The organism is Xanthomonas sp. 3307, assembly GCF_014199735.1.
Classification (GTDB): domain Bacteria; phylum Pseudomonadota; class Gammaproteobacteria; order Xanthomonadales; family Xanthomonadaceae; genus Xanthomonas_A; species Xanthomonas_A rydalmerensis.
The window spans coordinates 1-56,053 of record NZ_JACHOG010000005.1; the positions used below are offsets into that span (position 1 = coordinate 1).

The window sequence follows — 56,053 nt, forward strand, 5'->3', positions numbered from 1 at the left end:
AGCCGATCTACGATGCAAGCTCTAAGCTTCAGGAGCGACTGGACTTCCCACACCTCCTCCGATGATCAGTCGGAAGACATGACGCCTGTTTAGGGACGACAGGTCCAGATACAAGGAGCGGCTTCAGCCGCGACGAGGCGTTACCGATAACGCCCTGTCGCGGCTGAAGCCGCTCCTGCGAATGGCATTCCTTGGTTACTGGCGATGCCCGCAAGCTGCAACCGCCGCCAGGGCGACTCAACCGCTGTTGGGCTTGAGCAGTTGCAGCACGGCTTCGCGGTGGCCCGGCGGCGCGTTGCGATAGCGTGCCAATAGCGCACGCTCCTGCGCATCCTGGGCCAGCAAGGGATAGTCGGAGGGCAGGTCCTGCACGCGCTTGCCCGGGCCCACGCCGCACACCAGTTCGTCGAGCGAGCGATTCAGCACGTTGCGCAGCGTCGGCAGCAGGCGAAAGCTCGGCGTTTCGCGGTCGTTCTCCCAGGCCGACACCGATGACTTGGTCACGTCCAGCGCGAAGCCCAACTGTTCCTGGGTGAGCCCGGCGGCTTTTCTGGCTTCGCGCAAACGGTCGCCGAAGCTATTCATCGCGGTGGGCCTCGGGGGACGGCGGGCCTACCAAGATATGGAGCATCCGTCGGCTTGTCGTACAGCCACGCTTGACTCCAATTGTTCGGAGATTCAATACTTGCGCGGTGTGGAATGTACGGACGCGCGAGGATGCGCATGCAGGACATGGACGTTGTGGACACGAGGGTGTCGGCGCCGCGGTGCGCCGCCGCCCCGCGCTTGCCGATCGCGGCACGACGCGGCGCCTGCCGGTGCGTGGGGGAGGGCGCATGGCCACCTACGAGGTGAGACTCCGGCGCATCGCGCAACTGGAGCCGTCCTTGCAGGTGCTGGTGCATGCCGCCAATGCCTACCTGGCCGCGCGTGCGGCCGAACGCCACAACCCGGGCTACCGTGCCTACAAGGTGGCGGTGTGGGTGAAGGGCGTGCGCGTGGACATCGGTCCGTTGCGTCCGCCGCAGCGCTGAGCGTCGCGGCCTGCGCGCAGCCAACAAAAAACCCGCCGAAGCGGGTTTTGAGATCTTTCTCGACCTGTCGGTCGTGGTGCCCAGGAGAGGACTCGAACCTCCACGGTTTTACCCGCTAGTACCTGAAACTAGTGCGTCTACCAATTCCGCCACCTGGGCAACTCAGAACGAGAATTGTGCGTGTGGCGGCGGATGCTGTCAAGCGTTTTGCGACAGCGGCGTTGCACCGCCGTCGCGTGCGATCGATCGCGACCTCAGTAGCCCACGTTGAAGCGCAGGCCCTGGTTGATCGCGCAGCGATAGCCGAGGGTGCTGCCGGTCTGCTGGTAGCTGGGCAGGGCGAACACGAACATGGTGAAGTCCACGGTGTTGTCCGGATGCACCTGGTAGCGCAGGAACTGCTGGATCGGCTTGCCGTCGCGGCCGACGGTGACATGGTCGTCGGCGAAGGACAGGGTGCCGTCGGCGGTGACGCGGTAGGCGCCGATGCGCAGGCCGCCGCGGGTCTGGCTGGGCGTGGCGCCGCCGGAGGTGGGCGTGCACTGGCTCAGGTCGATCGCCACGGCGACCGAGGCGCCGCTGTCGAGGGCGCGCTGGATCTGGGTGAGCGAGCCGAGCGTGGCGTCGTCGGCAGTGGCAGTGGCGGCGGAAGCGCTGCTGGCGCTGGCGAACAGGGCGGCGGCGAGCAGGGAGGCGGACAGGCTGTGCATGGGGGATGCTCCGGAGCGTGGGGGAGGGCGACGGATTGCCGGATGCAAACTAGCGAGGCGCCGATCCGGGTCAACCGACAAAATCGCGAACTTCCGGCGCCGTCACGGCGCATCTTCGAAGCCGGTCGGTTTGTGACCGCGCTGTGTCGGAATCGGCATTGCGCATGCGGTTTTCCGCCGAATTCGCGGGACGCCGAAGCGTGCGCACGTGCACAGCTGCGCAGCAGCCGGTGTTTGCGTGGTGCCGCCGCATCCAGCGGTCGGATCGCGTCATCGATGCCGTCGATCGCGACCCGGTGCGAAATAGGCGTTGACAAGGCCGCGGCGGCACCGCAGAATTCGCGGCCTTCAGCGCCCAGGTGGCGGAATTGGTAGACGCACTAGTTTCAGGTACTAGCGGGTAAAACCGTGGAGGTTCGAGTCCTCTCCTGGGCACCACAGGCAACATCGCGAGAGCGCTGAACTCTCGCACCGACCGGCCCGCTGACGCGGGCTTCGTCGTTTCTGGGGCGTGCATTCGCCGCCGGCGCGCGACCCGGTTCGGGTGGGGGCCACCCGCATGGGAGTACCATGCACGGATGACAACTCGCAAAAGCAAGTCCGGCAAGCCCGGCACATCCGCGTCCAGCGACGCGCCCACCCCCGATACGCCGAAGAAATCGCGTCTGCCCGCCTGGATGCCCAGCTTCCTGCGCCGCGGCCCCAAGCCGCCGCTGCAACCGCTGCACCCGCCGTCGCCACCGCCGGCGGCCGCACCCGATGCCGCCGCCCCGATCCAGGACCCCTATGCCGCACGCGAGGCCGAGCGCTATGCGCAGCCGATCGCCAGTCGCGAGGCGATCCTGCAATTGCTCGAACGCTGCGATGGCCCGCAGACCCTGGACGAACTGGCCGACCAGCTCGGCCTGACCGAGCCGACGCGCAAGGAAGCGCTGAGCAAGCGCCTGGGCGCGATGCTGCGCGAAGCACAGCTGGTGCAGAACCGCCGCGGCGGCTACGCGCCGCTGCAGCAGACCAACCTGATCCCCGGCGTGGTGATCGCCAATCCGGACGGCTTCGGCTTCCTGCGTCCTGACGAAGGCGGCGACGATCTGTTCCTGCCGCCGTACGAGATGCGCAAGGTGCTGCATGGCGACCGTGCGCTGGCCAACGTCACCGGCATCGACCGCCGCGGCCGCCGCGAGGGCAGCATCGCGCGCGTACTCGAGCGCGGCCTGACCCGCCTGATCGGCCGCTTCAGCCTGGAAGCCGGCATCGCCTTCGTGGTGCCGGACGACAAGCGCATCCAGCGCAACGTGCAGATCCCCACCGACGCCGTCGGCGAGGCCCGCGACGGGCAACTGGTGGTGTGCGAACTCACCTCTGCGCCGGACGCGCGGCGCCCGCCGATCGGCAAGATCATCGCGGTGCTTGGCGACAAGCTGACCCCGTCGCTGCTGGTGGAAGCGGCGATCCACGGCCACGAGCTGCCCTACGAATTCCCGCAGGCCGTGCTGGACGAAGCCGCGGCGGTGCCGCTGACGGTGGAGCCTGCCGCGACCAAGGGCCGCGTGGACCTGCGGCAGACGCCGCTGGTGACCATCGACGGTGCCGACGCCAAGGACTTCGACGACGCGGTGTTCTGCGAGCCCAACGCCGACGGTTTCCGCCTGGTGGTGGCGATCGCCGACGTGTCGCACTACGTGCGTCCGGGTACGCCGCTGGATACCGAGGCGGTCAAGCGTGCGACTTCGGTGTACTTCCCGGGCTTCGTGGTGCCGATGCTGCCGGAGACGCTGTCCAACGGTATCTGCTCGCTCAACCCCAAGGTCGACCGCATGTGCTTCGTCTGCGACATGCAGATCGATCGCCAGGGCGAGGTGGCCGGCGCACGTTTCTACGAGGCGGTGATGAACTCGCATGCGCGGCTCACCTACGAGCAGGTGTGGCAGGCGGTGGGCGAGAAGGACGCGCAGGTGCGCAAGGACGTGGCGGCGGTGCTGCCGCAGCTGGAGCGGCTGCATCAGCTGTACCAGATCCTGGCCAAAGCGCGTGCGCGCCGCGGCGCGATCGAGTTCGAGACCTCCGAAGTGCGTTTCGTGCTCGACAACACCGGCGAGGTGACACAGGCCGGCATGCTGGTGCGCAACGACGCGCACAAGCTGATCGAGGAATGCATGATCGCCGCCAACGTGGCCGCGGCGCGCTACTTGCTGGAGACGCACATTCCGGCGCCGTTCCGCGTGCACGAGCGCCCGCCGGAATCCAAGTACGCCGACCTGCTGGAGTTCCTCAAGGAGTTCAAGCTGAGCCTGCCGGCGTGGAGCAAGGTGGTGCCGGGCGACTACACCAAGCTGCTGAAGAAGGTGCGCGAGCGCCCGGACGCGGCGCTGCTGGAATCGGTGCTGCTGCGCAGCCAGAGCATGGCGGTGTACTCGCCCGACAACGCCGGCCACTTCGGCCTGGCGCTGGAGGCCTACGCGCATTTCACCTCGCCGATCCGCCGCTATCCGGACCTGCTGGTGCACCGCGCGATCAAGTACGCGCTGACCCGCGGCGCGCCGGACAAGTACCTGTACGCGCCGCGCGAGATGGCGGCATTGGCGCTGCAGTGCTCCGAGCGCGAGCGCCGCGCCGACGAGGCCGAGCGCGAGGTCGACGAGCGCTACCGCGCCGCGTGGATGGAGAAGCACGTCGGCGGGCAGTTCGATGGCGTGGTCAGCGGCGTGACCAGCTTCGGCCTGTTCGTCGAGCTGGACCAGTCCAAGGTCAACGGCCTGATCCACGTGACCCAGTTGCCGCAGGACTATTACCAGTTCGACGCGACCCGCAAGACCCTGACCGGCGAGCGCCGCGGGCGCGAGTTCCGCTTGGGCGACCGCGTGCGCATCGTGGTGCTGAAGGCGAGCATGGAAGAGCGCAAGATCGACTTCCGGCTGGTCGAGGAAGGTTCATCGGCACACGACGATTTGCCGCCGCCACCACCACGCGGGCAACCGGCCAAGCGCAAGAAAAAGAAGTACTGACGGCGTGCGTCGCGGCGGTCGTGGCGACCGCCGCTGCGCCGCCCCGCATGCACGGGAGGAGCGGCGATGGAGCAGGAGCAGTACAGCGGCGGGTGCCAGTGCGGCGCGGTACGTTTTCGCGTCCGTGGACAGCTGCACGATGCCTCGATCTGCCACTGCCGGATGTGCCAGAAGGCGTTCGGTGCCTACTACGCGCCGCTGGTCTCCACCCGCGGTGCGGAACTGATCTGGACCCGCGGCGCGCCAAAGCGTTTCGCTTCGTCGAACCTGGTGCAGCGCGGCTTCTGCGCCGAGTGCGGCACGCCGCTCACCTACGAAGCGCCGGATGGCATCGCGGTGGCCGCAGGTGCCTTCGATCGGCCGGAGGCCCTGCCGCCGACCATCCAGTACGGCATCGAAGCCAAGCTGCCGTTCGTGGATGCGCTGCATCGGCTGCCGGCGACCCGCACCGAGGGCGATCTGGCGGCCGCGCCGTTCCTGGCCGATGTCGTGTCGCGCCAGCATCCGGACCACGACACCGAGCGCTGGCCGGGCTGAGCCGCTATCGGCGGCGCTTGGGATCCCTGCGTTCTAGAACCATCGATCGCGAAAGGCGGGAGGGCAGGAGGTTCAGGCCGCCTGCAGTCGGGACTGAAGTCCTTCACACAAGGCTGCGCTGCGTCCGGCGCTGCGTCGGTAGTCTTGCCGCCGCGATATGCATGCCCGGCATTGCGGGAAGTGGGACATCGCGGGCAAGCCGCTTCTGCCAATCCCCAATCCCCAATCCCGGCCCCCAGGTGTGACGCCAGCGGCCACAACCCCTACCATGCCCGCTTTCCTTTCGCGTAGTCCCGCCTCATGAGCAAGCAGAACCAGTGGATCGTCGGCGTCAACGCCGTGGCGTCGTCGATCGAGAACGACGCGGACAACGTGCGCGAGGTGCTGGTGGAGGCGGGCAGCAAGAATCCGCGCCTGCAGGAGATCGAGGAGAACGCGCGGCGCAAGGGCATCGACGTGCGGCGGGTGAACACCCAGGCGCTGGACGGCGTCGGCGGCTCGGTACGGCACCAGGGCGTGGCCGCGCGCTACGCCGCGGCGCGCACCTGGGCCGAGAGCGAACTGGAAGGTCTGGTCAGCGCCGCCGAGGGCCGCGCACTGCTGCTGGTGCTGGACGGCGTGCAGGACCCGCACAACCTCGGCGCCTGCCTGCGCAGCGCCGCGGCGGCAGGGGTGACCGCGGTGGTGATTCCCAAGGACAAGTCGGCGCCGGTCAACGCCACCGTGCGCAAGACCTCGGCCGGCGCCGCCGACCGCCTGCCGATCGTGGCGGTGACCAACCTGGCGCGCTGCCTGCGCGAGCTGCAGAAGCAGGGCGTGTGGATCTACGGCCTGGCCGGCGAGGCCGAGACCTCGCTGTACGCGCAGGACCTGCGTGGCAATGTGGCACTGGTGTTGGGTGGCGAGTCCGATGGCCTGCGCCGGCTGACCCGCGAGCACTGCGACGGCCTGGTGCGCATCCCGATGCCGGGCGAGATCGAGAGCCTCAACGTCTCGGTCGCCGCGGGCGTGACCCTGTTCGAGGCGGTCCGTCAGCGCATGGGCTGAGCGCGGCGCCGCCGCGGCCAGCCTACGACGCCACTGGCGCTCCCTCATCGGGAGCAAAGCCCCTCTCCCGCCGGGAGAGGGGTTGGGGTGAGGGTACGAGGCGAAGCCCTCGTGTATCAGGCCGACGCAAGGCTTCGCCCGTACCCTCATCCGCCCCCTGCGGGGGCACCTTCTCCCGGCGGGAGAAGGGAGCGCGGGGCGCCAGGAGCCCGAAGCCCCTCTCCCGCCGGGAGAGGGGTTGGGGTGAGGGTACGGGGCGAAGCCCTCGCGTATCAGGCCGACGCAAGGCTTCGCCCGTACCCTCATCCGCCCCTTCGGGGCACCTTCTCCCGGTGGGAGAAGGAACGCTCTGCTATCGAGCCCCGTCGGCGATGCCCTCTGCAACCCGCCCCGGCTTAACCGCCACGCAATCTTCACGCGTCCTTTTTCCTGTGTCTGCTACCGCCTCCACCCGCAGCGCCGCTTTTTTGCCTACCATGGGCGCTCGTCCCGTGTTCCGCTCCGGTAATGAGTCTGTGTCGCCCCCGTCCTTTTGACTCTGGCACCCCGCGCCAGGGTCCTGTCGCGCCCCGCCTGCGTCGGATCGGGTCGGCACAGTGAACGTTGCCAGGGGGAGGGGGAACGCGGCGCTCGCACGCGACCGCGGGTGCGTTTGGGCGCGCGCATGGTCGGTGCTGCTGGTCCTGCTGCTGGCGCTGGGCGTGGCCTGGCGCGCCGTCGCCGCCGACGGCGCGGCGAATGGGGTGCCGCCGCTACGCGACTACGCGATCGATTCCTGGACTTCGCGCAACGGCTTGCCGCACAACTCCCTGCGCGATCTGGCGCAGACCCCGGACGGCCGCCTGTGGTTCGCCACCTGGGAAGGGCTGGTGCGCTACAACGGCCTGGACTTCACCGTCATCGACCGCAGTACCCGCCCGGGCCTGCCCGACAACGGCGTGGGCTCGCTGTATGTGGACCGTGCCGGCGCGCTGTGGCTCAGCGATTCGCGCGGCAATCTCGGCCGCCACGATGCGGCCGGCCACTGGCGCTTCTGGCGGCAGCCGCCGGGCTGGCCGCATGCGCTGATCCACGCCATGACCCAGGACCGCGACGGCCGCATGTGGCTGCTGTTCGAGGGCAATGGTCTGGGCTGCCTGTGGCCGGACGGTCGCTTCGATTACCAACCGGCGCCGCGCGATCTGCCGTTGGCGGCGAGCTTTCCGCAGCTTGCCGCCGACGATCAGGGGCGGCTCTGGATCGGCAGTCTCGACGGCCTGCTGTACCGCGACCCGCAGGGTGTGCTGCGGCGCGCGCCGGCCGCCTTCGGTCTGCCGGGGCTGGCCTGGCCGTATCGCGCGCCGGACGGCTCGCTGTGGCTGGTGGCCGGGGAGAATCTGTATCGGTTGCAGGGCGAGCACGCGGTGCTGGTGCAGCACCTGCCGGGCTATGGGCATTTCACCTCGATGCTGCTCGACCGCGACGGCGCGATCTGGCTGGGCACCGAGAACCAGGGGTTGCTGCGGATCAGCGCGCACGGCATCGAGCGCATGCTGCCGGGCGACGTGCTGCCCAACGGGCGCATCGTCAGCCTGCTGCAGGATGCCGAGGGTAGTATCTGGATCGGCGCCAATGGCGGCCTGTTCCGCCTGCGCGAGACCCTGTTCGCCGGCTACACCCGCCGCGACGGGCTCAGCGGCGACTACGTGCGCGCGTTGCTGGAGACCCCGGATGGCGCGCTGTGGATCGGCAGCGCCGCCGGCCTGGACCGGATGGCACCGGACGGACGGATCGCCCCGGTCGCACTGCGCGACGCGCCATCGGTGCTGAGCCTGGCGCGCGGCCTCGACGGCGACCTGTGGATGGGCACCTATGCCGACGGCGTGTACCGCCTGCGCGACGGCCGCGTCGTGCGCCACTACGGAACGCGCGAGGGATTGCCCAACGGGCAGGTGCGCGCGCTCAGCGTCGATGCGGCCGGCACGGTCTGGGTCGCCACGCGCAGCGGGGTGATGCGCATCGACGGCGACCGGCTGTCCGCGCCGGACGTGCCCGGCCTGCCGCATGGCCTGATCACGGCCCTGGCCAGCGTCGATGGGGCGCTGTGGATCGGCTCGGTCGAAGGCGTGTCGGTGCTGCGCGACGGCCGGGTGCGGCAGTTGGCGCTGGAGCCGCTGGGCGGCGCGCGCACCGTGTTCGGATTCCAGGCGCTGGGCCGCGACATGTGGATCTCCACCGACCGCGGCCTGCACCGCGACCGCGACGGCCAGTTGGCGCGCGTCGGACTGGAGCAGGGCATGCCAGTGGATGCGGTGTTCCAACTGGTCCGCGATCGCCTCGGCAACGTCTGGATCAGCAGCAACCGCGGCGTGTTGCGCACCACGGTGGCGGCGCTGAACGCAGTCGCCGACGGCCGCCAGGCACGATTGCAGGTGAACCGCTACGACGAGATCGACGGCATGTCCAACGCCCAGGGCAACGGCAGTTCCGGGCCGTCGATGATCCTGCGCCACGACGGCACGGTGTGGCTGGTCACCGCCGGCGGCGTCAGCACGGTCGATCCGCGACGCCTTGCCCGCTTCCGCGATCGCGTGCCGCCGCCGGCGGCGATCGAGAGCGTGCTGCTGGATGGCCAGCCCTTTCCCTGGCAGAACAAGACGGAGCTGCCTGGTGCCAAGCGCATCAGCGTGTCCTATGTCGGCTTGAGCTATCTGCTGCCCGAGCGCATCCGCTACCGCACCCGGCTCGACGGCCTGGACAGCGGTTGGATCGACCGCGGCAACCAGCGCAGCGTGGAGTTCATCGGCCTGCCGCCGGGCGACTACACGCTGCACGTGGCCGCGGCGCACCCGGACGGCGCCTGGAGCACCCGCGAGGCGGTCTGGCACTTCAGCGTGGCGCCGCTGTGGTGGCAGCGGCACAGCGTGCAGGCGGCGGCCGTGGCGCTGTTGGTGCTGACGCTGGTGCTGCTGTACCGCTACATGATCGCGCGCTACAAGCGTCGCGCGCTGCGCCTGGAAAGGCTGGTGGAGCGGCGCACCAGCGCGCTGCGGCTGCAGACCGAGCGCCTGCTGCAGGCCGATGCCGAGAAGAGCCAGTTGCTGGCGGAACTGCAGCGCCAGGCCACCGCCTTCGAGCGCCTGGCGCACGAGGATGCGCTGACCGGCCTGCCGAACCGGCGTCACTTCGACGAGGTGCTGGTGCACAGCATGCAGCGTGCGCAACGCAGCGGCGCGCCGCTGTGCCTGCTGGTGATGGACATCGACCGCTTCAAACAGATCAACGACGGCTATTCGCATGCCACCGGCGATGCGGTGCTGCGCGAGGTCGGGCAGCTGCTGCTGAGCGCCTGCCGCGCCTCCGACCTGCCGGCGCGCCTGGGCGGCGAAGAGTTCGCGGTGCTGCTCGGCGACACGCCGCTGGCCGATGCCGAGCGCCTGGCCACGCGCCTACGCGACCTGTTCCATGCGCGCCTGCAGTGGGCGCCCGAAGCGCCCGCGCTGCGCGTCACCTTCAGCGGTGGTCTGGTCGCGCTACGCCCGGACGAGACGCCGAGCCAGTGGCTGGAACGCGCCGATGGGGCCCTGTACCGCGCCAAGGGCATGGGGCGCGATCGGGTGTGCGTGGGCTGAGCACGCGTCCGGGCATGCGGCTGGGCGCTGTCGTTCTAGGGTGTTGTCGTTCTGCTTTGTAGTGTGCATCGCAGGCGCGCGGTTCAGCGTGTGGCGTGGTGGTCCAGCATCTCCAGCGCCATCTGCGCTGCCTCGCGGATGTCTGGCTGTTCCGACCGCAACGACAGGGCCAGCCCCTCGCGCAAGGTCGGATCCGCAAAGGCGGCGGCCAACTGCGTGACCCAGTAGCGGCTACCGTCAGGTAGCGCCGGATCGTCCAGCGCCTCCCGGATCGCGGCGATGGCGTCTGCGCGGTCGCAGGCGAGGAACACGTCCTCGACCAGCGGGTAGACGCCCCAGCCATCGCCGTTGCCGAAGGAGCGCAGGAACAGCGGCAACGCGGCGTGCTCGGGAGCGGTGAGAAACAGCCGTCTCGCCGCGTCGTAGGCGTCGATCAGCTCCTGGGTGAGCTGGTCGTCGTCGGGCATCGGTTGATGCGCGCGCAGGAAGGACAGGGCGTCGGTCGTGTTCACTGGGTGGATCGTTCGCGGGGCACGTCCGCCATGATGCGCCTTGTCTTGTGGAAGAACAGGGTCTTTGTACGTGCACGCATCGCTGATGCCGATGCGCGGACGCGCTGGATGCCGGCGAGCGAGCGCAGGATCAGCGCGCAGGCAGGTGGCGCGATACCTTCGCGGTCAGCAGCTGCACCAGCGCCGGATCCATGTAGGCGAAGTCGTCGGGGATGTTCAGGCAGACGATGCGTGCGCGGCCGAGGTGGCGCTTGAACCGGCGCGACAGCTTGGCGCGGTGCGTCGGTTCCATGACGAAGACGATGTCCGCCCACTCCAGCAATTCCGGGGTGACCGGGGTGTCCGCGTCGTGGTCGATGCCGGCCGAGGCGGTCTCCACGCCGGGCCAGGTGGCGAACACCTGTTCCGCGGTGGGGCTGCGCAACCGATTGCGGCTGCAGACGAATAGCACGTTGCGGGTCATGCGGCGCGCTGCCGGCGTGCGTGCGGCGCTATCACCAGCCGTTCGGGCGCAATGCCGCCGGGCCAACACGACGGCGTCGCGCGTGTGCCGCGCAAGGCGCGACGCGGCTCATGGCGCCGCGGCGACCGGCGGGGCCGGCCAGGCATTGGCGATCTTGCAGAACAGGCGCGCGGTCTGCTCGGTGTCGTAGACCGCGCTGTGCGCGTCGGCGGCGTTCCAGTCGAAACCGGCGGCCTGCACCGCGCGCGCCAGCACGGTCTGGCCGTAGGCAATACCGGCCAGGGTGACGGTGTCGAACACGCTGAAAGGGTGGAACGGATTGCGCTTGTGGCCGCAGCGGGCGACCGTGGCATTGAGGAAGTTGAGGTCGAAATGGGCGTTGTGGCCGACCAGGATGGCGCGCTGGCAACCGTACTTCTTCACTGCCGCGCGCACCGGCGCGAACACGTGGTCCAGCGCCTCGCGTTCGGGCTTGGCGAAGCGGAACGGATGGTCAAGGACGATGCCGGTGACCTCCAGCGACTTGGGATCGATCAGGGTGCCGGGCGCCGGCACCACGTGCGCGCTGGCGGTGACGCCGGGATACAGCTGGCCGAAATCGTCCATCTCGATCGGCACCACCGCGATCTCCAGCAGCGCGTGCTTGTTCCAGTCGAAACCGCCGGTTTCCACGTCCACCACCACCGGCAGATAGCCGCGGAAACGCCGCGACATCGGGGTGATGACCAGGGGTTGCGAGGGGCTGTCGACCGAATCGTTCATCGGCCAAGGTTAGCAGAGCGCGGCCGCCGGCCGCCGCGGCGTCATCCCGGCATGCGCGTGCCGAGCACGCTGCCCTGCGCGCGCAGCCGTTCCAGCAGTGCCGCACCTTCGTGCAGCAGGGCGGCCGGCGCCAGGCCGTGGGTGGCGGCCAGGTCCAGCAGCAGCGCTCGTCCGCTGCGCGTGCCGGGCTGCAGCGCCGCCAGCACGGCGTAGGCCAGCGGCGCCAGTTCGGCGAAGCGCACCTGCCCGTCGGCCTCGCGCCGCGCCAGCAGGCAGGTCGGCTGCGCCGGCGCCGCGTCCGGCTGCCAGGCCGGGCCGATGCGCTGCACCGGCCAGCGGTAGCGCAGCAGGCGCAGCCAGGGCGACAGCAGCGGGATGCCGTCGAGCAGGTCGCCGTGCGGATCGTGCGGCGGCAGCGCGGCGTCGTCGATCTGCACCTGCAGTTCCACGGTTTCGTAGTCCGCCAGTTCGGCCAGCCACGGACGCTCCGGATCGGGTGCGCGCTGCTCCAGGAACGCCACCAGTTCGCCGCCCAGGCGCGGGAACAGCGGCGTGCGGGCGCGGTGCTCGGCGCAGAACGCGCGTAGCAGTGCCGTCCAGTCGGTGTCGCCGAGGGTGGCGCGCAGCACCGGGAACTGGCCGCCCAGCAAGTGCGCCAGGTTGTCGAAGAACAGGGCGCGGTACACCGCCAGGCGCTGCGGTGGGATGTCGGCCGGCGGCGGGTATCGCTGCGGATCGCGCAAATGCCGGGTCAGGGCGAACTGCTGCGCGCGCAGGGTCTCGCTCATGCGCTGGGCGCCTGCGCCTGCGCGCTGCGGATGCGCTGCACTTCGTCCAGCAGTTCTCCCAGCGGCGGGAACTGGCCGTCGCGCTCGAGCACGGTCGGACGCACGCCGTGCAGGCGATAGGCGGCGGCGAGCAGGGTCCACACCGGATCGGTCACCGGCGCGGCGTGGGTATCGATCTTCAGGCCGCTGGCGGCGTCGTCGCGGTGACCGGCGACGTGGTACGAGGCGATGCGTGCGCTGGGCATGGCGGCGAGAAAGGCCAGCGCGTCGTCGCCGTGGTTGCTGGCGTTGACGTGCACGTTGTTGACGTCCAGCAGCAGGTCGCAGTCGGCCTCGTCCAGCACCGCGGCCACGAAGGCGGCTTCGCTCATCGCCTGGCCGGGCGCGGCGTAGTAGGAGACGTTCTCCACCGCGATGCGCCGGCCAAGCGCGTCCTGCACCTGGGCGATGCGTGCGCCGACATGGCGCACCGCTTCGTCGGTGAACGGCAGCGGCAGCAGTTCGTAGAGTTGGCCGTCGTCGGCGCTGTAGCTGAGGTGTTCGCTGTACAACGCGACCCGGTGCCGGTCGAGGAAGTGCCGGGTCTGCAGCAGCAGGGTGGTGTCCAGCGCGGCCACGCCACCGAGCGACAGCGACAGGCCGTGGCAGCTGAGCGGATGCCGCGCGCTCAGCGTCTGCAGCAGTTCCCCGGGACGGCCGCCGACGCCGATCCAGTTGTCCGGCGCGCATTCGAGGAAATCGAACGCATCGGTTGGTGCTTGCAGCAGTTCCGGCAGCAAGCCGCGACGCAGCCCGAGGCCGGCGCTGGCCGCAGCAAGGGGGCTCGGTTCAGAGGCTGCCACCGCATTTGCCCTCGCCGCACTTGCCTTCGGCCATGGCCTTGTCGTCGTGCTTGGCCTGGGGCGTGGCGGCGCCAGCGGCCGCCTCGGGCTTGGCCGGCGTCGCCGCCGGGGCGTGCGCGCCGCAACTGCCGTCGCCGGCCTTGGCGCCGCAGCCGCCTTCGCTGGCCTTGGCCGGATCGGCGGCCTGCCTGGCCTGCGCCGGTGGCGCGGGCGTTGCCGGCGCGGTCGCCTCGGTGCTTTGCGGCGGGGTGACGGCAGCCTGCGCGCCGAGCGCATAGCCCTGGGCGAGATCGGTCATGGCCAGGGCGGAGGCGGACAGGCCGATGCCGCCGAGCAGGACCGCACCGGCGAGGGCAGGGGACGGGCGGGGCGATCTGGACATGGGCAGGCTCCTGGCGATGGGATGACACCAGCCGCGGCGGCCGGCGCTGGGCCAAGCCTACCCGCTGCGGCTCGCCCGCGGCAAAGCGCATTGCACATGCGGTCGCTGCGCCGCGCACGCTGTCCGTGCTGGCGCGCGCGGCGCAGTCGCGCCTCAGCGTGCTGCAGTCGCTGCAGGTGGGACGGAGGGCACGGGCTGCCAGCCGCCTCCCAGTGCCCTGAACGCCGCCACGGCGGCATGCGCCGCGTCGGCCTGCGCTTGGGCTCTCGCGTCCGATGCCTGCAGCAGCGTCGCGTCGGCCTGCAGCACCTCGATCAGGCTCGCGGTCCCGTGCTGATACGCCGCGAACGAGGACTGCCTGGCACGGGACAGCGCAGCTTCGCCTTGCGTCAACCTCGCGCTCTGTTCGCCTCGGTTGAGCACGGCAGACAAGGCGTTCTCGACGTCCTCGGTCGCGCGCAAAACGGCCTGGCGGTAGGCGGCCAGCGCTTCCGCATCCTGCCCCTTGGCGAGCGCGATCTGCGCGTTGATGCGGCCGAAGTCGAACAGCCGCCAGCGCAGGCCCAACACGGCCGACGCCTGGTTCGCGCCGCCGTCGAACAGATGGCCGGCGGAAATCGCCGTGGCGCTTCCCAGCAGGCCGCTGAGCGAAAACGTGGGGTAGTACGCCGCGATCGCCGCACCGATGCGCGCATTGCTCGCCGCGAGCCGGCGTTCGGCCACGATCAGGTCCGGGCGTCGCTGCAGCAGATCGGCGGGCGAGCCCATGTCGGCGATCCGTGGCGGCGAGGGAATCGGCGCGAGCGCGCTGAGTTCGCCGCGATGCGTTCCCGGCGGAACGGCCAGCATCACATCCAGTGCGTTCATGGCGGCTTCGAGGCCGGTCTGCAGCGCGGGAACGGTCGCTTGCACGCCTGCCAGCGCGCCTTCTGCCTGCCGGAGCTGGTAATCGGCGGCCAGTCCCTTGTCGTACAGGCGCTGCACTTTCGCCACCAGGTCGCGCTGGATCTGTACCTGTCGCTCGGCGATCGCCAGGCGGGTCTGCAAGCCACGGATGGCGATGTAGAGGTCCGCGGTCTGCGCCGCCACGGCCAGCCGCGTTGCCGCGGCACCGGCATGCGCGGCCTGGTAATCGGCCAGCGCCGCCTCGCGGCCGCGGCGCAGGCCGCCGAACAGGTCGATCTCCCAGCTTGCGCCAAGGTTGGCCTCCTCCGCATTGCCCCAGCGATCGAAACCCGGCGTGGCCGCAAGGACCTGACCGAGTGGGGTCTGGACCGATTGATAGGCACGCGCGGCCGAGCCGCTGATCTGCGCCGACGGCAGCAACGTCGCCGTGGTGGCACCCAGCGCGGCGCGTGCCTGGGCAACACGGGCCGCGGCCTGGGCCATGTCGAGGTTCTGGTCGATCGCCAGCCCGACGAAGTGGGTCAGCAAGGGATCGTCGAAGCCCTGCCACCACGTCGCCAGATCGGCAGCCGGCGCGCCATCGCCGCGGTCCGTTGCCGCCTTGCCCAGGTAGCGAGCAGGCACCGGCGCATCGGGTCGGTGATAGTCCGGGCCGACAGCGCAACCTGCCAGCACGCTGGCGCAGAGGAGCGGGGCGAGAGAGCGGCGGGGCAGCATGCGGGGCCTTGGGCTTGGCAGGTCGTGACCATATTATTAAATGGTCACTCGTTGTCAAGCTGGAGCGGCTTACGTAAGCTTCGAAAATGAGCAAAGCACACACGTCTGCGCCGCAACTGCGGGGACCTTCGGACCATGACGTCCGCGATCAGATCGTCGAGGCGGCGACCGACTATTTCGGCCGTTACGGTTACGGCAAGACCACCGTGTCCGAGCTGGCCAAGGCGATCGGGTTTTCCAAGGCCTACATCTACAAGTTCTTCGATTCCAAGCAGGCGATCGGCGAGGTCATCTGCTCCAATCGTCTGAGCGCGATCATGGTGGCGGTCGACGCCGCCGTCGCCGATGTTCCCGCGGCGGCGGAGCGTCTGCGCCGGATGTTCAAGGCGCTTGCGGAAGCCGGCAGCCACCTGTTCTTCCAGGAGCGCAAGCTCTACGACCTCGCCGCCACCTCCGCCAGCGAGTCGTGGCCGGCGGTCGGCGCCTACGAGGCCCATCTGAAGGCGCTGGTGCTGCAGATCGTGCGCGATGGCCGCGAAGCGGGGGAATTCGAACGCAAGACCCCGCTGGACGAGGCGGTCAACGCCATCTATCTGGTCATGCGCCCATACGTCAATCCGCTGTTGCTGCAGCACAACCTGGACAACGTCGCGGATGCGACGACGCAGTTGTCCAGCCTGATCCTGCGGAGCCTGGCGCCTTAGCTGAGTCTCTGTGACTATTGACTAATTTGGTCACAAGTAAAAGAATGGGGGCGCCAGTTCTTCCTCATAAGGGTTCCCATGCGTCGGCGCCGGTTCGCTTTACCTGTCGTCTGTCTGTTCCCGCTTGTCCTGACCGCATGCGGTAACGATCACTCCGCCGATCCGCGCACCGAGGCGCCGCATGTCCGTGTCGCGGTGGTGCACGCGGCCGCGGCGTCCTCGCAGTCGTTCTCCGGCGTGGTGGCGGCGCGAATCCAGAGCGACCTGGGGTTCCGCGTGCCCGGCAAGGTGCTGGAACGCCTGGTCGATACCGGACAGAACGTCAGGCGTGGGCAGCCGCTGATGCGCATGGATCCGGTCGATCTCGGCCTGCAGGCACGTGCACAGCAGGAGGCGGTGGCGGCAGCGAAAGCGCGCGCCGGGCAGACGGCCGAGGACGAGGCGCGTTATCGCGACCTGGTCGCCGAGGGCGCCGTTTCCGCCTCCGCCTACGCGCAGATCAAGGCCGCCGCCGACGCGGCACAGGCGCAGCTGAAGGCCGCCGAGGCGCAGGCCGACGTCGCCAGGAACGCGTCCGCTTACGCGCTGCTGCTGGCCGATGCGGATGGTGTGGTGGTCGAGACGCTCGCCGAGCCCGGCCAGGTGGTCAGTGCCGGGCAACCGGTCGTGCGTCTGGCGCGGGCGGGCCAGCGCGAAGCCCTCGTGCATCTGCCCGAGACGTTGCGGCCGACCCTCGGGTCGATCGCGCAGGCGACCCTGTACGGCGGCGACCGGCAGGCGGCAGTACCGGCGACCCTGCGCCAGCTGTCGGATGCATCGGATCCAGCGACGCGGACGTACGAAGCCCGCTACGTGCTCGGCGGAGCGCTCGCCCAGGCGCCGCTCGGGGCCACGGTCACCGTGCACCTCGCCGGCCGCGACGATGCTTCGCAGGCCCTGCAGGTGCCGATCGGCGCGTTGTTCGACGCCGGCAAGGGTCCGGGTGTCTGGGTGATCGAGGGCACGCCGGCAAGGACGGCCTGGCGACCCGTGCAGGTCCTCGGCATGGCGGACGACACCGTGCAGGTGGCGGGCAAGCTCAGGGCCGGCGATCGGGTGGTGGCGCTGGGCGCGCATCTCCTGCATGCCAGCGAGATCGTCAGGCCGATCGAGCAGGCCACGGCGGTCGCGGTCGGAGCGCGTCCATGAGCGAGGGGCGTTTCAACCTGTCCGCGCTCGCGGTCCGCGAGCGCTCGATCACCCTGTTCCTGATCTTCCTGATTTCCGTGGCGGGGATCGTCGCGTTCCTCCAGCTCGGGCGCGCGGAAGACCCGCCGTTCACGATCAAGCAGATGACGGTCGTCACCGCCTGGCCGGGCGCGACCGCGCAGGAGATGCAGGACCAGGTCGCCGAGCCGCTGGAAAAGCGCCTGCAGGAACTGCGCTGGTACGACCGGGCGGACACCTATACGCGTCCGGGATTGGCGGTCACGATGCTGTCGCTGCTCGACAGAACGCCGCCGTCGCAAGTCCAGGAGCAGTTCTACCAGGCGCGCAAGAAGCTGGGGGACGAGGCCGGGAAGTTGCCGGCCGGGGTCATCGGGCCGATGCTCAACGACGAGTATGCGGACGTGACCTTCGCGTTGTTTGCGCTCAAGGCCAAGGGCGAACCGCAGCGCCTGCTGGTGCGCGATGCCGAGGCGCTGCGCCAGCAGTTGCTGCACGTGCCCGGGGTGAAGAAGGTCAACATCATCGGCGAGCAGCCCGAGCGCATCTTCGTGTCGTTCTCGCACGACCGCCTGGCGACGCTGGGGGTCACGCCGCAGGAGATCTTCGCTGCGCTGAACGGCCAGAACGCGTTGACGCCGGCCGGTTCCATCGAGACCCAGGGGCCGCAGGTGGTGGTTCGCCTCGACGGTGCGCTCGACACGCTGGACAAGATCCGCCGCACGCCCATCGTGGCGCAGGGCCGCACATTGAAGCTGTCGGACGTGGCGACGGTCGAGCGTGGCTACGAAGATCCGGCCACTTTCCTGGTGCGCAACAACGGTGAGCCGGCGCTGTTGCTGGGCGTGGTGATGCGCGACGACTGGAACGGGCTCGACCTGGGCAAGGCGCTGGAAGCGGAGGTCGGCCGCATCAATGCGGCACTGCCGCTGGGCATGCGCCTGGACAAGGTGACCGATCAGGCGGTGAACATCCGCGCGGCGGTCGACGAGTTCATGGTCAAGTTCTTCGTCGCGCTGCTGGTGGTGATGGTGGTGTGCTTCCTCAGCATGGGCTGGCGCGTCGGCGTCGTGGTCGCGGCAGCGGTGCCGCTGACCCTGGCGGCGGTGTTCGTCATCATGGCGGCCACCGGCAAGAACTTCGACCGCATCACGCTCGGCTCGTTGATCCTGGCGCTGGGCCTGCTGGTCGACGATGCCATCATCGCCATCGAAATGATGGTGGTGAAGATGGAGGAGGGCTACAGCCGCATCAAGGCCTCCGCCTACGCCTGGAGCCACACGGCCGCGCCCATGCTGTCCGGCACGCTGGTCACCGCCATCGGCTTCATGCCCAATGGGTTCGCGCGCTCCACCGCGGGCGAATACACCGGCAACATGTTCTGGATCGTCGGCATCGCGCTGATCGTGTCCTGGGTGGTGGCGGTGGCATTCACTCCCTACCTCGGCGTGAAGCTGCTGCCGGAGATCCAGAAGATCGAGGGCGGGCATGCCGCCATCTACGACACCCCTCGCTACAACCGTTTCCGCCAGGTGCTCGGCCGCGTCATTGCCCGCAAGTGGCTGGTGGCCGGCGCGGTGCTTGGAACGTTCGTGCTGGCGGTGGTCGGCATGGGCCTGGTCAAGAAGCAGTTCTTCCCGACCTCCGACCGGCCGGAAGTGCTGGTCGAAGTGCAGGTGCCCTACGGCACATCCATCGCGCAGACCAGCGCCGCGACGGCGAAGGTCGAAGCGTGGCTGGCGCGACAGAAGGAAGCCAGGATCGTGACGGCCTACATCGGCCAGGGTGCCCCGCGGTTCTTCCTGGCGATGGCGCCGGAACTGCCCGATCCCTCGTTCGCCAAGGTCGTGGCGCTGGCCGGCGACGACAAGGAACGGGAAGCCCTCAAGGTCAGGCTGCGCCGCGCCGTGGCCGACGGCTTGGTGCCCGAAGCGCGGGTGCGCGTCACCCAGATCGTGTTCGGCCCACCGTCGCCGTTTCCGGTGGCCTATCGGGTGATGGGACCCGACCCGGACACGCTGCGTGCGATCGCGCATCGCGTCGAAGGCGTGATGCGCGCCAGTCCGATGCTGCGCACGGTCAACACCGATTGGGGCACGCGCGTGCCGACCCTGCACTTCACGCTCGATCAGGAGCGCCTGCAGGCGATCGGCCTGACCTCCAATTCGGTCGCCGTGCAACTGCAGTTCCTGCTCAGCGGAGTGCCGTTGACGGAGGTGCGCGAGGATATCCGGTCGGTGCAGGTGGTCGGCCGTGCGGCGGGCGACATCCGCCTGGATCCTGCGAAGATCGGCGGCTTCACCCTGGTCGGTTCGGCAGGGCAACGCATCCCGCTGTCGCAGGTGGGCCAGGTCGAGGTGCGGATGGAGGATCCAATCCTGCGCCGCCGCGACCGCACCCCGGCCATCACCGTGCGTGGCGACATCGCCGACGGGCTGCAACCCCCGGACGTGTCCACCGCGGTCCTGAAACAGTTGCAGCCGATCGTCGCGGCGCTTCCGTCCGGGTATCGGGTCGAACAGGCCGGCTCCATCGAGGAATCGGCCAAGGCCACGACGGCGATGCTGCCGTTGTTCCCGATCATGATTGCGCTGACCCTGCTCATCATCATTCTGCAGGTGCGCTCGATCGCGGCCATGGTCATGGTGTTCGCCACCAGCCCGCTGGGCTTGATCGGCGTGGTGCCGACCTTGCTGCTGTTCCAGCAGCCGTTCGGCATCAACGCGCTGGTCGGGCTGATCGCGCTGTCGGGCATTCTGATGCGCAACACCTTGATCCTGATCGGGCAGATCCATCACAACGAACGCGACGGCTTGAGTCCGTTCGATGCCGTGGTCGAGGCCACCGTGCAGCGCGCGCGGCCGGTGATCCTGACGGCACTGGCGGCGGTGCTGGCCTTCATCCCGCTGACCCATTCCGTGTTCTGGGGGACGCTGGCCTACACCCTGATCGGCGGCACGCTGGCCGGCACGGTGCTGACGCTGGTGTTCCTGCCGGCCATGTACGCCATCTGGTTCAAGATCAAGCCAGCGCCTGTGCAACAGCGCTGACCGTCGCCCTCTATCGCCACAGGAAAGGAACTGCCATGTCGAATTCCACGGTCGTTGTCGTGACCGGCGTTTCATCGGGCATCGGGCGCGCCGCCGCCATGGCCTTCGCCGAGCGGGGGTGCCGCGTGTTCGGAACCGTACGCGATCTCGAAAAAGCCCAGGCGTTGCCGGGAGTCGTGCTCGTGCAAATGGATGTGCGCGACGACGCCTCCGTGCAACGGGCGATCGGCAACGTCGTCGCGCAAGCCGGCACGATCGATGTGCTGGTCAATAGTGCCGGCGTGACCTTGATCGGTGCGCTGGAGGAAACATCGGTGGTCGAGGCCCAGGCCGTGTTCGAGACCAACCTGTTCGGCCTGTTGCGCACGATCCAGGCGGTGCTGCCGCACATGCGCGAGCGGCGGTCCGGCCGGATCGTCAACGTCAGCTCGGTGCTGGGCTTTCTGCCCGCGCCCTACATGGCGGTCTATGCGGCCTCCAAGCATGCGGTGGAGGGGTTGTCCGAAACCCTGGATCACGAAGTTCGCCGCTTCGGCGTCCGTGTGTCCTTGGTCGAGCCGTCCTTCACCAGGACCAACCTGGAGCTCAACGGCCCCCAGGCCGTGGCCAGCATCCCGGCCTACGGCGAGGAACGTGCGACGGTGTCGAAGGCCATCCGGCAAAAGGTGCAGGACGCGCCGGCGCCGGACGGCGTCGTCGACGCGATTCTCGACGCCGCCCTGGGCACATGGAAGATGCGCCACACGCCCCGCGGCGAGGCTGCGCTTCTGGCCAAGCTGCGCCGCTTCCTGCCCGCAGGTCCGCTCGGGAAAGGGCTCAGGCGGACCTTCGGGCTGCGCTGACGCGTCCATCGCGCCTGCAGCAGGCGGCGCGGCTGGCGCAAACGCGGGCCGGCGGCAGACGGCCGCCATTCGCGATGCCGTCGATCGCTGTCACGTCCAGAGGCGAGCCGCCCGCGTGCGTAGCGGCAGGACGGAGGCGCCATGCGCCACGGCCGTGCCATGGCCTCATGCCATGCTGCAATGAAGAAGCTCCGCGACGCGCACGGAGCCGGGGAAAGGCGAGGGCGGCGACCGGCGCGCGGCCGGTCCGCCCGCGACGCTTCAGATGCCGCTGGTGGAACTGGTTTCGTCGCGCTTGTCGCGCGGCGGCAGCGGCTGGTCGCCGTGCACCAGGAACCACACGTTCTCGGCGATGTTGGTGGCGTGGTCGCCGATCCGCTCCAGGTTCTTGGCCATGAACAGCAGGTGCGTGCACGGGGTGATATTGCGCGGATCTTCCATCATGTAGGTCAGCAGCTCGCGGAACAGCGCGGTGTACTGCGCATCGAGCTGCGCGTCGCCCTGGCGCACCAGCAGCGCGGCGTCGGCGTCGTTGTGCTGGTAGGCGGCCAGCGCCGCGCGCACCTGTTCGGCGGCGAGCTTGCCGAGCTGGCGCAGGCCCAGGGTCTGCGGCATCGGCGGCGACATGTTCAGCGCGATCGAGCGCTTGGCGACGTTGGCGGCGTAGTCGCCGATGCGTTCGACGTCGGCGGGAATGCGCAGGCCGGCCAGGATCTCGCGCAGGTCGCGCGCCATCGGCCCGCGCAGCGCCAGGCGCATCACGTCATGGCTGATGGAGTGCTCGAGCGCGTCGATCGCTTCGTCGTTGACGACGATGCGCAGCGCGGCGTTGTCGTCGCGGCGTTCGACCACGTCCAGCGCCGCTTCCAACTGCGCCACCGCGGTTTCGCCCATGCGCACGATCTCGGCGGCGAGGCGATGCTGTTCTTCGTCGTAGCTCTTCACGATGTGCTCGTTGGGCTGAGTGTTCATGTCGTAGGTCCAATAGATGCGTTGGTGTCGCCGCGGCCATGCCTGGCGCTGCGGTGCTGGCGTCGCCGGACGCCCGCCCGAAGGGCGGCGGGCGCGGCCGCTGCGGCGAGGCAGCGGCGGCCGCGGCTCAGCCGAAACGGCCGGTGATGTAGTCTTCGGTCTGCTGCTTGTTCGGCTGCGAGAAGATGATCTCGGTGCGGTCGTGCTCGATCAGGTCGCCCAGGTACATGAAGGCGGTGTAGTCGGACACGCGCGCGGCCTGCTGCATGTTGTGGGTGACGATGACGATGGTGTAGTCGGTCTTCAGCTCTTCCACCAGCTGCTCGATGCGGCTGGTCGAGATCGGGTCCAGCGCCGAGGTCGGCTCGTCGAGCAGCAGCACGTCCGGACGCAGCGCCACCGCGCGGGCGATGCACAGGCGCTGCTGCTGGCCGCCGGACAGGCCCAGCGCGCTCTGCCCGAGCTTGTCCTTGACCTCGTCCCACAGCGCGCCCTGGCGCAGCGCGTGCTCGACGCGGTTGGCCATGTCCGCCTTGGACAGCTTCTCGTGGTGGCGGATGCCGTAGGCGACGTTCTCGAAGATGGTCATCGGGAACGGCACCGGCTTCTGGAACACCATGCCGACCTTGCTGCGCAGGCGGTTCATCGGGTACTTCGGCGACAGGATGTTCTCGCCGTCCAGCATCACTTCGCCGCGTGCCTCCAGCTTCGGGTACAGCGCATAGATGCGGTTGAAGATGCGCAGCAGGGTGGACTTGCCGCAGCCGGACGGGCCGATCAGCGCGGTGACGCGCTTCTCCGGCACTTCCAGGTTGATGCTCTTCAGCGCGTGGTACTTGTCGTAGTAGAAGTCCAGGCCGCGCGCGGCGATCTTGACCGGCGACGGCGCCAGTGCGGTGTGCCCGTGGGGCATGGCGATGCGATGCATCGGTGCGGCGTTGTGGTGATCGTTCATGGCCGGGTCCATAGGGGGCTCAATCGTTGGATGTCTTGTAGCGCCGCAGAATGCCGCGGGCGCCGAGGCTGACCAGCAGCACGAACACGGTCAGCACCAGGGCGCCCGACCAGGCCAATTGCTGCCAGGTGGGGTAGGGGCTGCCGGCGAAGGAGTTCATCACCACCGGGACGCTCGCCATCGGCTGCATGATGTTGTTGTTCCAGTACTGGTTGCCGAACGCGGTGAACAGCAGCGGCGCGGTCTCGCCGCTGATGCGCGCCAGCGCCAGCAGCACGCCGGTGACGATGCCGGCCGAAGCGCTGCGGTACAGCACCTGGATGGTCACCTTCCATTGCGGAATGCCCAAGGACAGGGCCGCTTCGCGCATCTGCGCCGGCACCAGGCGCAGCATCTCGTCGGTGGTGCGCACCACCACCGGCAGCACGATGAAAGCCAGCGACAGCGCACCGGCCATGGCCGAAAAGCGCCCGCCGGTCTGCATCACGTACAGCGTGTACACGAACAGGCCGAGCACGATCGACGGCGCCGAGAGCAGGATGTCGTTGACGAAGCGCACCACCTGGCCGGTCTTGCGCGCGTTGCCGTATTCGGCCAGCCAGGTGCCGGCGGCCACGCCCAGCGGGGTACCGATCAGCAGCGCCAGGCCGCACATCACCGCGCTGCCGAAGAACGCGTTGGCCAGGCCGCCTTCTTCGCCCGGCGGCGGGGTCATGCGGGTGAACAGGTCCAGGTTGATGCCGGAGATGCCCTTGGCCAGCAGGGTCCACAGGATCCAGCCCAGGAACACCAGCCCGAACAGCGCGGTGAGGCAGGACAGCAGCAGCGCGAACACGTTGATCACGCGGCGGCGGTTGTACAGGCGGTGGGCGACGTCGGCGGCCATCTCAGTTGCCCTCCTTGCGCGACAGTTGCGCCAGCATCAGGCGGGCGATCGCCAGTACGATGAAGGTCACGATGAACAGCACGAAGCCCAGCAGCAGCAGCGCCGAGCGGTAGGTCTCGGTGGCTTCGCCGAAGTCGTTGGCGATCAGCGCGGCGATGGTGGTGCCCGGCTCCAGCAGCGAGGGCGACAGCCGCACCGTGTTGCCGACCACGAACGCCACCGCCATGGTCTCGCCGAGCGCGCGGCCCAGGCCCAGGAAGATGCCGCCGATCACCGCCGAGCGGGTGTAGGGCAGCACGATGTCCCAGCTCACTTCCCACTTGGTCGAGCCCAGCGCGTAGGCCGATTCCTTCAGCCGCGTCGGCACAGTCAGGAACACCTCGCGCATCACCGAGGAGATGAACGGGATCACCATGATCGCCAGCACGAAACCGGCGGTGAGCAGGCCGATGCCCAGCGGCGGCCCCTGGAACATCGGGCCGATCAGCGGCAGCGTGCCGAGGTGGTCGTTGAGCCACGGCGTGCCGTACTCGGTCATCACCGGCACCAGCACGAACAGGCCCCACATGCCGTAGATGATCGACGGGATGCCGGCCAGCAGTTCGATCGCGGTGCCGATCGGGCCGCGCAGCCAGCGTGGCGACACCTCGGTGAGGAAGAAGGCGATGCCGTAGCTCACCGGCACCGCGATCAGCATCGCGATCAGGGCGGTGACCAGGGTGCCGTAGATCGGCGCCAGCGCGCCGTACTTGTTCTCGACCGGATTCCATTCGCTTGAATAGAAGAAGCTCAGGCCCTGCATCTGCAGGGCGTGGCGGCCGCCCCACAGCATCGACAGCGCCGCGCTGGCCAGGGCGACGAGGACGAACACGACGGTGGCGGTGAGGATCCAGCGGAACAGACGGTCGGCACGGGCGTCGCGCAGGTCGCGTCCGCGGGGCGCAGTGATCGCTTCGGGAATGACGGTGGCGTTCATGGGCTCGGTATGTGTCGGAGCGCGCGGCGGCGCGATCCGATCGTGGCCGCGGCGGGGGTGGCCGCGCGCGGTGGGTGGTTGCGTCGCTCCCGCACAGGCGGGAACCCGAAAGTCCGAAGTACGTGATGCCGAGACGGCGACCGGCGCTGCACGGTGCAGCGCCGGTGCCGGCGCGCGCGCGACGCCTCACGCGTCCGCGCGCGTGCTTCCACCGGCGAGGGCGGAAGCGCTGTCGCGCTTACTTGAACTCCTTGGCCCAGTACGCCTCGATCTGCTGCACCAGCTCCGGCGGCAGCGGCACGTAGTGCAGGGCGTCGGCCTGCGGCTGGCCCTTCTCGAAGGCCCACTTGAAGAACGCCAGGGTCGCCTTGCTGCGCGCCGGGTCCTTGGCCTGCTTGTGCATCAGCATGAAGTTGGTGGCGGTGATCGGCCACGCCTGCGCGCCCGCGGCGTTGGTGATGACCAGGTTGAAGTCCTTGGCGTTGGCCCAGTCGGCCGACGCGGCGGCCGCGGCGAAGCTCTCGGCATTGGGCTGCACCCAGTTGCCGGCGGCGTTCTGCATCGACGCGTACGGCATCTTGTTCTGCAGCGCGTAGGCCAGTTCGACGTAGCCGATCGAGCCCTTGATCTGCTGCACGTACGAGGCCACGCCTTCGTTGCCCTTGCCGCCGACGCCGCCCGGCCACTGCACCGAGGTGCCTTCGCCGACCTTGCCCTTCCACTCCGGGCTGACCTTGGACAGGTAGTTGGTGAAGTTGAAGCTGGTGCCCGAGCCGTCGGAGCGGTGCACCAGGTTGATCTTGGTGTCGGGCAGGGTCACGCCCGGGTTCAGCGCGGTGAGCGCCGGGTCGTTCCACTTGCTGATCTTGCCCAGGAAGATATCGGCCAGCACCGGGCCGGTCAGCCGCAGCTTGCCCGCGTCCATGCCGTCCAGGTTGACCACCGGCACCACCCCCCCAATCGCCGAGGGGAACTGGCCAAGGCCGGCCGCGGCCAGTTCGGCGCTGTCCAGCGGCTTGTCGGAGGAGCCGAAATCGACCGTGCCGGCCTTGATCTGGGCGATACCGCCGCCGGAGCCGATCGACTGGTAGTTGATCTTGTTGCCGGTGGCCGCGTTGTAGTCGGCCGACCACTTGGAGATCAGCGGGTAGATGAAGGAGGCACCGGCGCCGGAGATCTCCGCCGCGGTCTTGGCGCCGGCGGCCGGGGCGGCAGCGGGCGTCCCGCCTGCCGTATCGGCGGCACCCTGCTTGTCGCCGTTGCCGGGCTGGCAGGCGGTGACGGCGAAGGCCAGGGCGAGGGACAGGACGGCAATGCGCGCCGGCTGCAGTTTCATGAGGGTCACTCCGTAGCGAAGAGCACCGGGACATCCGGCGGATGCTCGCTATGAAATGATATTTTTGTTACAGCCAGATGACTTGCGGATTGGTTGCGGACGCCATCACGGGATGCGCCAGGCACGCCGTCCCGCAAGGCCGTGGCAGGGCGGGGGATGCGCGCCAATGGCTGGCTGTTGCGCGTCCGCGCGTTACCGGACAAAAAAAGACGCGGACCCTGCGGTCCGCGCCTTCGGGGTATCGCCGTGCCGGCGCGCGAGTGCCGGATGGGCGAGACGCCGGCTTACTTCATGTTCTGCGCCCAGTAGGCTTCGATCTGCTTGACCAGCGGCTCCGGCAGCGGCACGTAGTCCAGCGCCTTGGCCTGCGCCTGGCCCTGCTCGAACGACCACTTGAAGAAGTCCAGCGCGGCCTTCGACGACGCCGGCTTCTTGGCCTTCTTGTACATGATGGCCCAGGTGGTGGCGGTGATCGGCCACGCGTCCTGGCCCGGCGCGTTGGTCATGATCAGGTTGAAGTCCTTGGCCGACTTCCAGTCCGCGGTGGCGGCGGCGGCGGAGAAGGTCTTGTCGTCCGGCATCACGAAACGGCCGGCGGCGTTCTTCATGCCGGCGTAGTTGAGCTTGTTCTGCAGCGCGTAGGCGTACTCGACGTAGCCGATGCCGCCGCGGATCTGCTTGACGTAGGCGGCCACGCCTTCGTTGCCCTTGCCGCCGATGCCGGCCGGCCACTGCACGGCGGTGCCTTCACCGACCTTGCTCTTCCACTCCGGGCTGACCTTGGACAGGTAGTTGGTGAAGTTGAAGCTGGTGCCCGAACCGTCGGAGCGGTGCACGATGGTGATCTTCAGGTCGGGCAGGGCCAGGCCCGGGTTCAGCGCGGCGATCGCCGGGTCGTTCCACTTGCTGATCTTGCCGAGGAAGATGTTGGCCAGCACGGTGCCGTCGAGCTTCATCGCGCCCGGGGCCACGCCCGCCACGTTGAACACCGGCACGATGCCGCCGATCACGACCGGAAACTGGCCCAGGCCGAACTTTTCCAGCTCTGCGCCGCTCAGCGGCTTGTCGGAGGCGCCGAAATCGACCGTGGCCGCCTGGATCTGCGCGATGCCGCCGCCGGAGCCGATCGACTGGTAGTTGACGCGGTTGCCGCTTTTCTCGGCATAGGCAGCCGACCACTTCGACAGCACCGGGTAGACGAAGCTGGAGCCTGCGCCGGTGACATCGGTGGCTTGCGCCGCGAGCGAAAACGTAGCGACCGCGGCGGCTGCCAGCAGTCGGAGCTTGAGGGAACGCATCGGGAGAACTCCTGAAATAGGTGGTATCCGGCACCCCTGGCCGGCATCGGCTGCATTCCAAGACTTTTTCATGAACGTCTGAAGAAAATCAGATGTCAGGCCGGTGACAGCCTTCCCGGCAAGGGGTGCCTTCGTTCAGACATGAGGTTGACTCAAAACCGTCATGTCTTTGACGGAATCTTTACAAATGGTCGGGCCATCGCACTGGGGCCGCACCGCACCCATACCACCCTGCCACCACCCATCGGAGACATCCTAATGCGTTCCCATCTTCTCGCCACGGCGATTCTCGCCAGCCTCGGCCTCGCGTCGGCGCCGCAGGCGTTCGCGGCGAAGGCCAAGGCCAGCAGCAACCCACCCGCCGTCAGCGCTGCCCAGCTGCAGCAGCTGCAGGCCCAGATCGAAGCGCTGCAGACCCAGGTCCAGCAGCTGCAGGCGCAGTCCGAAGCCCTGCAGGCGCAGTCCGACGCGCAGTCGGAAGTGAATGTCGTGCAGGCCCAGGCGACCGAAACGGCGCAGGCCAGCGCCGCCAAGGTCGACAAGCTCGCCAAGCTGGTCAACGACAACAAGATCGGCGGTCGCATGTTCTTCGACCTGACCAACATCGACCGCACCAGCGGCGGCGCCAAGACCGCCGCCAGCGGCACCGGGTTGGACGTCAAGCGCTTCTACCTGACCGTCGACCACAGCTTCAACGAGATCTGGTCGGCCAACCTGACCACCGACTTCCAGTACAGCTCGGCGCTGTCCAATACCCAGCTGTTCGTCAAGAAGGCCTACGTGCAGGGCAAGTTCGACGACGCCTTCGCGCTGCGCATCGGTGCCGCCGACATGCCGTGGGTGCCGTTCGTCGAGAAGTTCTACGGCTACCGCTACGTCGAGAACACCCTGACCGATCGCCTGAAGTACGCCAACTCCTCCGACTGGGGCCTGCACGCCTTCGGCGACCTGGGCTCGCAGGTCAACTACGCGATGTCGGTGGTCAACGGCGCCGGCTACAAGAACCCGACCCGCGGCAAGGGCATGGACGTGGAAGGCCGCGTGGCCTACATGCCGATGCAGAACCTGGCCATCGCCGTCGGCGCCTACTCGGGCAAGCTCGGCAAGGAAACCGACATCCTCGACGCGCAGCACGACTACACCCGCGCCGACGCGATGGTCGCCTACGCCGATTCCAACTTCCGTCTGGGCGGCGAGTACTTCCAGGCCAAGAACCTCAACAACGTGCTGACCCCGGCCACCGACAAGTCCAGCGGCTGGTCGGTGTGGGGCAGCGTGGCGCTGACCGACGGCGGCATCAACGCCTTCGCCCGCTACGACAAGACCGACCTGAGCAAGACCCTCGACCCGACCCTGGCCGACAAGTACTGGAACGTCGGCGTCGAGTTCCCGGTGCTGAAGAACCTGAAGCTGGCCACCGTGTACAAGTACACGCACCAGGACAACAACTCCAAGAAGACCGACGTGGAAACCAAGGAATTCGGCGTCTGGGGCGACCTGTCGTTCTGATTCGCGGATTCCCGCAGGTTGTACGAAAGGCGGCGCATTGCGCCGCCTTTCTTTTTTGCGGCGTGATCGCCGATGCCTGCACGATGGGCCCGTGTCGGGGTGCCTTTCACGGTTTGCGTCGACCGCCGTGGACGATGCGGTGAATTGTGCGGCGCAGCACTTGTCATCGACGACGCGCCTTCCTACTGTCGAACCATGCTCGCCCGTCTGTCCATGTTGATGTTGACCGCGTTGCTGGCGCTGTCCGCGCTCCGTGCAGGATCGGTCGTGGCGGCGGTGCCGGCGGCACTGTGTGCGAGCGCCTGCGCCGGCGATGTCGACGCTGGCCTCGATGGGGTGCCGCCCGAGCTGGAAGCGCCAGCCGCCGATACCGATCCACACGACGCACCGCTTGCGGTCGCGCCGGCGTTGTTTCCGCCGACCCTCCTGATCCGGCCGATCCTGCCGGCGCCATCGGCAGCGCCTGGCCGCAGCTATCGCCGTCCCGCGCTGCGTCCTCCCTCTCCAGCCTGACGCCTGCATCGCCGCTGGCGATGCCGATCCTTCTCTGCTGTTTGCGTCTGCGTCGTGCCCAGTGCGGCACGGCCTCTCTCCCCCTGTGCCTGGAGATCCCCCATGCAACGTCTGCTCGACGGTTTTCGCCATTTCCGCAACGAGGTCTATCCCCGTCAACGCGGGCTGTTCCGGCAACTCGCCGCCGGCCAGACCCCGCACACGCTGTTCATCACCTGCGCCGACTCGCGGGTGATGCCGGAACTGATGTTCGCCGCGCAGCCCGGCGAGCTGTTCGTCTACCGCAACATCGGCAATGTGGTGCCGCCATACTCGCAGCACGTCAGCGGCGTGGTCGCGGCGATCGAGTACGCGGTAGCGGTGCTGCAGGTCGAGCACATCGTGATCTGCGGCCATACCGATTGCGGCGCGATGAAGGCCGTGCTCAATCCCGCATCCCTGCAGGACGTGCCTACCGTGGCGGCCTGGCTCAAGCACACCGACAGCGCGCGCCAGGTCGCCGCGCAGCACGGCCATGCCGCCCATGCCGAGGATGCGCTGCACTGCCTGACCGAGGAGAACGTCGTGTCGCAGCTGGACCACCTGCGCACGCAGCCGGTGGTGGCGGCGCGGCTGGCGCGCGGCACGCTGCGCATCCACGGCTGGATCTACGACATCGGCCATGGCGAGATCCGCGCCTTCGACGCGGAGCAGGGGCGGTTCCTACCGTTGCTGCCGGAAGCGGGCCGGCGCCCGCCCGATGCCACGCCGCCGCCGCGGCTGGCGCCGGTCCTGCGCAATGTCGCCGTCTGAGGAGCCGCCCATGCAAACGATGACAGAGCACGCTCCGGCCGGCGCTTCCGCGCTGGCCCGTTACCTGCGCGGCGGCGCCTTCGGTCGCGACCTGCTGGCCTCGGTGGTGGTCTTCCTGGTCGCCTTGCCGCTGTGCATGGGCATCGCGATCGCGTCGGGCATGCCGCCGGCCGCCGGCCTGATCACCGGCATCGTCGGCGGCCTGGTGGTCGGGCTGATCGCCGGCTCGCCGTTGCAGGTCAGCGGTCCGGCCGCAGGCTTGGCGGTGCTGGTATTCGAGTTGGTGCGCACGCATGGGGTGGCGGCGCTGGGGCCGGTGATCCTGCTGGCCGGTGCGATCCAGCTGGTGGCCGGGTTGTGCCGCGCCGGCGTGTGGTTCCGCATGACCTCGCCGGCGGTGGTCGCCGGCATGCTCTCGGGCATCGGCATCCTGATCGTCGCCTCGCAATCGCACGTGCTGCTGGATGCGGCGCCGAAGGCGCGCGGCCTGGAAAACTTCGCCGCCTTGCCGGCGGCGCTGTGGCGCGCGCTGGATGCAGGCGTCGGCCGCGCCGCCTTGCTGGTCGGTCTGGGCACCATCGCGATCATGCTGGCGTGGGAGCGGCTGCGCCCGCAGCGCTTGCGCTTCGTCCCCGGCGCCTTGTTGGCGGTGGTGGCGATGACCGCGCTGGTACAAGCGCAGGGGCTGGATGTGCGCAAGGTCGACGTGCCGGCCAACCTGGTCTCGGCGATCCGGGTGCCGAGCCTGGACGACATGCTCGGCGTGCTCGATGCCACGCTGCTGCTGTCGGCGCTCACTTTCGCCTTCATCGCCAGCGCCGAGACGCTGTTGTCGGCGGCGGCGGTGGACCGCATGCATCAGGGACCGCGAACCCAGTACGACCGCGAACTGGCCGCGCAGGGCGTGGGCAACATGCTGTGCGGTTTGCTCGGCGCGTTGCCGATGACCGGCGTGATCGTGCGCAGCGCGGCCAACGTGCAGGCCGGCGCGGCCACCCGCGTCTCCACCATGCTGCACGCGGGCTGGTTGCTGGTGTTCGCGCTGCTGCTGCCGTGGCTGCTGCGGATGACGCCGGTGGCGTGCCTGGCCGGCATCCTGGTCTACACCGGGCTGAAGATGGTCAAGCTGGGGCAGGTGCGCGACCTGGCCGCGTACGGCCGCGGCACCGCTGCGATCTACCTGGCGACGACCTTCGCCATCGTCGCCACCGACCTGCTGACCGGCGTGCTGATCGGTTTTGCGTTGTCGCTGCTGCGCCTGGCGCTGCAGCAGTCGCGGCTGACGGTGGGAGTGCATGCGCACGAAGACGCCGGCGGCACGGATGCCGGTGCAGGTCCTGGCAAGTTGCGCCTGTCGCTGGAGGGGTCGGCCACCTTCCTGCGCGTGCCGACCATGGCGCGGACCCTGGAGCGGCTGCCGCCGAACACCGAGTTGCATCTGGACGTGGCGCGGCTGCGCCACGTCGACCACGCGTGCCTGGAACTGCTGCGCGACTGGAGCCGCAACGCCGCGTCCCGCGGCTGCGCGCTGGTGGTGGACTGGAAGGAACTGGACCGGCGCGTGGAAGGGCAGCGTGCGGCGTAGTCGGTGGGCGCGGCCAGCGGTCGCTCGTTGGTCATCGAACACCTGTGGGAGCGGATTCGGCCGCGACGAATGCAGGCGGGCAATGTTGGCTGCGGAGAGTGTCGCGGCTGAAGCCGCTCCTACAAGTGCCGCATCCAGCGAGCGTTCCAGGTGGAGTTGTAGGAGCGGTTTCAACCGCGACGAGCGCAGCGATAGGTTCACGGTGTCGGCTGCTGTCGGGCTGAAGCCCCTCCCACAACATCAGGTTTCGGCTCGCGGAACGCCATTGTAGGAGCGACTTCAGTCGCGACGAGCGCAGCGGCGGACGTCGCGTGGCGTATACGTTGCCGGCGCCGACATTGCCGGGCGCCGCACCGGCCAATGCTCAAGACACTGATGCAGCCCACTCAACCCGGCGTCTTGTCCTTGTACCGGCACAGGTCGCGGATCGCGCACTGCGGGCAGTCGGGCTTGCGTGCCTTGCACACGTAGCGGCCGTGCAGGATCAGCCAGTGATGCGCGTCGTGCAGGAACTGCGCGGGTACGCGTTTGAGCAGGGCATCCTCCACCGCGCGCACGTCCTTGCCCGGGGCCAGCCCGGTGCGGTTGGCGACGCGGAAGATGTGCGTATCCACCGCCATCGTCGGCTCGCCGAAGGCGGTGTTGAGCACCACGTTGGCGGTCTTGCGGCCGACCCCGGGCAGCGCTTCCAGCGCGGCGCGCGAATGCGGCACCTCGCCGCCGTGCTGCTCGACCAGGATGCGGCAGGTGGCGATGACGTTCTTGGCCTTGGCGTTGAACAGGCCGATGGTGGAGATGTAGCGCTTCAGCCCGTCCTCGCCCAGCGCCAGGATCGCCGCCGGCGTGTTCGCCACCGGATACAGGCGGCGGGTGGCCTTGTTGACGCCGACATCGGTGGCCTGCGCGGAGAGGATCACCGCGATCAGCAGTTCGAACGGCGTGGTGTACTCGAGCTCGGTGGTCGGGCTGGGGTTGAGTTCGGACAGGCGCGAGAACAGTTCGTGGATCTCGTCCTTGCTCAGCAGGCGTCCGCGCCGTGCAGGCGTGCCGGCGGTCGCGCTCATCGGCCGCCTCGCTGCGCGGCCTTGGCCTTGGCGCGGGCCAGGATCGCCGCGGCCGCCGCGGGCAGGGCCGGCGCGCTCGGTGCGGCCGTGGTTGCGGCCGAGGTCGAGGCAACCGGTATGGCTGCCGCACGCCGTGCCTGACGCGCGTTGGCACGGCGTTCCAGCCGCGCAGTGCGCGCCCGGTAGCGCGCGCGCGCGGCCCACGCCTCGCGCAGGCGCTGCTGCGCGGCGAGCACCTGCGCGCGCAGCTGTGGATGCGCCGGGTCCAGGCCATCGTCGCCGGGGTCGGTGCCGCGGTACTCCATCAGGCCGCCGTCGATCGCGGCATCCAGATCGTCGTCCAGGATCCAGCGCAGCAACTGCAGCGGCGTGGCGGGAGCGGGGGCGTGCGACATCGTGCGCGGGCTCAGCGGTTGCGGAACTGCGGCGGGCGCCGCTCCAGGAAGGCGCGGGTGCCCTCGCGCATGTCCTCGCTGGAGAACAGCAAACCGAACTGTGCGGTCTCGTACTCCAGCCCCTGTTCGATCGCGCTTTCGCCGCCGATCTGGATCGCGTCGAGGATGCCGCGCAACGCCAGCGGTGCGGACTCGGCCAGTTGCTGCGCCAACTGCAGCGTGGTCGCACGCAGGTCGTCGGCCGTCACCACCCGGTTGACCAGGCCCAGTTGCAGCGCGCGCGTCGCGTCGATCGGCGCGCCGAGCAGGCACAGTTCCAGCGCCGCGGCGCGGCCGACCAGCCGCAGCAGGCGCTGCGTGCCGCCGAAGCCGGGAATCAGCCCGAGGTTGATCTCCGGCTGGCCCAGTCGCGCGCCCTCGGCGGCGACGCGCAGGTGGCAGGCCATCGCCAGTTCCAGCCCGCCGCCGAGGGCGAAACCGTTGACCATCGCCAGCACCGGCTTGGGCATGCGCTCGATCCGGCGCATCAGGCGCTGGCCGAGCTGCGAGAAATCGCGGCCCTGCACCGGTGTCAGTTCGTTCATTTCGGCGATGTCGGCGCCGGCCACGAAGGCCTTCTCGCCGGCGCCGGTCAGCACCACCACGCGGATCTGCGGGTCGTCCGCGGCCTCGGCGAAGGCCGTTTCCAGTGTCTGCAAAACCTGGCGATTCAAGGCGTTGAGCTTGTCGGCTCGATTCACGGTGAGGATGCGGATCGCACCCTGGGTATCGGCGAGGACCGGCGTGCCGGACATGTGCATTCCTGGTTGTTAAAAAAAAGTAATGGGAACTCTGGGCGGGCCGCGCCAGTCAGAGCAGCGTCGTCGGTAGCGGTTACGCGCCGCGGCGGCTATCCTAACGCGTCATCTCAGGCGGCACGGGCCGCCCTGTGCCACCACCCTGGAGAATTGTTTGATGAAGTTGCGTTCTATTGCGGTCGCTGTCGCGGCCCTCGCCCTGAGCGGCAATGCGTTCGCCCAGGACACCTCGTCCGAGAAGGGCAAGCTGAGCTATTACTTCGGCTACGACTACGGCAACAACCTTGCCGAACTCACCGGCCGCGGCGAGCAGCTCGATATCAATGCGGTGGTGAAGGGCTTGCAGGACGCCTACGCCAAGAAGCAGCCGGCGGTCAGCGCCGACCAGCTGAAGCCGGCGGTGGAAGCGTTCCAGAAGCGCGAGCAGGCCCGCGCCCAGCAGGCCAAGGCCGACTACGAGAAGGCCGCTGCCGAGAACAAGACCAAGAGCGACCAGTTCATGGCCCAGAACAAGGCCAAGGCTGGCGTGCAGACGCTGCCCAGCGGTGTGCAGTACCGCGTGATCGAGGCCGGCAAGGGCGCCAAGCCGACCCAGGCCAGCACGGTGCAGCTGGAAGTGGCTGGTCCGTATCCGTTCGGCCAGCGTCCGGCGCAGGCGCGTCCGGCGCAGCAGATTCCGTCGATCAAGGTCAGCGAAGTCGAGATGCAGGCCATGCGTGACACGCTGCTGCAGATGCCGGCCGGCTCCAAGTGGGAAGTGACCCTGCCGCCGGACAAGGCCTACGGTGCCGACCCGCGTACGCCGTTCCCGCCGAACGTGGCGGTGCAGTTCGAGATCAAGCTGGTCAGCGTCAAGTAAGCACGCTGTTTCAGTGCACGACGATTGCGCCGGCAGCGATGCCGGCGCAATTTTTTTTGGCAGGCAACGACGGCGCCGACGAATCGCGCTAGGCTGGCAAGGTGTCGAATCCGATGGATCCCGTTCCGCATGCCCCGCTCACGCCTTGCATCGGTATCTGCCGTCTCGATGCGCAGGGCTATTGCGTGGGCTGCCTGCGCAGCGGCGACGAAATCGCAGGCTGGCGCGGCATGAGCGACGCCGAACGCCGCCGCTACATGGACGAGGTGCTGCCGGGCCGCGGCTGGTCGCCGTCGCCGGCGCAGCGTCTGGCCGAACGCGCGCATCTGCTGCGCGCGCTGCACCCATTGCAGCAGCCGCCAGCGGGGCCGGGCTGGAACCACCACGAATTGCAGGACCTGCTGCCGGATGGCGCGCCGGTGGAAGCCGCAGTGCTGGCCGGCCTGGTGCCGCGCGCCGATGGCACCCATGTGCTGTTGACCCGGCGCACCGACAGCCTGCGTCACCACGGCGGCCAGGTCAGTTTCCCCGGCGGCCGCATCGAGGCGAGCGACGCCGATGCGGTGGCCGCGGCGCTGCGCGAGAGCGAGGAAGAGATCGCGCTGGCGGCGACGCAGGCCGAGCCGTTGGGTTACCTGGATCCGTTCGTCACCATCAGCGGCTTCCGGGTGATGCCGGTGGTCGCGGCGATCGATCCGCGCTTCGTGCCGCAGCCGCATCCGGGCGAAGTGGCGGAGGTGTTCGAGGTGCCGCTGGCCTACCTGATGGCGCCGGACAACCTGCGCAGCATCGAGACCGATTACCGCGGACGCCCGCGGGTCGTGCTGGAGTACGGCTGGCCCGGCCAGCGGATCTGGGGCGCGACCGCGGCGATCCTGCTCAACCTGCGCCGCCGATTGGAGCAAACCGCATGACCGCACCGTCCCCCGCATGGCACACCCTGGTCGAGGCGCCGACGCTGGCGGCGGCGCTGGACGATCCCGATCTGCGTCTGGTCGACGCGCGCTTCGCGCCAGCCGCGCTGCTCGATCCGAGCGCCGCCGCGGCGGCACGTGCGGCGTATGCGCAGTCGCACCTGCCCGGCGCGGTCTACGCCGATCTCAACGCCGATCTGTCCGATCTCGGCCGTCCTGGCCTGGGCCGGCACCCGCTGCCGGACGCCGCGGCGTTCGCGCGCACCCTGGGGCAATGGGGTATCGGCCCGCAGCACCAGGTGGTGGTGTACGACGCCGGCGACGGCAGCATGGCTGCCGCCCGCTTGTGGTGGATGTTGGGACTGCTCGGCCATCGCCGTGTAGCCGTGCTCGACGGCGGCCTGGCCGAATGGCGCCGGCTGGGCCTGCCGGAAACCGACGCGGTCACCGCGCCGTCGCCGCTGCCGCCGTATCCGCAGGCCTTCGATGCGGCGCGCATCGTCTCTGCCGAGGAGGTCGCCGCACGCTTGCACGAGGCGCCGGGCTGGTTGTTCGATGCGCGCCCCGGCGAACGCTTCCGCGGCGAGGTGGAGCCGATCGACCCGCTGCCCGGGCACGTGCCGGGCGCGCTCAACCGGCCGCTGGCGCAGAACCTGCGCGACGGTCGCCTGCGCCCGGCGCAGGAACTGCGCGCGGAGTTGCAGCCGCTGCTGCAGGGCCGCGATCCGCGCGAGGTGGTGCTGATGTGCGGCTCGGGCGTCACCGCCTGCCATCTGCTGCTGGCGCTGGAACACGCCGGCCTGCACGGCGCGCGCGTCTATGCCGGCTCCTGGAGCGGCTGGATCGCCGATCCGGCGCGGCCGCGCGCCATCGGCTAGGGCCGGCGTCGGCGCATACGGAACGCATGCACGATGACACGCGACCGGGGCGGCACCATGCGTTGGCGTGAGGCCTGCGGGCTGGCGATGCTGTTGGGCCTGGCCGCCTGCGGCGACCGACGCGCGGCGGCCGATGGCGCCGATGCCTCGCCACGCGCGCAATCGGCCACGCACTATCGCGAATCTGTGCAGCGAGGCCGCGCGCAGCGCCTGGCGACGCTGCGCGCACCGTCGGGCTGGTTGAGTTTCACCGGCTCCGGCCGCCTGCACAGCGGCCTGCACCGGGTCGGCAGCGCACCCGACAACGACGTGCAGTTGCCGGCCGGTCCGGCGCATCTGGGCGTGCTGCAGGTGGATCTGCAGGACGGCGTGCATTTCCAGCCCGCGGCGGACGCGACGGTGCAGGTGAACGGGCAACCGTTCGCTGGTGGCCGCCTGGAGACCGACGCGGCGCACGACACCCAGACCCGCTTGATGCTGGGTGCGCAGGAGTTCTACGTGGTGCGCACCGGCAACCTGTTCGGCTGGCGCTTCCGCGATCCGCAAGCGCCGGCGCGCGAACGCTTCCCCGGCATCGACTACTTCCCGATCGATCCGCGGTGGCGGGTGGTGGCCGACTGGCATCCGGTGCCGGCGCCGCAGGCGATGGTGCTGCTCACCTCGATCGGGACGCCGCAGCCGCTGGCGTTGGTCGGCAGCGCAGAATTCGTTCTGCAGGGGCGGCGCTACCGCCTGCAGGTGCTGCGCGACGGCGCCAGCCAGCGCCTGTTCCTGCCGTTCTCCGATCGCACCAGCGGCCGCGAGAGCTATGGCGGCGCTCGTTATCTGTTCGTGCCGACGCCGCAGGGCGACCGCATCGTGCTGGACTTCAATCTGGCGCAGAACCCGCCATGCGCGTTCACCTCGCACGTGGTGTGTCCGCTGGCGCCGGTCGGCAATCGCCTGGACGTGGCGGTGACCGCCGGCGAGAAGAACTACGTCGGCGCGCGTTGAGCGCGCGTGGAAAATCGCGTAGGAGCGGCTTCAGCCGCGACCGGACCGTTCCCGGTGAAGTCCGGTCGCGGCTGAAGCCGCTCCTACGCTGGGGCGCGATCAACGGGTGGCGCATACGGCGCCAGCGCCACCGCCTCCAGCACCTGCGGCCACGGGAAGCGGGGTCCCGGATCGAGCTTGCGCTGTACCTGCCGCGTCGGATCGTCGCTGGCCGGTTCCAGGCTGCGGTCCAGTGCCTCGTGTCCGGCGATGTGGCGCAGGTGCGGCAGTTCCGTGCGCAACTGCTGCAACAGCCGGATCAGCGCCTGGATCTGCGCCGGAGCGTAGTCCTCGGTCATCGCCTGGTGGCGCGAATCCAGCCACAGCGGATAGCGCCCGCGGTTGACCAGTTCGATGCCCAGCGACTGTTGGTTGTAGCCGCGCACGTGGTGCGCGACGCGCTGCAGCGGCACGTAGCGGTGCACGCTGCCGTCGCGATCGATGTAGAAATGGCCGCTGTTGCCGGTGCCCGACGGATACAGCACGCGTTCGCCGTACAGGCGCGCGCTGGCCAGGTCCGGTAGTTCGGTGCAGTGGATCACCGCCAGGGTGATGCTGTCCGGCGCACGCTCCTCCAGCAGTCCGACGTAGGGCAGGGGCGCATCGTGGATCGGCAACGGCGAGGTGGGCGGCATGCGCGGATGCTAGCATTCGCCGATGACCTTGAATTCCGAAAGCCCGCTGGCGACCTTGCTGGCCACACTGCCGCGCGCCGGACGCGTGGAATGGATCGGCCTGCGCCCGGCGCGCGACGTGCCGATGTACGAAGTCGACGCCGCTGCGGCGCAGACCGAGGGCGGCCTGCACGGCGACCGCTACGCCGGCCGCAACGGCAAGCGCGGCGTGACCCTGATCCAGGCCGAACACCTGCCGGCGATCGCCGCGCTGGCCGGCCATGCGGCAGTGGCGCCGGCCACCCTGCGACGCAACGTGGTGGTCTCCGGCATTCCGCTGATCGCCCTGAAGGGGCGCCGTTTCCGGATCGGCGAGGTCGAGCTGGAAGGCATCGCGCCATGCGATCCGTGTTCGCGCATGGAGCAGGCGCTGGGGCCGGGCGGCTATAACGCCATGCGCGGCCACGGCGGGCTGTGCGCGCGTATCGTGCACGGCGGCACGCTGCGGCTGGGCGATGCGGTGGTGGCGCTGTGAGCCGCGGCCACTGCATCCTCTCGCACGGCTTCGAGAGCGGGCCGGACGCGATCAAGGTGACCGCATTGGCCGAGGTGGCGGAACGCCTGGGCTGGAGCCATTCGCGCCCGGACTACACCGACCTGGACGCGCGCCGCGACATCAGCCCGCTCGGCGACGTGCCGACGCGGCTGCAGCGCCTGCTGGAACTGGCGCAGGCCGCGGCGCAGCGCGGACCAGTCGTTCTGGCCGGTTCCAGTCTCGGCGCCTACATCGCCGCGCAGGTGTCGCTGCACGTGCCGGTGCGCGGCCTGTTCCTGATGGTGCCGCCGACGCGGATGGGCCACATGCCGGCGCTGGATGCGGCAGCGGTGCCGATCTCGGTGGTGCACGCCTGGCGCGACGAACTGATTCCCGCCGGCGAGGTGATCGCCTGGGCGCAGGCGCGCGCCGCGCGGCTGCTGCTGGTCGACGACACGCACCGCCTGGGCGAGCACGTGGCGACCTCGGCGCAGGCCTTCGCCGAACTGCTGGAGCGCCTGTGAGCGCATCCGATGCGCTGCTGCTGCGCGCCGAGCGGCCGGCCGACGCGGCGGCGATCGAGGCGCTGACCCTGGTCGCTTTCTTCCGCGTCGCAGACAGCCGCCACGACGAGCAGGCCATCATCGAACGGCTGCGCGCGGACGGCGCGCTGACCCTGTCGCTGGTGATCGAGCACGACGGTTACGTCGTCGGCCACGTCGCGGTGTCGCCAGTGAGCCTGTCCGACGGCAGCCGCGGCTGGTACGGCCTGGGGCCGCTGTCGGTGGGACCAGGCCACCAACGCCAGGGCCTGGGCACGCGGCTGGTGCGCGAGGCGCTGGCGCAGTTGCAGGCGCTGGGCGCGGCCGGCTGCGTGGTGCTGGGCGACCCGGCGTACTACGCACGTTTCGGTTTCAGCCCGGAACCCGGGCTGACCCTGCCGGGTGCGCCGCTGGATGCCTTCCAGGCGCTGGCCTTCGGCGAGCGCCTGCCGCCGATGGCCGAGGTGGCCTACCACCCGGCGTTCCTGTCCGCTGCCTGAGCCAGCGCGGCGCGCCGTGGCCCTTCGGGCGCGCGGTGCGCTAGCATCGTCCCGCGTCCCACCCATCGAGGAACTCCGCCGATGCGCCATTGATGCCGCCGTCTTCGCGACGGCCTTCGTCCTTCCTGCCGATCTCTCGGCGGGCACGACCGGCATCCATGGAGGTTCCCATGACGCATCCGCTGCTTGCGCTGGACAGCGCGACCCATGTTCTGCCCGACGGCAGGATCCTGTTTTCCGATCTGCACTTCGCGCTCGATGCGCGGCGCACCGGCCTGGTCGGCCGCAACGGCGTCGGCAAGAGCGTGTTCGCGCGCCTGCTCGCCGGCGAACTGACCCCCAGCGCCGGACGCTGCGTGCGCCACGGCCGCCTGCATTACGTGCCGCAGCAGATTGCGCCGGCGCCGCACGCCACCGTCGCCGACCTGGCCGGCGTGGGCGCTGCGTTGCGGGCGCTGGCACGGATCGAGGCCGGCAGCGCCGACGTGGCGGATTTCGACGCGCTCGGCGAGCGTTGGGACATCGCCCAGCGCCTGCAGGCGCAGCTGCATGCGCACGACCTGGGCGCGCTGGAGCCGCAACGCTTGGCCAACACGCTCAGCGGCGGCGAGGCGATGCGGGTGGCGCTGATCGGCGCCTGGCTGGCCGATGCCGATGCGCTGATCCTGGACGAGCCGACCCTGCACCTGGGCGCGGTGCAGCGCCAGCGCCTGCGCGAGGCGCTGCAGCGCTGGCCGGGCGGCCTGCTGGTGATCAGCCACGATGCGCTGCTGCTGCAGGACATGCAGCGCACGCTGGAACTGTCGCCTGGCGGGCTGCGCGACTACGGCGGCGACTATGCGTTCTACCTGCAGTGCCGGGCGCGCGAGCGCGACGCCGCGCAGGCGGAACTGGCACAGCACAAGCTGCAGCACGCGCGCGACAGCGTCGCCTGGCAGGCGCAGCACGATCGACAGCAGCGCCGTAGCGCACGTGGCCGGCAGCAGGCCGGCACGGCCAACCAGGCGCCGATCCTGCTCGGCCGGCAGAAGCAGCGCAGCCAGGACAGCGCCGGCAAGCGCGTGCGCGACCACCAGGCCACGCAGGCGCGCAGCCTGGCGCGGATCGCCGAGGCCGCGCGCCAGGTGCAGCCCGATGCGCCGGTGGCGCTGTTCGCGCCGCCGCCGGCCGATGCGGCCAGCCGCCGCCTGGTCGAGCTGCAGGCGCTGCGACTGCCGTTCGCGCCGGCGACACGGCAGCCGCTGGACTTGGTGGTGCAGGGCAGGGCACGGATCGGCGTGGTGGGAGCGAACGGCAGCGGCAAGTCGACCCTGCTGCGCGCGCTGGCCGGGCAGGTGGCGGCGCTGTCCGGCAGTTGCCGGGTGCGCGCCGCCAGCGCCTATCTGGACCAGTCGTTGATGCTGCTGGACCCGGCCGCCACCGCGCTGGCACAGGTGCAGGCCGCGGCACCCGGCATCGCGCTCGCCGAGCTGCGCACGCGGCTGGCCCTGCTCGGCCTGGACGCGCAGCGCATCGGCGTGGCCTGCGGCCAGCTCAGCGGCGGCGAACGGCTGAAGACCGCGCTGGCGTGCGCCTTCTACCGCACGCCGCCGGCCGAGTTGTTGTTGCTGGACGAGCCGGACAACCACCTGGACCGCGAGGCTCGCGACGCGCTGCGCGCCGTGCTGTTGCAGTATCCCGGCGCGCTGCTGGTGGTGTCGCACGATGCGGACTTCCTGGACACGCTGCGCCTGCAACAGCGCCTGCAGGCCGATTCCGAGGCGTGGCGGCTGACGCCGTGGTGAGTGGATGCGGCGGCGTCGCCGCGCTGGCGGCGTATTCGTGTCGTCCGGCGGCTTGGCGGTTGTGCAGCGTGCGGGAAAGGGGGGCGACGGCCAATGCGCCCGCGCGTCGTGGCTCCCTGCGGCGCTGCTGCCTGCACCGTGGGGCGATGGTGGCGAGGTTGCGCCTCGCCAGGCGATCCGTCGGTGCTCGCTCAGGCATCGGTGGAACGGCTCACCGCCTCCCATGCGGCGATATCCGCCTTCAGGCGGTCGAGCTTGGCGCTTACCAGGGCCAGCGCGTCGCTGCCCAGCAGCAGGTGCGCGGGCGGCGCAGGCGCGTCGATCAGCGCCAGCATGGCCTGCGCGGCCTTGGCCGGGTCGCCGAGCTGGCGGCCGCTCTTGGCCTGGCGGGCGTCGCGGATCGGATCGAACAGCGCATCGTAGTCGGCGATGCTGCGCGGCGTCCTGACCATCGAGCGGCCCGCCCAGTCGGTGCGGAACGACCCCGGCGCCACCGCCGTCACGTGGATGCCCAGCGCGGCGACCTCCTGTCCCAATGCCTCGGAAATGCCCTCCAGCGCGAACTTGCTGCCGCAGTAGTAGGCGATGCCGGGCATGGTGATGAAGCCGCCCATCGAGGTGATGTTGACGATGTGCCCGCGGCGCCGCTGGCGCATGGAGGGCAGCACCGCCTGCATCATCGCCACGGCGCCGACCACGTTGACCTCGAGTTGGCGGCGCAGGGCGTCCAGCGGCGATTCCTCCAGGATTCCCTCGTGGCCGTAGCCGGCATTGTTGACCAGCACGTCCAGTGGCCCGACCGTGGCTTCGATCTCGGTGACGATGCCGGGAATGGCGTCGACGTCGGTGACGTCCAGCACACGGGCGAGCGCCGCCGCGCCCAGCGCCTCGACCTCCTGCCGCGCCTGCGCGCTGCGCACGGTGCCGACGACGCGATGTCCGGCCGCCAGCGCCGCCTGGGCCAGTGCGCGGCCGAAGCCGCTGCTGGCGCCGGTGATGAGCAAGGTTTTCTTCGGCGTCATGGCACGCTCCTGAGGGGATGAGCGGCGAATGATGCGATGATCGACGCGCCGGTCCGATGCCGCGATCTCTGCAATCCTTGCCTGTTTCTATGACTGCCGTCGCCAGTACCGTGGAATTGCTGCGTGCCCTGGCGCCGCAGGAGGGCTACAACCTGACCGCATTGCCGGATGTGCGGGTGCTGCGTTCGGACCGGCCGTTGACCGACACGCCGGTGCTGTACGACCCGGGCATCGTCATCGTCTGCCAGGGCGCCAAGCGCGGCCATTTCGGCGAGTCGGTGTTCGTCTACGACGAGCAGCACTATCTGTCCGTCGCCGTCCCGGTGCCCTTCACCATGCAGTCCGACGGCAGCGCGGAGCGGCCGTTGCTGGCGCTGTACCTGCATCTGGACTTCCCGCTTGCGGCGGGGCTGCTGGTCGAGCTCGACCAGGTCGGTCCGGTGCCGGAGGCGCAGGCGCCGGCGAGCATGGTGTCCAGTCCGATGGACGACACCTTGCGGCAGATCGTGCAGCGCCTGCTGCAGGTGCTGAGCCGTCCGCTGGACGCGGCGATCCTCGGCTGCGCCCTCGTGCGCGAGCTGTACTTCCGCGTGCTGACGGGCCCGCAAGGCCACGGGCTGCGCGCGGCGCTGGCGCAACAGGGCCACTTCGGCCGCATCGGTCGCGCCCTGCGGCGCATCCACCGTGACCACGCCCAACGGCTCGACGTCGCGCAGCTGGCCCGCGAGGCCGGGATGAGCACGCCCTCGTTCCATGCGCATTTCAAGGCGGTGACCCAGGTCGCGCCGATGCAGTATCTGAAATCGATCCGCCTGCACCAGGCACGCCTGCTGATGGCACGCGAGGGCATGACCGCCGCGGCCGCCGGCCACGCGGTGGGCTATGAGAGCGCATCGCAGTTCACCCGCGAGTTCAAACGTCTGTTCGGCCGGCCGCCGATGGCGGAGGCACGGCGCCTGCGCGCCGATTTCGCGGTACTGCCGGCCATGCCCGGCGCCGGATTCGTGGCCTCGCATTGAGCGATGCGGCGCGCGCCAAGGCTGCAGTGTCCGTGGCGCCGCCGGCACACCTGCCACGGCGCGGGTCGGTCGCGGCGCGAGCGGCAACGGGCGACGTCGCTGTACCAGGTGCGCGAGGCCAGTGACGGTCGCGGCGCGCACGACGCCAGGGCGTTGCGCGGCAGGCAGGGGCGCACAGGCCCTGTGGTATTCTGCGCGCCGTTGCGGTGCGGCGCGTTCGCGTGCTCACCCCCGATCCGCGGCCGCGGCAACGCCGGATCCGGCGCTGCGATGCGCCACGCGCGCGGTGTCCGCCGTGCCTCCCTCCCGTCTGTCCTGGTCCGCCTTCCGTGAAATTCTTCGTCTCCTGTGCCAAGGGCCTGGAATACCTGCTCGTCGATGAACTGCTCGCGCTCGGCGCGGCGCAGGCCACCGCCACCGTCGCCGGGGTCAATGCCGAAGGCACCCTGCAGGACGCGCAGCGTGCGGTGCTGTGGTCGCGCCTGGCCAGCCGCGTGCTGTGGCCATTGCAGTCCTTCGACTGCCCCGACGAGGCGGCGTTGTACGCCGGCGTCGCCGCGCTGCCGTGGCGCAACCATCTGGCGCCGCAGCACACCCTGGCGGTGGACGCGCATGTGTCCGGCACCGGCATCACCCACGCGCGCTTCGCGGCGCAGCGGGTCAAGGATGCGGTGGTGGACACGCTGCGCGGCGAGGGCCTGGAGCGGCCGTCGGTGGACGTGGAGCACCCGGACCTGCGCCTGAACCTGTCGCTGCGCAAGGGCCGCGCCACGCTGTCGGTGGACCTGGGCGGCGGCTCGCTGCATCGGCGCGGCTGGCGCCAGGCGCAGAACGAGGCGCCGCTGAAGGAGAACCTGGCCGCGGCGGTGCTGCTGCGCGGGCAGTGGCCGGCGCTGTATGCACAAGGCGGTGGCCTGCTGGATCCGATGTGCGGCAGCGGTACGCTGCTGATCGAAGGCGCGCTGATGGCCGCCGATGTCGCACCGGGCCTGCTGCGTGGCGAACTGGCGGCGCAGCAGCGCGGCGACGCCGATGCGGACGCCGCGCCGAGCCGCTGGCTGGGGTTCGATGTGGCGGCCTGGCGCGGGTTGTTGGCCGAGGCGCGGCAGCGAGCCCAGCTGGGTCGTGCCGCGTTGCGGCCGGTGCTGTACGGCAGCGACATCGATCCGCATGCGCTGCGCGCGGCGCGCGAGAATGCGCTGGCGGCTGGCGTGGTCGAGGCGATCGCCTTCGCCGTGCACGACGTCGTCGCGTTGCCTGCGCCGGCGCAGGCACTGGGTACGGTGGTGTGCAACCCGCCCTACGACGAGCGCCTGGCCGCCGACGCGGCGCTGTACCGGCGCCTGGGCGATGCGCTCAAGCGCGCGGTGCCGCAGTGGCGCGCCAGCCTGCTGTGCGGCAGCGACGAACTGGCCTATGCCACCGGCCTGCGCGCGGCCAAGAAGTACCAGATGTTCAACGGCGCGCTGGAATGCCCGCTGATCGTCTGCGACCCGATCGCGATCGCGCCGCGGGCCGGTGCCAGCGAAGAACCGCGTGCGCTCAGCGATGGCGCGCAGATGGTCGCCAACCGCCTGCGCAAGAATCTGCGCAAGTTCAAGACCTGGCGCACGCGCGAGCGGATCAGTTGCTACCGCGCCTACGATGCCGACCTGCCCGAGTACGCGGCGGCAATCGACGTGTACCAGGAGGACGGCGGCCAGGCGCGCACTTTCCTGCACGTGCAGGAGTATGCGGCGCCGGACAGCATTCCCGATGTGGACGTGCGCCGCCGCCGTAACGAACTGCTGGCGGCCGTGCGCGAGGTGTTCGCGGTGCCGGCCGAACAGGTGGCGCTGAAGACCCGCGAGCGCGGCAAGGGCGGCAGCAAGTACGGCCGCTTCGAACAGCGCGGCGAGTTCCTGGTGGTGCGCGAGCACGACGCGCTGCTGCGGGTGAACCTGTTCGACTACCTGGATACCGGACTGTTCCTCGACCACCGTCCGCTGCGCGGGGTGATGGCGCAGCAGGCGCGCGGCAAGCGCTTCCTCAACCTGTTCTGCTACACCGGCGTGGCCAGCGTGCAGGCGGCGGTAGCCGGCGCCGATTCCACCACCAGCGTGGATCTGTCCGGCACCTACCTGCAGTGGTGCGCCGACAACCTGGCGTTCAACGGCAAGGGCGGCGCCCAGCACCGGCTGGTGCAGGCCGACGCGCTGAGCTGGCTGGAAGCGGAAAAGAACCGCTACGACGTGATCTTCTGCGACCCGCCGACCTTCTCCAACTCCGCGCGCGCCGAGGATTTCGACATCCAGCGCGAGCATGTGCGGCTGTTGCGCGCGGCGGTGGCGCGGCTGATGCCCGAAGGCGTGCTGTACTTCTCCAACAATTTCCGCCGCTTCAAGCTGGACGAGAACGCGCTGGCCGAGTTCGCGGTGTGCGAGGAGATCAGCGCGCAGACCATCGACGCCGATTTCGAGCGCAACCCGCGCATCCACCGCGCCTGGCGCTTGCAGCGGCGCTGAGCGCGCGGCGCCGCGTCTGTTTTTGTGGGAGCGGCTTCAGCGCGATGGCGTTACCGGTAACGCCCGTCGCGGAGCGTAGTGCGCTGTTCCTTCTCCATCCGGGAGAAGGTGCCCCGAAGGGGCGGATGAGGGTACGGGCGAAGCCTCGTGTCCTCCATCTCTGCGAGTCGCTTCGCGCCGTACCCTCACCCCAACCCCTCTCCCGGGGGGAGAGGGGCTTATATCAGCTGCCGTGGTGCCGCAGCGTGGCCTGCGCCTTGCCGCGTTGCGGCAGGTCTTCCTCCGCCTCGCGCTCGCTCCAGTACTGCTGGATCTGCAGGATCTGCGGCAGGATCGCCTCGAACAACTGCACCAGGCGCGGCTCGAACTGGCTGCCTGCCTTTTCGCGGAACAGCTCCATCGCCTGTTCCAGCGGCCACGCGTCCTTGTACGGGCGCGGCGAGGTGAGGGCATCGAACACGTCGGCCAGCGCCACGATGCGTGCCGATTCGGGAATCTGCGTGCCGGAGACGCCGGCCGGGTAGCCGCCGCCGTCCCAGTGCTCGTGGTGGTACAGCGAGACCTCGGCGGCGAGGCGGAACAGCGGCGCGCTGCTGCGGCTGAGGATGTCGTAGCCGATCCGCGGGTGCCGCTTCATCACCTGCCACTCGGCGGCGTCCAGCGGACCGGGCTTCTTCAGCACCGCATCGGGAATGCCGATCTTGCCGGTGTCGTGCATCGGCGCGGCCTGTTCCAGCAGATCGGCGTCCTCGCGCGACCAGCCGGCGGCCAGCGCCAGCGCACGGGCGTAGGCGGCCATGCGCCAGATGTGGGTGCCGGTGTCCGAGTCGCTGTAGTGGCCGGCCATGCCCAGCATCTCGATCGCGTCGCGGTGGCTGTCGGCGAGGATGGTGGCGCTGACCAGCGACAGGTGGGTGCGCACCCGCGCGCGCAGGATGCTCGGCGAATACGGCTTGGTGATGTAGTCCACGCCGCCGGCATCGAACCCGATGCTCTCGTCGGTGGCCTTGTCCTTGCCGGTGACGAAGATGATCGGGATCGCCGCGCTGCGCGCATCTTCCTTGAGGGTGCGGGCGAGGGTGTAGCCGTCGACGTCGGGCAGGTCAACGTCCAGTAGGATCAGCGCCGGGCGGTGCTTGGCCACCCCGCGCAGGGCTTCGGCACCGTTCTTGGCGAACACCAGCGCGTAGTCCTCGCGCAGAAGCTGCCGGATCAGCGCCAGGTTGCTGGGTTCGTCGTCGACACACAGGATGCACGGTTGGGTCATGGTGATCTCTCGTTACGCGCGCTCAGTCGTGTGCATCGGCCAGCCATCGCCTGATTCTGGCCTCGGCCTCGCGGAAGGAAAAATTCTCCAGCAACTGCTGCAGCTCGGCGGCCTGCGCCGCCGGCAGGACGGGCGCCAGTTGCCGCAGCGTGTGGTCGATGCGATCCGGATCGTCGCTGTCCAGCGCCTGCAACACCTGGTACCAGGACGCCTGCAGCGTCGCCGGGTCCACTTTTGCGTCGGTTGCTGGCGCAGGTGCCGTCGCCACCGGGATGGCATCGGCGAAGCGCAGCACTTCGGCAGCGGTGTCGGCCATCGCTGCGGCCAACGCGGCGATCTCGGCCTCGGCCTGCGTCGGCGCCGTGGCCAACCGCTCTTCGAGTGCGGCGCTGGCGACGCTCAACGCAGGCAACGCCAGCGATCCGGCCGAGCCGCGCAACTTGTGCACCAGCGAGAGGGCGTCGGCCGGCCGCTGCGCCTCCAGCAGGGTGCGCACGCTCGCCGCCGGATCGGGATACTCCTGCAACAGCTTCAGCAGATAGCGCCGATACGGATCGCGCTCGCCCCACAGCCGCTGCGCCTGGACGGTATCGAGCAATGCCGGCTCGCTGGCCGGCCATTCGTCCGCCGGCAGCGCGGACGGTGGCGGCGCAAGCGGCAGTAGCGGCAGCGGGGTCAGGTTCGGCGGCAGGAACCGGCGGATGATCGCGATCAGTTCGTCGACCTGGAACGGTTTGGCGATGAAGCCGTTCATGCCGCTGGACAGCGCCATCTCTTGTTGCTGGCGGTAGGCGCCGGCGGTGAGGGCGATCACCGGCACGGCGGCCAGGTCCGGATCGGCGCGCAGTTGCCGGGTGGCTTCGTAGCCGTCCATGGTCGGCATCTGCACGTCCATCAGCACCACGTGGAAGCGGCCGGGATCGCGGCGTAGCCGCTGCAACGCCTGTGCGCCGTCCTGCGCCAGATCGACCAGTGCGCCTTCGCCTTCGAGGATGCGCTGCGCGACCTCGCGGTTGATGTCGCTGTCGTCGACCACCAGCAAGCGCGCCCCGGCCAGGCGCACGATGCCGTCGCCGGTCTGCGGCGCGGGCATCTCGCCGTTGCGGCGCGCCAGCAGCATGGCGATGGTGCGCTGCAGGGCCGAGGCGGTGACCGGCTTGGTCATCACCGCATCCACGTCGGCGACGCCAGGTTGCTGCTCCTGGATCATGCGCCGCTCGTAGGCGGTGACCATGACGATGATCGGCTGCCGGTCCGGCGCCGATTGCGCGCGGATGCGCTGGGCCACGCTCAGCCCGTCCAGGTCCGGCATGCGCCAGTCCAGCAGGATCACGTCGAACTCGGCGCGTTCCGGCGCGGCGGCGGCCAGTGCGGCGGTGCCGCTGGACACCGCTTCCACCTGCCAGCCGAAGCCGTTGGCGATGTCGGTCAGGCTGCGTCGTACCAGATCGTGGTCGTCGGCGATCAGCACCCGCCGCGCCTGCGCCGGTTCGGCATCGGCGGCCGGCGCCGGCGCCACCGCGAACGGAATGACGAAGTAGAAATCGCTGCCCTGGCCGGGTGCGCTCTGGACTTCCAGTTGCCCGCCCATCAGCTCCACCAGGCGCCGGCTGATGGTCAGGCCCAGGCCGCTGCCGCCGTAGCGGCGGCTGGTGGAGGTATCGGCCTGCAGGAACGGCGAGAAGATCAGGCTCTGCTTCTCGCGCGGGATGCCGATACCGGTGTCGCGCACCGAGAACAGTAGCTTGAGCTTGCCGGGTTCGGCACCGGGGAAGGCGCGGACCGACAACGCCACCTCGCCCTGTTCGGTGAACTTGATGGCGTTGCCCACCAGGTTGATCAGCACCTGGTTCAGGCGCAGCGCATCGCCGCGCAGCCAGCGGCAGCCCGGCGGCAGTGGCTCGACGATCATCTCCACCGGCTTGGCGCTGGTCGCCGAGGTCATCAGTGCGGCAATGTTCTCCAGCAACTCGTTGAGATCGAACGGCGCCGATTCCAGGTCGATGCGCCCGGACTCGATCTTGGAGAAGTCGAGGATGTCGTTGATGATCTCCAGCAGGTTGCGCGCGGACAGCTCGATCTTCTGGATCATGTCCTGCGCCGCCTGCGACAGGGCGCTGTGCCGCAATAGGTACAGCATGCCCAGGATCGCGTTCATCGGCGTGCGGATTTCGTGGCTCATGTTGGCCAGGAAGTCGCTCTTGGACTGGTTGGCGCTCTCGGCCGCGTCGATGGCCAGCCGCAGCTCGCGCTCGCGGCGTTTCTGCTCGGTGAGATCGACCGCGATGCCGAGGTAGCCGATCACCCGGTCGTCGTCGTCGCGCAGCGTGCTAAGGGTGAGCAGCACCGGGAAGGCATGGCCGTCCTTGCTCAGGTAGGTCCACTCGCGGGTATCGCTGCGTCCCAGCGTGGACAGCGCCGCCACCGATTCGAACGAGGGCTGCACCGGCATGCCCGATTGCGCCGCCATGCGCTCGGCGCGCGCGCTCAGTTGTTCCGCGTCCAGGAACAGGCCGGTGGCCTTGCGCCCGATCATTTCGTGCGCGGCGTAGCCGAGCAGGGTTTCGGCGGCAGGGTTGAACAAGGTGATGACGCCATCCGGGTCGGTGGCGACGATCGCGTAGCCGGCGTTGGTCAGGATCGCGCGCTGCAGCGCCGAATAGGTGACCAGTTCGCTGGTGCGTTCGGCCACCTGTTGCTCCAGCGTGGCGTTCAGTTCCAGCACCCTTGCCTGAGCGCGCACTTGCTCGGTGACGTCGTGCAGCAGGTGCGAATGCCCGATGATGTCGCCACCGGTCCCGACGATCGGCGAAACGCTGGCCAGCACGCTGACCGTGTGACCGTCGCGATGACGCAGTTCGCGCACTCCGTCCCCGCTGTCGGCCGGATCGCGGATCCGCGCGCCGAGCAACTGCTGCAGCGGCTGGCCGATGGCCTGCTCCGGGGTGTAGCCGAAGATGCGCGTCGCCGCAGGGTTCCAGTGGGTTATCTGGCCCTGCAGGTCTTCGGCAACGATCGCCTCGCTGGTGCCGGCGACCAGGGCTGCCAGTTGGCTCTGCTCGCTCAAGATCAGGTCGCGGCGGCGCCGGCTGGTCAAGAAGACATAGAGCAGGGAGGCGAGCAGGAGCGCGATGCCCGCGGTCAGCACGCCTGCCAGCAGCGGCGAGGGCTGGTCGAGCGAGCGCACGAAGCCGGGCGTGGCCTGCGCGCCGAGTCGCCAGTGCCGCCCATAGACCTGCACGCTGCGTTCGGCGGCGGGGGCGTCGGCCGCGGGCGCAGGGGCGGCATCACGGTAGAACGGCTGTGTCGGCGTCTGGCTGTCGGCCAGGCTCAGGCGCACGGCGTTGCTGTGGTCGTCGGAGGAGGCCAGCACCTCGGCGATGCTCAATGGCGCGTAGGCCCAGCCGGTGGTGGCCTGCCAGCGTTGTTCCGGGGTCTGCAGCGGCAGGCCTTCGCGGTACAGCGGCAACAGCAGCAGGAAGCCGCCCTTGCCCTTGCCCGGCGTCTGCACCAGTTGCACCGGCGCGGTGATCGTGGGAACGCCCGAGCGCGCGGCGGCGATCGCGGCCGCGCGCCGCCTCGGCTCCGACGCGATGTCGAAGCCCTCCGCGGCGTTGTTGGACCGCGTCGGCTGGATGTAGACGATGACGAAGCGGTCGCCGGTGTGCGGAGCCAGTTCGCCGATCCGCAGCGCCGGCGCGCCGTCGGCATGCACCTGCTGCAGGAACGCGGCCTCGTCGGCACGCGCCACCCGTTGCACGTAGCCGAAGCCGCGCACGCCGGGAAACTCCCGCAGGTAGTCGCGCGAAGCGCTGTAGCGGGCGAAGCGCTCGCGCGAGATGCGCTCGCCGCCGGCCGCGATCACCGCGCCGCGCGCGCCGCGCAGGCCATGCTCGTACACGTCCAGGCGTTGCCGCAGATCGCTGGTCACATGCGTGACCAGTTGCTGGAACCGCGCCTGCGCCTGGGCGCGGTTGCGTTGTTGCACGCCGTGCGCGATCAGCAGCGCGGCAAGCAACCCGATGGCCAGCACGGCCAGGGCGGCGAGCCGCGCCGGTCGCGCAGGACCGGCGACGGGTGTCCGGCGTTTTTTCGACATGCTCCCCTTCCTTTGGCGAACGCGCATTCGGCACGCGCATCGGCTTTCCCCCGACCGATTGCGGAATGGCGTTCACAGTGATGGCGAACGTTCCGCGGGCCGTGCCCCAACGCTAGCGCGGGTGCTGCGGTCACGCCAGCCCTGGCGACGAAAGAGCCTCGGCGTGTCTACACCTTGCTGCGTGGATGGCACGGTGTGTCGCGGGCGAGCGGTCCGCGGCACGCTGTGTCTGCCTCGCATCGCGTGTCGGCGCGTGGTCGATCGCGCAAGCGTGGCATTGCATCCTCGCCATCCACGCTCAGCCAAGCAATGTGACGGCAGCGTGCAGCGCCAGGCCGATCAGCCCGCCGACCAGGGTGCCGTTGAAGCGGATGTACTGCAGGTCGCGGCCCACGCTCAGTTCCAGTTGCTCGACCAAGTGGCGTTCGTCCCAACCCTTCACGGTCTGCGCGATGTGCTCGGTGACGCCGCTGCGCAGGCGCTGGGTCAGCCGCTCGGCGCCACCGAGCAGGTGCTGGTTGAGCGCTTCGCGCAGGGCCGGATCCTGCGACAGCGACTGGCCGAGCGCGCCGAGGGCGCGCTGCAGGTGCTGCACCAGCGCGCCATCCTGGCGCGACAGGTCCTCGCGCAGCGCGCTGTGGATCTGGTCCCACAGCCCCTGCACGTACTCCTGCACGCCGGGGTGCTCGATCAGGCGCTGTTTCATCGCCTGCACCTTGGCGGCCGTGGCCGGGTCGGCGCGCAGCTGCTGCACGTAGCCGCCCAGCCAGCGTTCGTAGTCCTGGCGCAGCGGGTGCTGCGGCTGCGACAGCACGTCCTGCAGTTCTTCCAGCAGCGCGTGCGCCAGGCGCTCGGCGAGGGTGTCGGCGATGCCCTCGACCGGCTTCACCCATTCCACGGTGCCGACCAGCTTGGGCCACTCGCGGCGCGCGTACTTGACGATCATCGCCGACACCCGCTGCTTCACCGCGGCATCGTCCAGGTGCCGGCCGAGCCGGGTCAGCGCTTCGTCCAGCAGCGCCTGGTGGCGGCCATCGGCGGTAAGTAGGCCGAGCAGCTCGCCGGCGGTGGCGGCGGCATCCCAGTCGCGCAGCCGCGCCACCACGAAGCCATGGATGCGGCGCCGCACCGCGGCCTCGTCCAGCAGATCCAGGGCCTGCAGCGCCCAGCCGCGGGCGAGATCGGCCAGCCGTGCCGACTGCGCCGGTTCGGCCAGCCACTGGCCCAGCCGCGCCGCGGGATCGAAGGCGTTGAGCTTGGCCAGCAGCGCGCCCGGTTCCAGGAACTGGTCGCGCACGAACACCGCCAGGCTGTCGGCGATGCGCGCCTTGCTGTGCGGGATGATCGCGGTGTGCGGAATCGGCAGGCCCAGCGGATGCCGGAACAGCGCCACCACCGCGAACCAGTCGGCCAGCGCGCCGACCGTGGCCGCTTCGCAGAACGCGCCGACCCAGGCCCACACGCCGTGCAGGCCCATGGCATGGCTGAGCAGGAAGCCGCACAGCATCGCCAGCAGCAACAGCGCGGCCAGCAGCTTCATGCGCCGCAGTTGCGCACGGCGCGGATCGGGGGGCAGGGGCAGGTTGGGAGACGCGCTCATGCGGGCGAGTCTACGCAGTGTGCGGTGAGCGCGGCTGCATGGGCGCGCACCCCGCGGCGGACTGTGGCGACGAGCGCCTGTGCGTGGATCAGCCCGACAACTGTGCGCGCAGTGCCGCCACTTCCTCGCGCAGCGCCTGGTTTTCGGCCTCAAGGTCGGCCACGCGCTGGCGCAACGCCAGCGTCGCGTCGCCATCGGTGTCCGCTGCCGGGGCCGTGTCTTCGGCGGCGGCCGGCGGCGCCTGCTTGGGCTTGCGCTTGGACTCGCGGGCGCGCTTGGCGGCCTGCTTCAGTTCGTCCTTGCCGGCCATGGCCGCGGCGCGCTGTTCCTCCTCGGGCAGGCTGGCCACCGCCGCGGCGGCATTGATCGAGATCGCGCCGGACTTGACCGCTTCCACCACCTCGGCGGCGGCCTGCTTCTGGATCTTCTCGATCTGCACCACCTGGCTGTTGCTGAGCCGTGCCACGCGCGCCAGCTCGGCGCGGCTCAAGGGTGCCGGTGCGTCGGCCCAAGGCGGTGTGTCGGTATCGCTCGCGGCCTCGGCGGCAGCCTCCGGGTCGGCGACGTCGGCAGCGGGTGCGTCCGCAGCAGCCGCAGCGGCGCGTCGCTCGGCGAGGATCTCGCGCTTGCGCAGCGCCAGCACGCCGCGCTGGAAATCGGAGACGCTGCGCCGGCCCAGGTGCTGGTCGATCATCCACAGGTGCACGTCCTGCAGCGACTGGAAGCGGGTGTTCTGCACGGTCTGGAACGGCAGGTCGTGCTTCTGGCAGATGCCGTAGCGGTTGTGTCCGTCGACCAGGATGTCGCCCCACAGCACCAGCGCATCGCGGCAGCCCTCGGCCAGCAGGCTGCGTTCCAGGGCGGCGTACTCGTCGGCGGTCAGCGGATCGATGTAGGCCTTGAGGTCTTCTTTGACAACGATGTTCATCAACGGGGCGGCACGGTGTGGCAGTGGGGGCGGCATTGTAGAGGGCCGGGATTGGGGATTGGCGGATTCGGGATTTGCAAATGCGCAAATCTGCGTGCTGTTGCCAATCCCCCAATCCCGAATGCCCAATCTCGGCTCGCGCCGCGAGCCTCACCCCACCACCACCTCGCTGATCTGCATCACCGGCGTCAGGTCGGTGTAGTTGGCGATGTCGGCGAGGATCTCCTCCGCGTGCGGGCCGAAGCCGGCCTGGAACGCCTCCACCGAGTCGCTGAAGATATGGCACATGCCGACATAGGTCGGATCGCTGCCGGGGGTGCCGCCGGACAGGCCCTTGTCGACCGTGTAGCCGCGGCAGGCCGCGCCCATGCGCGCCTGCACCAGCGGCATGTGCGTGTCGCGGTAGTAGGCATGGTCGAAGCGGGCGCCTGGCGTGTACGGGTACATCACGCTGACCTTGATCATGGAGCGTCTCCTGTGGCGGCGGTAGCCCCCGGCCGGATGCCGGGGTGGCGCAAGGCTACACCCGGCTCCGGCTGCATGTGTTGCGATGCGGCGGGCGTTGGGCCGGGAATGGGGAATGGCGAATGGCAACAGCAAGAGCAAGAGCAAGCGATGCGGCTGACTGATTGCCAAATGCGCGCGCTGCGGTGCTTTTTCGATTCCCTATTTCTGATTCTCCATTCCCGGCCTCACAGGCAACCGTCAGCCCAGCGCGTCCAGCGGCCGCACGAAGTCCTGGCCCAGCGCCTGCGCCACCGCACGGTGGGTGAGTTTGCCGGCGTGCACGTTGAGGCCGTTGCGCAGGTCCTGGTCGTCGCGCAGCGCCTGCAGGCCGTGTTCGGCCAGCAGCAGCACGAACGGCAGGGTGGCGTTGGTCAGGGCGAAGGTGGAGGTGCGGGCCACGCCGCCGGGCATGTTGGCCACGCAGTAATGGACGATGCCGTCGACCTCGTAGGTCGGCTGCTGGTGCGTGGTCGCGTGGCTGGTCTCGAAGCAGCCGCCCTGGTCGATGGCCACGTCCACCAGCACCGAGCCGGGCCGCAGCAGCGCCAATTGTTCGCGCGACACCAACTTGGGCGCGGCCGCGCCGGGGATCAGCACCGCGCCGATCACCAGGTCGGTGTGCGGCAGGCACTGCTCGATCGCATCGCGGGTGGAGTACAGCGTGGTCAGCTGCTGGCCGTAGAGTTCGTCCAGGTACTTGAGCCGCTCCAGCGAGCGATCCAGCACGGTCACGCGCGCGTGCAGGCCCATCGCCATGCGTGCGGCGTTGATGCCGACTACGCCGCCCCCGATCACCAGCACCTGCGCCGGCGCGACCCCGGGCACGCCGCCGAGCAGCACGCCGGAGCCGCCCTGCGCCTTCTCCAGCGCATGCGCGCCGGCCTGGATCGCCATGCGCCCGGCGACCTCGCTCATCGGCGCCAGCAACGGCAGGCCGCCGTGGCCGTCGGTGACGGTCTCGTAGGCGATGGCGGTGCAGCCGGAGCGCTGCAGTGCCGCGGCCTGCTGCGGATCCGGCGCCAAGTGCAGATAGGTGAACAGCAATTGCCCGGGGCGCAGCAGCGCGCATTCCTCGGGCTGCGGTTCCTTGACCTTGACGATCATCTCGGCCTGCGCGAACACGCTGGCCGCATCCTCGGCGATGCGCGCGCCGGCGCGTTCGTAGTCGGCATCGGTCAGGCCGATGGCCTGGCCGCCGCCGCGCTGCACCAGCACCTGATGGCCGTGCAGCACCAGCTCGCGGACCCCGGACG

General features: G+C 69.7%; 49 protein-coding genes and 2 tRNA genes (1 of these 51 cut by a window edge). 24 read left to right on the top strand and 27 right to left on the bottom strand.

Features of this window, described 5'->3' with window-relative positions; genetic code table 11:
* Positions 1-237: 237 nt before the first annotated feature.
* Positions 238-585, bottom strand: coding sequence for a helix-turn-helix transcriptional regulator (locus GGR64_RS12985; protein WP_160965714.1), 348 nt, complete (start codon positions 583-585; stop codon positions 238-240).
* 251 nt (positions 586-836) lie between these two features.
* Between GGR64_RS12985 and GGR64_RS12990 the strand changes: the two genes are divergently transcribed.
* Positions 837-1,034, top strand: a complete 198-nt coding sequence (locus GGR64_RS12990; RefSeq protein WP_048491806.1) for a hypothetical protein — start codon at positions 837-839, stop codon at positions 1,032-1,034.
* A 74-nt stretch (positions 1,035-1,108) separates the two neighbouring features.
* On the opposite strand, the gene GGR64_RS12995 is transcribed toward GGR64_RS12990, so the two are convergent.
* A tRNA-Leu gene (locus tag GGR64_RS12995) sits at positions 1,109-1,193 on the bottom strand.
* 95 nt (positions 1,194-1,288) lie between these two features.
* Complete coding sequence (locus GGR64_RS13000; protein WP_184646384.1) at positions 1,289-1,744, bottom strand: VirK family protein; 456 nt, start codon at positions 1,742-1,744, stop codon at positions 1,289-1,291.
* 353 nt (positions 1,745-2,097) lie between these two features.
* On the opposite strand from GGR64_RS13000, the gene GGR64_RS13005 reads away from it, so the two are divergent.
* The 5 genes from GGR64_RS13005 (at position 2,098) to GGR64_RS13025 (ending at position 9,944) form a co-directional block, all read left to right on the top strand.
* Positions 2,098-2,182 (top strand) — tRNA-Leu (locus GGR64_RS13005).
* Between the two features lie 140 nt (positions 2,183-2,322).
* Positions 2,323-4,749 (top strand): ribonuclease R, encoded by a 2,427-nt coding sequence (rnr, locus tag GGR64_RS13010; RefSeq protein WP_184646386.1) that lies wholly within the window; start codon positions 2,323-2,325, stop codon positions 4,747-4,749.
* Positions 4,750-4,815: 66 nt separating this feature from the next.
* Positions 4,816-5,286 (top strand): GFA family protein, encoded by a 471-nt coding sequence (locus GGR64_RS13015; RefSeq protein WP_184646388.1) that lies wholly within the window; start codon positions 4,816-4,818, stop codon positions 5,284-5,286.
* Between the two features lie 300 nt (positions 5,287-5,586).
* Positions 5,587-6,333: a 23S rRNA (guanosine(2251)-2'-O)-methyltransferase RlmB gene (rlmB, locus tag GGR64_RS13020; RefSeq protein WP_184447488.1), complete on the top strand. Its 747-nt coding sequence runs from the start codon at positions 5,587-5,589 to the stop codon at positions 6,331-6,333.
* A gap of 701 nt (positions 6,334-7,034) precedes the next feature.
* Positions 7,035-9,944, top strand: a complete 2,910-nt coding sequence (locus GGR64_RS13025; RefSeq protein ID WP_326520343.1) for a diguanylate cyclase — start codon at positions 7,035-7,037, stop codon at positions 9,942-9,944.
* Between the two features lie 83 nt (positions 9,945-10,027).
* Here GGR64_RS13025 and GGR64_RS13030 read toward each other — a convergent pair whose 3' ends face one another.
* The 7 genes from GGR64_RS13030 to GGR64_RS13060 form a co-directional block, all read right to left on the bottom strand.
* Complete coding sequence (locus tag GGR64_RS13030) at positions 10,028-10,456, bottom strand: hypothetical protein (RefSeq protein ID WP_326520334.1); 429 nt, start codon at positions 10,454-10,456, stop codon at positions 10,028-10,030.
* A gap of 130 nt (positions 10,457-10,586) precedes the next feature.
* The gene (locus tag GGR64_RS13035; protein ID WP_184646392.1) at positions 10,587-10,919 is read right to left on the bottom strand and encodes a low molecular weight protein tyrosine phosphatase family protein; all 333 of its coding nucleotides are present in this window, start codon (positions 10,917-10,919) and stop codon (positions 10,587-10,589) included.
* A gap of 108 nt (positions 10,920-11,027) precedes the next feature.
* Positions 11,028-11,681: a ribonuclease T gene (gene rnt / locus GGR64_RS13040; protein WP_160965730.1), complete on the bottom strand. Its 654-nt coding sequence runs from the start codon at positions 11,679-11,681 to the stop codon at positions 11,028-11,030.
* A gap of 41 nt (positions 11,682-11,722) precedes the next feature.
* On the bottom strand, positions 11,723-12,469 hold the full coding sequence (locus GGR64_RS13045) for a putative DNA-binding domain-containing protein (RefSeq protein ID WP_184646394.1): 747 nt from the start codon (positions 12,467-12,469) through the stop codon (positions 11,723-11,725).
* The gene (locus GGR64_RS13050) at positions 12,466-13,311 is read right to left on the bottom strand and encodes a DUF692 domain-containing protein (RefSeq protein ID WP_160965734.1); all 846 of its coding nucleotides are present in this window, start codon (positions 13,309-13,311) and stop codon (positions 12,466-12,468) included. Before GGR64_RS13050 ends, GGR64_RS13045 begins: the two co-directional genes overlap by 4 nt.
* The gene (locus tag GGR64_RS13055; RefSeq protein WP_160965736.1) at positions 13,298-13,693 is read right to left on the bottom strand and encodes a hypothetical protein; all 396 of its coding nucleotides are present in this window, start codon (positions 13,691-13,693) and stop codon (positions 13,298-13,300) included. Before GGR64_RS13055 ends, GGR64_RS13050 begins: the two co-directional genes overlap by 14 nt.
* Before the next feature lie 153 nt (positions 13,694-13,846).
* A complete protein-coding gene (locus GGR64_RS13060; RefSeq protein WP_184447493.1) occupies positions 13,847-15,316 on the bottom strand; it encodes an efflux transporter outer membrane subunit in 1,470 nt (489 codons plus the stop codon).
* An 86-nt stretch (positions 15,317-15,402) separates the two neighbouring features.
* Here GGR64_RS13060 and GGR64_RS13065 point away from each other — a divergent pair, with 86 nt between their 5' ends.
* From GGR64_RS13065 to GGR64_RS13080, 4 genes are all read left to right on the top strand, one after another.
* Positions 15,403-16,020, top strand: coding sequence for a TetR/AcrR family transcriptional regulator (locus GGR64_RS13065; RefSeq protein ID WP_160965740.1), 618 nt, complete (start codon positions 15,403-15,405; stop codon positions 16,018-16,020).
* Positions 16,021-16,098: 78 nt separating this feature from the next.
* A complete protein-coding gene (locus GGR64_RS13070) occupies positions 16,099-17,208 on the top strand; it encodes an efflux RND transporter periplasmic adaptor subunit (RefSeq protein WP_184646396.1) in 1,110 nt (369 codons plus the stop codon).
* Positions 17,205-20,276 (top strand): efflux RND transporter permease subunit, encoded by a 3,072-nt coding sequence (locus GGR64_RS13075; RefSeq protein WP_184646398.1) that lies wholly within the window; start codon positions 17,205-17,207, stop codon positions 20,274-20,276. Before GGR64_RS13070 ends, GGR64_RS13075 begins: the two co-directional genes overlap by 4 nt.
* A gap of 35 nt (positions 20,277-20,311) precedes the next feature.
* Positions 20,312-21,118 (top strand): oxidoreductase, encoded by an 807-nt coding sequence (locus tag GGR64_RS13080; protein WP_184646400.1) that lies wholly within the window; start codon positions 20,312-20,314, stop codon positions 21,116-21,118.
* Positions 21,119-21,379: 261 nt separating this feature from the next.
* Here GGR64_RS13080 and phoU read toward each other — a convergent pair whose 3' ends face one another.
* The 6 genes from phoU to pstS (GGR64_RS13110) all read right to left on the bottom strand — a co-directional run bounded on the left by phoU (position 21,380) and on the right by pstS (GGR64_RS13110) (position 27,541).
* On the bottom strand, positions 21,380-22,090 hold the full coding sequence (gene phoU / locus GGR64_RS13085) for a phosphate signaling complex protein PhoU (protein WP_160945842.1): 711 nt from the start codon (positions 22,088-22,090) through the stop codon (positions 21,380-21,382).
* 127 nt (positions 22,091-22,217) lie between these two features.
* Complete coding sequence (gene pstB / locus GGR64_RS13090; RefSeq protein ID WP_160965748.1) at positions 22,218-23,045, bottom strand: phosphate ABC transporter ATP-binding protein PstB; 828 nt, start codon at positions 23,043-23,045, stop codon at positions 22,218-22,220.
* 19 nt (positions 23,046-23,064) lie between these two features.
* Positions 23,065-23,931: a phosphate ABC transporter permease PstA gene (gene pstA, locus GGR64_RS13095; protein ID WP_184646402.1), complete on the bottom strand. Its 867-nt coding sequence runs from the start codon at positions 23,929-23,931 to the stop codon at positions 23,065-23,067.
* 1 nt (position 23,932) lies between these two features.
* On the bottom strand, positions 23,933-24,907 hold the full coding sequence (gene pstC, locus GGR64_RS13100) for a phosphate ABC transporter permease subunit PstC (protein WP_167087804.1): 975 nt from the start codon (positions 24,905-24,907) through the stop codon (positions 23,933-23,935).
* 238 nt (positions 24,908-25,145) lie between these two features.
* Positions 25,146-26,243, bottom strand: coding sequence for a phosphate ABC transporter substrate-binding protein PstS (pstS, locus tag GGR64_RS13105; RefSeq protein ID WP_184447499.1), 1,098 nt, complete (start codon positions 26,241-26,243; stop codon positions 25,146-25,148).
* Between the two features lie 284 nt (positions 26,244-26,527).
* Positions 26,528-27,541 carry a phosphate ABC transporter substrate-binding protein PstS gene (gene pstS, locus GGR64_RS13110; protein WP_160965756.1) on the bottom strand — a complete coding sequence of 338 codons (1,014 nt, stop codon included), beginning with the start codon at positions 27,539-27,541 and terminating at the stop codon, positions 26,528-26,530.
* Positions 27,542-27,799: 258 nt separating this feature from the next.
* Here pstS (GGR64_RS13110) and GGR64_RS13115 point away from each other — a divergent pair, with 258 nt between their 5' ends.
* The 4 genes from GGR64_RS13115 to GGR64_RS13130 all read left to right on the top strand — a co-directional run bounded on the left by GGR64_RS13115 (position 27,800) and on the right by GGR64_RS13130 (position 31,940).
* Entirely contained in the window at positions 27,800-29,050 is a 1,251-nt protein-coding gene (locus GGR64_RS13115) for a porin (RefSeq protein ID WP_160965758.1), read from the top strand.
* 195 nt (positions 29,051-29,245) lie between these two features.
* Complete coding sequence (locus GGR64_RS13120) at positions 29,246-29,563, top strand: hypothetical protein (RefSeq protein ID WP_184646404.1); 318 nt, start codon at positions 29,246-29,248, stop codon at positions 29,561-29,563.
* A 102-nt stretch (positions 29,564-29,665) separates the two neighbouring features.
* Complete coding sequence (locus tag GGR64_RS13125; protein ID WP_160965761.1) at positions 29,666-30,355, top strand: carbonic anhydrase; 690 nt, start codon at positions 29,666-29,668, stop codon at positions 30,353-30,355.
* 19 nt (positions 30,356-30,374) lie between these two features.
* Entirely contained in the window at positions 30,375-31,940 is a 1,566-nt protein-coding gene (locus GGR64_RS13130; RefSeq protein ID WP_184646721.1) for a SulP family inorganic anion transporter, read from the top strand.
* A gap of 386 nt (positions 31,941-32,326) precedes the next feature.
* Here GGR64_RS13130 and nth read toward each other — a convergent pair whose 3' ends face one another.
* The 3 genes from nth to GGR64_RS13145 are packed head-to-tail and all read right to left on the bottom strand — an operon-like array spanning position 32,327 to position 34,193.
* Positions 32,327-33,004 carry an endonuclease III gene (nth, locus tag GGR64_RS13135; protein ID WP_184646406.1) on the bottom strand — a complete coding sequence of 226 codons (678 nt, stop codon included), beginning with the start codon at positions 33,002-33,004 and terminating at the stop codon, positions 32,327-32,329.
* Positions 33,001-33,399 (bottom strand): hypothetical protein, encoded by a 399-nt coding sequence (locus GGR64_RS13140; protein WP_160965765.1) that lies wholly within the window; start codon positions 33,397-33,399, stop codon positions 33,001-33,003. The genes nth and GGR64_RS13140 overlap by 4 nt, the downstream gene beginning before the upstream one ends.
* An 11-nt stretch (positions 33,400-33,410) precedes the next feature.
* On the bottom strand, positions 33,411-34,193 hold the full coding sequence (locus tag GGR64_RS13145; RefSeq protein ID WP_184447504.1) for an enoyl-CoA hydratase-related protein: 783 nt from the start codon (positions 34,191-34,193) through the stop codon (positions 33,411-33,413).
* A gap of 160 nt (positions 34,194-34,353) precedes the next feature.
* Between GGR64_RS13145 and GGR64_RS13150 the strand changes: the two genes are divergently transcribed.
* The 4 genes from GGR64_RS13150 to GGR64_RS13165 all read left to right on the top strand — a co-directional run bounded on the left by GGR64_RS13150 (position 34,354) and on the right by GGR64_RS13165 (position 37,840).
* Positions 34,354-35,055, top strand: a complete 702-nt coding sequence (locus GGR64_RS13150; RefSeq protein ID WP_160965769.1) for an FKBP-type peptidyl-prolyl cis-trans isomerase — start codon at positions 34,354-34,356, stop codon at positions 35,053-35,055.
* Between the two features lie 113 nt (positions 35,056-35,168).
* On the top strand, positions 35,169-35,969 hold the full coding sequence (locus GGR64_RS13155) for a DUF1289 domain-containing protein (protein WP_160965771.1): 801 nt from the start codon (positions 35,169-35,171) through the stop codon (positions 35,967-35,969).
* On the top strand, positions 35,966-36,847 hold the full coding sequence (locus tag GGR64_RS13160; RefSeq protein WP_184646408.1) for a sulfurtransferase: 882 nt from the start codon (positions 35,966-35,968) through the stop codon (positions 36,845-36,847). Before GGR64_RS13155 ends, GGR64_RS13160 begins: the two co-directional genes overlap by 4 nt.
* A gap of 87 nt (positions 36,848-36,934) precedes the next feature.
* Positions 36,935-37,840: a DUF1684 domain-containing protein gene (locus GGR64_RS13165; RefSeq protein WP_184646722.1), complete on the top strand. Its 906-nt coding sequence runs from the start codon at positions 36,935-36,937 to the stop codon at positions 37,838-37,840.
* 83 nt (positions 37,841-37,923) lie between these two features.
* Here GGR64_RS13165 and GGR64_RS13170 read toward each other — a convergent pair whose 3' ends face one another.
* A complete protein-coding gene (locus GGR64_RS13170) occupies positions 37,924-38,514 on the bottom strand; it encodes an N-acetylmuramoyl-L-alanine amidase (RefSeq protein ID WP_184646410.1) in 591 nt (196 codons plus the stop codon).
* Positions 38,515-38,536: 22 nt separating this feature from the next.
* On the opposite strand from GGR64_RS13170, the gene GGR64_RS13175 reads away from it, so the two are divergent.
* The 4 genes from GGR64_RS13175 (at position 38,537) to GGR64_RS13190 (ending at position 41,854) form a co-directional block, all read left to right on the top strand.
* A complete protein-coding gene (locus GGR64_RS13175) occupies positions 38,537-39,028 on the top strand; it encodes an MOSC domain-containing protein (protein WP_184646412.1) in 492 nt (163 codons plus the stop codon).
* Positions 39,025-39,552 (top strand): alpha/beta fold hydrolase, encoded by a 528-nt coding sequence (locus GGR64_RS13180; protein WP_160965781.1) that lies wholly within the window; start codon positions 39,025-39,027, stop codon positions 39,550-39,552. The genes GGR64_RS13175 and GGR64_RS13180 overlap by 4 nt, the downstream gene beginning before the upstream one ends.
* Complete coding sequence (locus GGR64_RS13185) at positions 39,549-40,070, top strand: N-acetyltransferase (protein WP_160965783.1); 522 nt, start codon at positions 39,549-39,551, stop codon at positions 40,068-40,070. The genes GGR64_RS13180 and GGR64_RS13185 overlap by 4 nt, the downstream gene beginning before the upstream one ends.
* Positions 40,071-40,240: 170 nt before the next feature.
* Positions 40,241-41,854: an ABC-F family ATP-binding cassette domain-containing protein gene (locus GGR64_RS13190; RefSeq protein WP_184646414.1), complete on the top strand. Its 1,614-nt coding sequence runs from the start codon at positions 40,241-40,243 to the stop codon at positions 41,852-41,854.
* A gap of 191 nt (positions 41,855-42,045) precedes the next feature.
* Here the strand turns inward: GGR64_RS13190 and GGR64_RS13195 are convergent, their stop codons facing one another.
* Positions 42,046-42,876 (bottom strand): oxidoreductase, encoded by an 831-nt coding sequence (locus tag GGR64_RS13195; protein WP_184646416.1) that lies wholly within the window; start codon positions 42,874-42,876, stop codon positions 42,046-42,048.
* Between the two features lie 89 nt (positions 42,877-42,965).
* Here GGR64_RS13195 and GGR64_RS13200 point away from each other — a divergent pair, with 89 nt between their 5' ends.
* Positions 42,966-43,895, top strand: a complete 930-nt coding sequence (locus tag GGR64_RS13200; protein ID WP_221236216.1) for an AraC family transcriptional regulator — start codon at positions 42,966-42,968, stop codon at positions 43,893-43,895.
* Between the two features lie 329 nt (positions 43,896-44,224).
* Positions 44,225-46,399: a bifunctional 23S rRNA (guanine(2069)-N(7))-methyltransferase RlmK/23S rRNA (guanine(2445)-N(2))-methyltransferase RlmL gene (rlmKL, locus tag GGR64_RS13205; protein ID WP_184646420.1), complete on the top strand. Its 2,175-nt coding sequence runs from the start codon at positions 44,225-44,227 to the stop codon at positions 46,397-46,399.
* A gap of 223 nt (positions 46,400-46,622) precedes the next feature.
* Here the strand turns inward: rlmKL and GGR64_RS13210 are convergent, their stop codons facing one another.
* From GGR64_RS13210 to ald, 6 genes are all read right to left on the bottom strand, one after another.
* Positions 46,623-47,666, bottom strand: a complete 1,044-nt coding sequence (locus tag GGR64_RS13210) for an HD domain-containing phosphohydrolase (RefSeq protein WP_184646422.1) — start codon at positions 47,664-47,666, stop codon at positions 46,623-46,625.
* Positions 47,667-47,688: 22 nt separating this feature from the next.
* Complete coding sequence (locus GGR64_RS13215) at positions 47,689-51,765, bottom strand: CHASE domain-containing protein (protein WP_184646424.1); 4,077 nt, start codon at positions 51,763-51,765, stop codon at positions 47,689-47,691.
* A 298-nt stretch (positions 51,766-52,063) separates the two neighbouring features.
* A complete protein-coding gene (locus GGR64_RS13220) occupies positions 52,064-53,365 on the bottom strand; it encodes a DUF445 family protein (RefSeq protein ID WP_260303018.1) in 1,302 nt (433 codons plus the stop codon).
* Positions 53,366-53,453: 88 nt separating this feature from the next.
* Entirely contained in the window at positions 53,454-54,293 is an 840-nt protein-coding gene (locus tag GGR64_RS13225; RefSeq protein ID WP_184646426.1) for a plasmid replication/partition related protein, read from the bottom strand.
* Between the two features lie 150 nt (positions 54,294-54,443).
* Positions 54,444-54,758 (bottom strand): EthD family reductase, encoded by a 315-nt coding sequence (locus GGR64_RS13230; protein ID WP_160965799.1) that lies wholly within the window; start codon positions 54,756-54,758, stop codon positions 54,444-54,446.
* 240 nt (positions 54,759-54,998) lie between these two features.
* On the bottom strand, positions 54,999-56,053 hold the 3' portion of the coding sequence (gene ald, locus GGR64_RS13235) for an alanine dehydrogenase (RefSeq protein ID WP_184646428.1). It continues 58 nt past the right edge of the window; the window shows 1,055 of its 1,113 coding nt (coding positions 59-1,113); the start codon falls outside the window, past its right edge; its stop codon occupies positions 54,999-55,001.

Excerpts from the sequence above, each read along its gene's own strand:
- GGR64_RS12985 (WP_160965714.1), bottom strand. The coding sequence starts at position 585 with ATGAATAGCTTCGGCGACCGTTTGCGCGAAGCCAGAAAAGCCGCCGGG.
- GGR64_RS12990 (WP_048491806.1), top strand. The coding sequence starts at position 837 with ATGGCCACCTACGAGGTGAGACTCCGGCGCATCGCGCAACTGGAGCCG.
- GGR64_RS13000 (WP_184646384.1), bottom strand. The coding sequence starts at position 1,744 with ATGCACAGCCTGTCCGCCTCCCTGCTCGCCGCCGCCCTGTTCGCCAGC.
- rnr (WP_184646386.1), top strand. The coding sequence starts at position 2,323 with ATGACAACTCGCAAAAGCAAGTCCGGCAAGCCCGGCACATCCGCGTCC.
- GGR64_RS13015 (WP_184646388.1), top strand. The coding sequence starts at position 4,816 with ATGGAGCAGGAGCAGTACAGCGGCGGGTGCCAGTGCGGCGCGGTACGT.
- rlmB (WP_184447488.1), top strand. The coding sequence starts at position 5,587 with ATGAGCAAGCAGAACCAGTGGATCGTCGGCGTCAACGCCGTGGCGTCG.
- GGR64_RS13035 (WP_184646392.1), bottom strand. The coding sequence starts at position 10,919 with ATGACCCGCAACGTGCTATTCGTCTGCAGCCGCAATCGGTTGCGCAGC.
- rnt (WP_160965730.1), bottom strand. The coding sequence starts at position 11,681 with ATGAACGATTCGGTCGACAGCCCCTCGCAACCCCTGGTCATCACCCCG.
- GGR64_RS13045 (WP_184646394.1), bottom strand. The coding sequence starts at position 12,469 with ATGAGCGAGACCCTGCGCGCGCAGCAGTTCGCCCTGACCCGGCATTTG.
- GGR64_RS13055 (WP_160965736.1), bottom strand. The coding sequence starts at position 13,693 with ATGTCCAGATCGCCCCGCCCGTCCCCTGCCCTCGCCGGTGCGGTCCTG.
- GGR64_RS13060 (WP_184447493.1), bottom strand. The coding sequence starts at position 15,316 with ATGCTGCCCCGCCGCTCTCTCGCCCCGCTCCTCTGCGCCAGCGTGCTG.
- GGR64_RS13065 (WP_160965740.1), top strand. The coding sequence starts at position 15,403 with ATGAGCAAAGCACACACGTCTGCGCCGCAACTGCGGGGACCTTCGGAC.
- GGR64_RS13070 (WP_184646396.1), top strand. The coding sequence starts at position 16,099 with ATGCGTCGGCGCCGGTTCGCTTTACCTGTCGTCTGTCTGTTCCCGCTT.
- GGR64_RS13075 (WP_184646398.1), top strand. The coding sequence starts at position 17,205 with ATGAGCGAGGGGCGTTTCAACCTGTCCGCGCTCGCGGTCCGCGAGCGC.
- GGR64_RS13080 (WP_184646400.1), top strand. The coding sequence starts at position 20,312 with ATGTCGAATTCCACGGTCGTTGTCGTGACCGGCGTTTCATCGGGCATC.
- phoU (WP_160945842.1), bottom strand. The coding sequence starts at position 22,090 with ATGAACACTCAGCCCAACGAGCACATCGTGAAGAGCTACGACGAAGAA.
- pstB (WP_160965748.1), bottom strand. The coding sequence starts at position 23,045 with ATGAACGATCACCACAACGCCGCACCGATGCATCGCATCGCCATGCCC.
- pstA (WP_184646402.1), bottom strand. The coding sequence starts at position 23,931 with ATGGCCGCCGACGTCGCCCACCGCCTGTACAACCGCCGCCGCGTGATC.
- pstC (WP_167087804.1), bottom strand. The coding sequence starts at position 24,907 with ATGAACGCCACCGTCATTCCCGAAGCGATCACTGCGCCCCGCGGACGC.
- pstS (WP_184447499.1), bottom strand. The coding sequence starts at position 26,243 with ATGAAACTGCAGCCGGCGCGCATTGCCGTCCTGTCCCTCGCCCTGGCC.
- pstS (WP_160965756.1), bottom strand. The coding sequence starts at position 27,541 with ATGCGTTCCCTCAAGCTCCGACTGCTGGCAGCCGCCGCGGTCGCTACG.
- GGR64_RS13115 (WP_160965758.1), top strand. The coding sequence starts at position 27,800 with ATGCGTTCCCATCTTCTCGCCACGGCGATTCTCGCCAGCCTCGGCCTC.
- GGR64_RS13120 (WP_184646404.1), top strand. The coding sequence starts at position 29,246 with ATGCTCGCCCGTCTGTCCATGTTGATGTTGACCGCGTTGCTGGCGCTG.
- GGR64_RS13125 (WP_160965761.1), top strand. The coding sequence starts at position 29,666 with ATGCAACGTCTGCTCGACGGTTTTCGCCATTTCCGCAACGAGGTCTAT.
- GGR64_RS13130 (WP_184646721.1), top strand. The coding sequence starts at position 30,375 with ATGACAGAGCACGCTCCGGCCGGCGCTTCCGCGCTGGCCCGTTACCTG.
- nth (WP_184646406.1), bottom strand. The coding sequence starts at position 33,004 with ATGAGCGCGACCGCCGGCACGCCTGCACGGCGCGGACGCCTGCTGAGC.
- GGR64_RS13140 (WP_160965765.1), bottom strand. The coding sequence starts at position 33,399 with ATGTCGCACGCCCCCGCTCCCGCCACGCCGCTGCAGTTGCTGCGCTGG.
- GGR64_RS13145 (WP_184447504.1), bottom strand. The coding sequence starts at position 34,193 with ATGTCCGGCACGCCGGTCCTCGCCGATACCCAGGGTGCGATCCGCATC.
- GGR64_RS13150 (WP_160965769.1), top strand. The coding sequence starts at position 34,354 with ATGAAGTTGCGTTCTATTGCGGTCGCTGTCGCGGCCCTCGCCCTGAGC.
- GGR64_RS13155 (WP_160965771.1), top strand. The coding sequence starts at position 35,169 with ATGGATCCCGTTCCGCATGCCCCGCTCACGCCTTGCATCGGTATCTGC.
- GGR64_RS13160 (WP_184646408.1), top strand. The coding sequence starts at position 35,966 with ATGACCGCACCGTCCCCCGCATGGCACACCCTGGTCGAGGCGCCGACG.
- GGR64_RS13165 (WP_184646722.1), top strand. The coding sequence starts at position 36,935 with ATGCTGTTGGGCCTGGCCGCCTGCGGCGACCGACGCGCGGCGGCCGAT.
- GGR64_RS13170 (WP_184646410.1), bottom strand. The coding sequence starts at position 38,514 with ATGCCGCCCACCTCGCCGTTGCCGATCCACGATGCGCCCCTGCCCTAC.
- GGR64_RS13175 (WP_184646412.1), top strand. The coding sequence starts at position 38,537 with ATGACCTTGAATTCCGAAAGCCCGCTGGCGACCTTGCTGGCCACACTG.
- GGR64_RS13190 (WP_184646414.1), top strand. The coding sequence starts at position 40,241 with ATGACGCATCCGCTGCTTGCGCTGGACAGCGCGACCCATGTTCTGCCC.
- GGR64_RS13195 (WP_184646416.1), bottom strand. The coding sequence starts at position 42,876 with ATGACGCCGAAGAAAACCTTGCTCATCACCGGCGCCAGCAGCGGCTTC.
- GGR64_RS13200 (WP_221236216.1), top strand. The coding sequence starts at position 42,966 with ATGACTGCCGTCGCCAGTACCGTGGAATTGCTGCGTGCCCTGGCGCCG.
- GGR64_RS13210 (WP_184646422.1), bottom strand. The coding sequence starts at position 47,666 with ATGACCCAACCGTGCATCCTGTGTGTCGACGACGAACCCAGCAACCTG.
- GGR64_RS13215 (WP_184646424.1), bottom strand. The coding sequence starts at position 51,765 with ATGTCGAAAAAACGCCGGACACCCGTCGCCGGTCCTGCGCGACCGGCG.
- GGR64_RS13220 (WP_260303018.1), bottom strand. The coding sequence starts at position 53,365 with ATGAGCGCGTCTCCCAACCTGCCCCTGCCCCCCGATCCGCGCCGTGCG.
- GGR64_RS13225 (WP_184646426.1), bottom strand. The coding sequence starts at position 54,293 with ATGAACATCGTTGTCAAAGAAGACCTCAAGGCCTACATCGATCCGCTG.
- GGR64_RS13230 (WP_160965799.1), bottom strand. The coding sequence starts at position 54,758 with ATGATCAAGGTCAGCGTGATGTACCCGTACACGCCAGGCGCCCGCTTC.